Consider the following 57,671-nt stretch of genomic DNA (forward strand, 5'->3'; position numbering starts at 1 on the left):
GACTCGAACCAACGACCCCCACCATGTCAAGGTGGTGCTCTAACCAACTGAGCTATGTGCCTGTCGTGTGGGGCGCATTCTACGCGTTACAAAATCGCTGTCAACGCTTTTTTTCACGCTAAGCTACTGAATCTTAAAAATATTTGAAAATGGGTAGCGAGAGGGTCGGCGTAAAGGATTTTCACCGGACGACTAGCGGGTGTTTATTATTATTGATAGCATCGGTACATTCGTTAAAAATATAAAACACGAGGTTACTCGAGCATGGCCACTACCCCCTACCCCCAGTCCTACTACGCCGCCTCGGCCAACCCGGTGCCGCCACGTCCGGCGCTGCAGGGTGAGGTGGAAACCGATGTGTGCATCATCGGTGCCGGCTACACCGGCCTGTCCAGCGCCCTGTTCCTGCTGGAGAACGGCTTCAAGGTGAGCATCGTCGAGGCCGCCAAGGTCGGCTTCGGCGCTTCGGGCCGCAACGGCGGTCAGATCGTCAACAGCTACAGCCGCGACATCGACGTGATCGAACGCACCGTCGGCCCTAAAGAAGCACAACTGCTGGGCAAGATGGCCTTCGAGGGCGGGCGCATCATCCGTGAGCGCGTGGCCAAGTACAACATCCAGTGCGACCTGAAGGACGGCGGCGTGTTCGCCGCGCTGACCAGCAAGCAGATGGGCCACCTGGAATCGCAAAAACGCCTGTGGGAACGCTTCGGCCACACCCAGCTGGAGCTGATGGACCAGAAACGCATCCGTGAAGTGGTTGCCTGCGACAGCTATGTCGGCGGCATGCTCGACATGAGCGGCGGCCATATCCACCCGCTCAACCTGGCCCTGGGCGAAGCCGCGGCGGTCGAGTCGCTGGGCGGCATCATCTATGAGCAGACCCCGGCCATCCGCATCGAGCGTGGCGCCAACCCAGTGGTGCACACCCCGCAGGGCAAGGTCCGCGCCAAGTTCATCATCGTCGCCGGCAACGCCTACCTGGGCAACCTGGTGCCGGAACTGGCCGCCAAGTCCATGCCATGCGGCACCCAGGTGATCACCACCGAGCCGCTGGGCGAGGAACTGGCCCGCACCCTGCTGCCGCAGGACTACTGCGTCGAGGACTGCAACTACCTGCTCGACTACTACCGCCTGACCGGCGACAAGCGCCTGATCTTCGGCGGTGGCGTTGTATACGGCGCGCGCGACCCGGCCAACATCGAGGCGATCATCCGCCCGAAAATGCTCAAGGCCTTCCCGCAGCTCAAGGACGTGAAGATCGACTTCGCCTGGACCGGCAACTTCCTGCTGACCCTGTCGCGCCTGCCGCAGGTGGGTCGCATCGGCGACAACATCTATTACTCGCAAGGCTGCTCGGGCCACGGTGTGACCTACACTCACCTGGCGGGCAAGGTACTGGCCGAGGCCCTGCGCGGCCAGGCCGAGCGCTTCGACGCGTTCGCCGGCCTGCCGCACTACCCGTTCCCGGGTGGCCAGATGCTGCGCGTGCCGTTCAGCGCCTTGGGCGCCTGGTACTACAGCCTGCGTGACCGTCTGGGCTTCTGACAAACCAAGCGCAACAACAGTCGCGGGGCAAGCCCGCTCCCACGCCTATCAATACCTGGCGTGGGAGCGGGCTTGCCCCGCGATTTTTTACTCAATGCCCCAGGCTATTGACCGCCTGCTTCGCCGCAATCTCCTGCCCCGAACGCGCCAGCTCATCCGCCGCCTGCAACCAGCGCTGGCGATCCACCTGGGCCGGCAACTGCCGAGGCGACTGCACCAGCACCGCCCAACTGCCTTCCTTGGCCCACGCCGACTCGAAACTGTCGAAGCTCATCAACTGCCGCCGGTGCATGCCTGCGCGCAGCAGTACCCGCTGCTTGTAGCGGTCATAACCGATCAGCACGGCATAACGTGGCTCGCTCCACCAGGCCGAACCTTCCTGAAAACGCAGCAGCACCGGGTAACCGGCGGCCACTTGCGCCAGCAACGCATCAAGCCGCTTGTCCAACGGGTACACGACCATGCCGTATTCACGCGCTACCTTGGGGATCGTGCTGTCCAGCGACTCGGCGGCCCCAGGCAGGCCCAGCGGCTTGTCCAGCAAGCCCGGGGTGATCGGCGCGCCCTTGGCCGACAGCAGCGCCGCCAGCGCCATCGCGCCACTGTGGTTGGCATTGCCGCGGTAGAACGGCACGCTGCTGATCTCGACCCGCTGCGGCAGGCTCTTGAGCGCCGCCGGGGGTGTGCTGGCGCAACCGGTCAAGGCTGCGGCCACCAGGCAAGCGGCAAGCAGGCGACGGGGGCTCAAACCCCGGGACTTGGGATGGTCTTGCAACATGGGCACTCGCTTGTTCCGACGCCAGGCGGATGCCGCCCGGCCATGGCCACCGATCATAGGCCGCCGCCGCGCCCGGGTATAGCCCGGGCCGTGCTTGGAACCAAACGGCCCAAGCACTCGACCTTCGGTCAATGGAACGTCACAGGCGCCGGGCTAGACTATCAACTGTGTCCGGGATGACGCGTTGCCCGTCACGCAGAAGGAGGCATTCATGACCCTGTCCATGGCAATCCTCATGTTGTTCGGCATGTGGCTCAGCGTTGCGGCCGCCATGCTCTGGGGCGTGCTGCGCATCGTGCGGCGGCATTCCCATCCCCACCAACTGCCCACGCAGCCCCTGGCCAAAGCGCAGCAAGCGCGCCGTGCACGGCGCCATGCCGGTGCGCACTGAGGTTCAGGTGCCGCTCTTCAAACGGCTGAACGCCCGGGTCAGCTCCCGGTTGAACGCCTTGTTGTTGTCGTTCTTGCTGTACAACCGCGCCCGCACCGCTGCCGGCGGGTAGGTACCCGGGGCATTGCGGATCTGCGCATCCACCAGGTTGTCGGCCGCCGTGATGGCGTTTGCGTAGTGGATGCTGTCGGTGATCGGCGCAATCACCTCCGGGCGCATCAGGTAGTCCATCAAGGCCCAGGCCGCTTGCGGATGCGGTGCGTCCTTGGGCACCACCAAGGCATCGAGCCAGATCAACGTGCCCTCGCGGGGGATGCTGTAGTCCAGGCCGAACGGCTTGCCGGCCTGCTGCGCCTGGGCCTGGGCGATGGCCACGTTGCCGTTCCACGACATCGCCACGCAGGTCTCGCCATTGGCCAGGTCATTGATGTTGCGGTCGTTGTCGAAATAGCGGATGTACGGGCGCACCTTGCGCAGCTGCGCCTCGGCGGCCCTGAGGTCCTCCAGCCGCTGCTGGTTGATGTCCAGGCCCATGTAGCGCATCACCGCCGCGAACACTTCGTTGGGGTCGTTGAGCAGGCTGACCCCGCAATCGGCGAATTTCGCCACCACCTGCGGGTCGAACAGCATCGCCCAGCTGTCCTTGGGTGCGTCGGCCAGCCGCGCGGCCACCGCCTGCTGCTGGAAGCCCACGCCGGTGGTGCCCCAGGCGTAGGTGCCGGCGTAGCGGTTGCCCGGGTCGAACACCGCCATGTGCTCGAGAAACGCCTCCCCTACCCCTTGCAGGTGCGGCAAGCGCGACTTGTCCAGCGGCTGCAGCGCGCCGCTGGCGATGGCCCGGCTCAGGTGCTGGCCGGCGCTGAGCACCAGGTCGTAGCCGCTGCCGCCGGTGAGCAGCTTGGTCTCGGCGGTTTCCAGCGAATCGAAATGGTCGGCCACCACGCGGATGCCGGTTTCCTTCTCGAAGTTGGCCAAGGTGTCCGGGGCCAGGTACTCGCCCCAGATGTACAGGTTGACCGTGGGCTTGTCGGCATCGGCGGCCGTGGCCGCCGACACCATGCAGCCCAAGGCGAATGCGAGGGCCAGGCGTTTCATCAGCGGCGACCTCCAGCGTATTGCGGCATGGTGATGCAGGCGACGTTGCCGCCACCGAGCAGGATCTCGCGGCTGTTCTCGATGCCGATGATGCGATGGCCGGGGAACAGCTCGGCCAGGGTAGCCTGGGCGATGCTGTCGTTACGGTCGCCGAACAGCGGCACGACGATCGCCGAGTTGCCGGCGTAGTAGTTGATGTAGGACGCGCAGATCTGCGTACCCGCCTGGCGCACATGGGTGCCATCGACATGGTCCAGGCCCGCCGCTTCTTCAGCCGTCCAGCGCAGCACTTCGGGCTGCGGCAGCTTGTGCACCTTGAGCGCGCGGCCACGGCTGTCGCGGGTGCTGCGCAGGATGTCATAGGCCTCCTGGTAGATCTCCCACTGCGGGTCGTCGCGGTTATCGGTCCATTGCAGCACCACCTCGCCGGGGCGCACGAAGCAGGCCAGGTCGTCGACATGGCCGTCGGTTTCGTCGAACTTGCACCCGCGCGGCAGCCAGATCACCTGCTCGGCGCCTAGGTAGTCCTGCAGCCGGCGGGTCACCTCATCCTTGCCCAGGTGGGCGTTGCGGTTGCGGTTGAGCAGGCACTGCTCGGTGGTCAGCAGGCTGCCTTCACCGTCGCTCTGGATACCGCCCAGCTCGGCGATCAAGGGCGCGCGGTAGCGGTCGAGGTTTTCGATCTCGAGGATCTTGCGGGCGATCTGGTCGTCCTTGTCCCAAGGGTAATAGAGGCCGCCGTCCAGGCCGCCGTAGGCATTGAACTCGAAGTCCACGCCGCGCACCTGGCCGCTTTGATCGTTGACCACGAAACACGGCCCGCTGTCGCGGAACCAGGTGTCGTTGCAGGTCATCTCCACCACCCGCACATGGGCCGGCAGCAGGTTACGGGCGTTGGCGTACTGGGCGGCGGAGGCACAGACGGTCACCGGCTCGCTGCTGGCGATGGCCGTGACGATCTCGACCCAGACCTTCTGCGCCGGCTTGCCGCCATTGCGCCACACATCCGGGCGCTCCGGCCAACCGAGCCAGCAGCCGGCCTTGGTTTCGAATTCGCCGGGCAAGCGGAAACCATCGGCCTTGGGGGTAGTGGTGAGCGAACGTGCCATGGGTCAACCTCGGGGTCGGTGAGTGATGACTGCACGCTACGCCGCGGCGCTTTTGCCTTCCAACGATGAAAACTCAGCGATAGCTGAATTGAATTCAACTATCACCCAGCTGTTCGATGAACCATTCGATGAATTGCGCCACTGCGCCGCGTTCCAGGCGCAGGCGCTCGCACACCAGCGCGTACTGCCCCTGGGCGGTCACGCTGGCGCTGAACGGGCGCACCAGACGGCCACTTTGCAGGTCGGCCTGGCAGGTGAGGTTATCGCCCATGGCCACGCCCTGCCCCAGCAACGCCGCCTCCAGCGCCAGAGCGGCGTGGGGGAAATACAGTTGTCGGGTGGGCAAGGCGTCTTCGGCATGGGTGGCCAGCCAGGTGGTCCAGGTGCGGCCATCCTGATCGTCGTGCAACAGGCAATGACGCACCAGGTCGCGCGGGCGCTTGAGGCCGCCCTGGTTGAACAGCCCCGGGCTGCACACCGGGAAGAACTGCAGCAGCGGCAAGGGCCGCACGAAGTGGGTGCTGGCATCCAGGTTGCTGGTGCCGTAGGTGATGGCCAGGTCGACGTCCAGCGCCGGGGCGCCGGCGTCGATCGGCTGGTCGTGCAGGTGCAGGGTGATGTGCGGGTAGCGGCTGCCGAAGTCGGCCAGCCTTGCCACCAGCCATTTCTGCGCCAGCTCCGCCGTTACCGCCACCCGCAGCACGGCCTGGGAAGCCGGGTCGCGCAGCTCGTCGCAGGCCTTGCCGATCAGTTCGAAGGCCTGCTGCAGGTGGTGCAGCAGGCGCTCGGCCTCGGCGCTCGGGCGCACCTGACGGCCGACCCGCTCGAACAGGGCGACGCCGAGTTGTTCTTCCAGTTGGCGGATCTGGTGGCTGACGGCGCTGTCGGTCACGCACAGCTCGGCGGCGGCGCGGCCGAAGTGGCCATGGCGAGCGGCGCATTCGAAGGTGCGCAGGGCGGTTAGCGATGGTAGGCGGCGCATGGGCAGGGTCTTTTAGTGATTGTCGAGGGGCGCAACGCATCGCGGGGCAAGCCCGCTCCCACGTCAAGTAAGCAGGCCGAACGCGGTCCCCGGATCATATCGCCAACTTCTTCCCACTGGCGCAATGAAATTTATCTGCTATTTTTTCATGAAAATAATCAAAACAAATTTCACGAGGCACCGGCATGTTCAAGCAATCCGCCCAGCACGTCGCCAGCTACTACGCCCAGACCTACCCCAGCGCCATCCCCCTGCGCCCTACCCTGCACGGCCAGCACGACACCGACATCCTCATCATCGGCGCCGGTTTCAGCGGCCTGCACACTGCCCTGCGCCTGGCCCTGGCCGGTAAACGCGTAACCTTGCTCGAAGCCAGCCGCGTCGCCTGGGCCGCCTCCGGGCGCAATGGTGGCCAGGCCCTGCCGGGCTGGTCCTGCGACATGCCGCCGCTGGAAAAGGCCCTGGGCCTGGAGCGCAGCCGGCGCCTGTGGGACAGCATGTGCTGGGCCGCCCGCGAGATGGGCGAGTTGCCGGCGCGCCACGGCTTCGACATCGACTACCGCCTCGGCAGCCTGTGGACTGCCGTGCTGCCCCGGCGGGTAAAGCTGCTGGAAGAAGCGCAACGCGACGCGGCAGAGAAATTCGGCTACGACTGCCTGCGCCTGATCGGCCGCGACGAGCTGCCCGAGTGGATCGACAGCCCACGCTACCAGGCCGCCCTGCTGGACCCCAACGGCGCCCACCTCAACCCGCTGAAACTGGCCCAGGGCCTGGCCGCCACGATCGAACAGGCCGGCGGGCGCATCTTCGAACAGAGCCAGGTGCTCGACTACCACGAAACGGCCGAAGGCTTCGTCGCCCGCACCGACAAGGGCGAAGTGCGCAGCAGCGTGCTGGTGCTGGCCTGCAACGCCTACATCGACCGGCTCGACCGCAACCTGGCGCGGCGCCTGCTGCCGGTGGGCTCCTACCAGGTGGCCACCGCGCCGCTGGACGCCGACTTCGCCGCCTCGCTGCTGCCACGCAACAGTTGCGTGATCGACAACCAGTTCGTCCCCGACTACTTCCGCCTCACCCCCGACCACCGCCTGTTGTTCGGCGGTGGCTGCACCTACCTTGGCGGCATCCCCAAGGATGTCGCCGCCGCCACCCGCCCCTACCTGGAACGGGTGTTCCCGCAACTGCGCGGGGTAGCCATCGAACATGCCTGGGGCGGCCATATCGACTGCAGCATCCAGCGCACCCCGGACATCGGCCGCCAAGGCCAGCGCTACTGGCTGCAAGGCTTCTCCGGGCACGGCGTGCTGCCGACCCTGGCCGGGGCGCGGGCGGTCAGCGACGCGATCCTCGGCGACGACGACTTGCTGGCGCTGTACCAGGGCATCGACAACGGCCGCTTCCCCGGCGGCGACCTGCTGGCTGCCCCCCTGGAGGCGGCGGCCAAGGCCTGGTACAGGATGCGCGACCATGTCTGAGTTGACCGACGACAGCCAAGCCCTGGCGCGGCTGGTGCGCGACCTGCGCAAGCACCGTGGCCTGACGCTTGACGAGCTGGCCGGGCGGGTCAACCGCTCGCTGGGCTTCCTCTCGCAGGTAGAGCGCGGCCTGTCGCGCCCGACCGTGGCCGACCTCACCGCCATCAGCGAAGCCCTGCAGGTACCGACCACCTACTTCTACCAGGCCGTGCCGCCACGGGAGATCGACTGGGTCACCCGCCCCGGCGAACGGCGCACCCTGTACTACGCCGCCGGCGTCACCGACGTGCTGGCCTCGCCCACCCTCAATGGCCGCTTCGCCATGCTCGAAAGCCACCTGGCACCGGGTGCCAGCAGTGGCGACGGGCACCTGGACGACAGCTCGGAACAGGGCGGCTTCGTCCTCGAAGGCGAGCTGACGCTGTGGCTCGAAGGCCGTGACGAGGCCGTCACCCTGTACCCCAACGACAGCTTCCAGCTGCCGCCACACAGCCAGTTTCGCTACGCCAACCTCACCACCGAGCCGACCCGGGTCCTCTGGGTCTTCCGTTAAGAGCATGACCATGACAACTACAAAAACAATGCCCGACCTGCTCAGCGAAGTCCGCGCCTTCCGCGCCCAGCACCCGCAGGTGCGCTACGTCGACCTGATCAGCCTGGACATCCCCGGGCACTTCTACGGCAAGCGCTACCCCATCGACATGCTGGAAAAGGTCGCCGCTGGCAGCCCGCTGAAGCTGCCACAGAACTGCGTACTGCTGGGCGTGCAAGGCGGGCTGTTCCCGATTGGCGACTACTGCTTCAACGACGGCGACCCCGACGCCCCGCGGCGCCTGGTGCCCGGCACGCTCAAGCCGGTGAGCTGGGAGCGCGAGCCGCTGGGGCAGATGCTGATCAGCTCCGACGGCACCGCTGCCCCCATCGAATTCGAACCGCGCGAAGTGCTCGCCCGCGTGCTGCAGCGCCTGGAACGTCGCAGTATCCGCCCGGTGGTGGCGTTCGAGTTGGAGTTCTACCTGTTCGACCGGGCGCTCAAGGAAGGCCTGCCGCAGTTCCCCCACGACCCGTTCAGTGACGACGCCGACGACCAGCCGAACATGCATATCGAGCGCCTGTCACGCTTCTCCGACGTGCTGCGCGACATGGTCAAGACCGCCAACGCGCAAGGGGTGGACGCCAACGTCATCACCGCCGAGCTGGGCCCGGGCCAGTTCGAGATCAACTTCGGCCACTGCGACGACGGCCTGCGCGCCGCCGACTGGGCGGCGCTGTTCTGCCGCAGCACCCGCGGCGTGGCGCTCAAGCACGGGCTGCGCGCCTCGTTCATGAGCAAGCCGTACCTGCAGGCGCCGGGCAGTGGCATGCATGTGCACGTCAGCCTGTACGACAAGCAAGGCAACAACCTGCTCGCGGCCAACGACCAACGCCCCCTGCGCCACGCCGTGGCCGGCTGCCTGGAGCTGTTGCCGCACTGCATGCCGATCTTTGCCGCCAACCACAACGCATTCCGCCGCTACGGCGCCATGGTCAATGCCGCCAGCCGCGCCAGCTGGGGCTTCGAAGACCGCGACGCGTGCATCCGCATTCCCGAGTCGGACCCGCGCAACCTGCGGATCGAACATCGCCTGGCGGGGGCGGATGCCAACCCGTACCTGGTGCTGGCGGCGATCCTGTGCGGTATGGAGCACGGACTCGATGCCGGGCAGGAGCCGATTGCGCCGCTGAACGAGGACCGTGGCAGCGGCATCGACTTCCCCAAGGACATGCTCGGCGCGGTGGCGGCCATGCGCGGGCATCCGGCGGTGAATGAAGGGCTGGGGGCGGAGTTCGTGATGGTGTATTGCGAGAACAAGCGCCAGGACCATCTGGCGTTCATGCAGGAGGTGAGTGCGCGGGAGTATCGCTGGTTCCTTTAAAGTCCATCGCGGGGCAAGCCCGCTCCCACGCGGCGCTCAGGCTGAGGCGTGGGAGCGGGCTTGCCCCGCGATGGCGTCGGTGCTGACAACACACACTTGGCGGCTTACCATGTCACCCCTCTAGCGCGGCAGTTTGCCGCACCCCTGCCTTCCAGCCTGCCGACCCCCATGCCCTTCGAACTCACCGTAGAACCGCTCACCCTGCTGATCCTCGCCCTGGTCGCCTTCGTCGCCGGTTTCATCGATGCCATCGCCGGTGGCGGCGGCCTGCTGACCACCCCGGCGCTGCTCACCGCCGGCATGCCGCCGCACCTGGTGCTGGGCACCAACAAGCTCAGCTCCACCTTCGGCGCGGCCACGGCCAGCATCACCTACTACCGTCGCAAGCTGTTCCACCCGGCGCAGTGGCGCCAGGCGATTGCAGGCACCCTGGCGGGCGCGCTGCTGGGTGCGGTGGTGGCCCATTACATGCCGGCCGAATGGCTGAACAAGATGCTGCCGGTGATCGTCTTCGCCTGCGGCGTCTACCTGCTGTTCGGCGGCACGCCCAAGGCGCCGCTGGACGCCGATGCGCCGATCAAGAAGAAATGGCAGTTCCCCCAAGGCTTCACCCTGGGTTTCTACGACGGCGTCGCCGGCCCCGGCACCGGCGCGTTCTGGACCGTCAGCACGCTGCTGCTCTACCCCATCGACCTGGTCCGCGCCAGCGGCGTGGCGCGCAGCATGAACTTCGTCAGCAACATCGCGGCGCTGACGGTGTTCATCATTTCCGGGCAGGTGGACTACATCGTCGGCCTGTGTATGGGCCTGTCGGTGATGGTCGGCGCGTTCTTCGGCGCACGCACGGCGATCAGCGGCGGCAGCAAGTTCATCCGCCCGGTGTTCATCGCCGTGGTGCTGGCGTTGACCGTCCGCCTAGCGTGGCAGCACTGGTTCGGCCAGGCCTAAGCGCCGCGCCACATACAAGTCGATCAGGTAGCGGGCGATGGAGCGCCCGGCCGGCAGCGGCGGCAGCTCGTGCACGCTGAACCACTGCGCATCCTCGATCTCGTCCGGCTGCATGACGATCTCGCCACCGGCGTACTCGGCATGGAAACCGAGCATCATCGAGTGCGGGAACGGCCAGCACTGGCTGCCGACGTACTGGATGTTCTTCACCTCCACCGCCACCTCTTCGCGCACCTCGCGCACCAGGCAGTCCTCGGCCGACTCGCCTGGCTCGGCAAAACCGGCCAGGGTGCTGTAGACGCCCGTCACGAAACGCGGCGAGCGCGCCAGCAGCACCTCGTCGCCACGGGTAACCAGCACGATCATGCTCGGTGAAATGCGCGGGTAGCTGCGCAGGTCGCAGGGCTGGCAGTACATCGCCCGCTCCCAGTGGATCTGCGTCATCGCCTGGCCACAGCTGCCGCAGAAGCGGTGCTCGCGGGCCCAGGTGCCGATCTGCGCGGCGTAACCCAGCACCTTGTAGGTGTCGAAGTCGCCTTCGAGCATGAACCGGCGCAAGCCCTGCCAGGCGCAGCCCGGCACCTCGCCGGCGCTGCGCAGTTCGAGCAGGAACACCGGCTGGCCGTCGAAGTGGCCGATGCCGTGCTCGCACAGCACGTCCAGTGCCTGACGCTTGAGCCAGTCGCGGGGGAACAGCGCGCCATTGGCGTCCACCAGGAACCCTTCCGGGCTGCGGGCGACGGCCAGCCCCCCGGTGATCTGCGGGTCGAGTACTGCGGTTGTCCAGCGTGCTGACATCGTTGCGGTCCCTTGAAGGCGCCCGCCAACGGGGTCAGTCGGCGAACGTCGGTTGCTGTTTGCTCATGTGGGCGGCCACCGCCACGCGCAGGTCTTCGGACTGCAACATGGCGGCGTTCCAGGTGGCAATGTACTCCAGGCCATCGTCGACGCGATGGTCACGCATGTAGCTGATCAGCTCCTTGGTGCCGGCCACCGCGATCGGTGATTTTGCGGCAATCTCGCGGGCAATGGCAAAGACTCCATCGAGCAATGCGGCGTGGTCGGCATAAACCCGGTTGACCAGGCCGATGCGCAGCGCCTCTTCGGCATCGACCATGCGCCCGGTAAAGGCCAGCTCGCGCATGATGCCGTCGCCGATGATACGCGGCAAACGTTGCAGGGTGCCGACATCGGCGGCCATGCCCATGTCGATTTCCTTGATCGAAAACTGTGCGTCGCTGGCGCAGTAGCGCATGTCGCAGGCCGAGACCAGGTCGATGGCGCCACCGATGCAGTAACCCTGGATCGCCGCCAGCACCGGCTTGCGGCAGTTGTCCACGGCGTTGAACGAGCTTTGCATGCGCAGGATGGTGCGGCGCAGCAGGCGGGCGTTGCGGCCGACGTCCTTGCCCAGCTGGCCGGCCAGCGAGGCCAGCATCATCAGGTCGATGCCCGAGGAGAAATGCTTGCCGGCGCCACTGATCACCACGGCGCGCACCGCGTCGGTGTCGTCGATCCACTGGAAGATGTCGACGATCTCCTCCCAGAAGGCGGCATTCATCGCGTTGATCTTGTCCGGGCGGTTGATTTGCACGTGGGCGATGTTGTCGGTCAGTTCAACCTTGAACGCGGTGTATTCGGTCACGGACGGCACTCCTGTGGGAAAAGGGTTCACGCGCAGGATCTTAGCGCACCCACAAGGCCGCACATGTGCCAAAAGCGGGACTGCACGCCTTGCACCTCGGGGCCCGATGCGGCACCGTGCGCCACTGTAGAATCAAAAGGATACAAATTCATGTCGCAATCCCTGCCCAGCGCCCTCGCCCACAGCTTCCTGGGCCAGTCGCCGCGTTGGTACAAGGCGGTCATCTGCCTGTTCCTGCTGCTCAACCCGCTGCTGCTGGCAACCCTCGGCCCGGTGGTCACGGGGTGGGCGCTGGTGCTGCAGTTCATCTTCACCCTGGGCATGGCCCTCAAGTGCTACCCGTTGATGCCCGGCGGCCTGCTGCTGGTCGAAGCGCTGCTGCTGCGCATGGCCACGCCCGAAGCGCTGTATGAAGAGCTGCAACACAACTTTCCGGTGATCCTGCTGCTGATGTTCATGGTCGCCGGCATCCACTTCATGAAAGAGCTGCTGCTGTACCTGTTCTCCAGGATCCTCCTGGGGGTGCGCAGCAAGGCCGCGCTGGCCCTGCTGTTCTGCGTGCTGTCGGCGTTCCTCTCGGCGTTCCTCGACGCGCTGACCGTGACCGCGGTGATCATCAGTGCCGCCGTGGGTTTCTACGCGGTCTACCACCGGGTCGCCTCCGGCACCAACCCCCGCGAGGAGTCGTCACTGGACAGCGACCAGCAGGTCGAACAGCTGCACCGCGACGACCTCGACCAGTTCCGCGCCTTCCTGCGCAGCCTGCTGATGCATGGCGCGGTGGGCACCGCGCTGGGCGGCGTGTGCACCCTGGTGGGCGAGCCGCAGAACCTGCTGATCGGCCATGAGATGGGCTGGCACTTCGCCGACTTCTTCCTCAAGGTCGCGCCGGTGTCGATGCCGGTACTGGCCGCAGGCCTGGTCACCTGCGTGCTGCTGGAGAAGCTGCGCCTGTTCGGCTACGGCACGCTGATGCCCGAGCGCGTGCGCCAGGTACTGGCCGCCTACGCCGCCGAAGACGACGCCGCACGCACCCCGGCGCAACGCATCGCCCTGGTGGTGCAGGGGCTGGCGGCGCTGATCCTGATCGTCTGCCTGGGCCTGCACATCGCCGAGGTGGGGCTGATCGGCCTGCTGGTGATCGTGCTGATCACTGCGTTCACCGGCATCACCGACGAGCACCGCCTGGGCCGTGCGTTCCAGGACGCCATGCCGTTCACCGCGCTGCTGGTGGTGTTCTTCGCGGTGGTGGCGGTGATCCACCAGCAGCAGCTGTTCAGCCCGCTGATCGCCTGGGTGCTGGCGCTGCCGACCGAGCAGCAGCCGGGCATGCTGTACCTGGCCAACGGCCTGCTCTCGGCCATCAGCGACAACGTGTTCGTCGCCACCATCTACATCACCGAGGTCAAGCAGGCGTTCGTCAGCGGCGCCATGAGCCGCGAGCACTTCGAGACCCTGGCCGTGGCGATCAATACCGGCACCAACTTGCCCAGCGTGGCGACGCCCAATGGCCAGGCGGCGTTCCTGTTCCTGCTGACTTCAGCGATCGCGCCGCTGATTCGCCTGTCCTACGGGCGCATGGTGTGGATGGCGCTGCCCTACACCGTGGTCATGGGTGGGCTGGGGTGGTGGGCGGTGACGTACTGGTTGTAAACATCCCCGTCCACACCAGCTTCAATCGCCGGCTTGCCGGCGATTGAAGCCACCAACGCGTCGCCGATGTTCTATCGTTCCTGTCGATTTCAGCCCGCCCCGTTCGACTACCCCTCGAACAGCCACCTGAAGAGGAACACCCCATGCGCAAGCTTATCGTCGCCGCCTTCATCACCCTCGACGGCGTCATGCAGGCCCCCGGCGGCCCGCAGGAAGATACCAGCGGCGGCTTCACCCACGGCGGCTGGATCCCGCCGCTGGCCGACGAAGCCTTCGGCCAGGCCATGCAGACGCTGTTCAGCCAGCCGTTCGAGCTGCTGCTGGGGCGGCGCACCTACGACATCTTCGCCGGGTACTGGCCGCACGTTGAGCACCAATCGGACGATAGCTCGCTGGCCGACCTGTTCAATCGCGTGCCCAAGCACGTTGCCACCCACCATCCCGGCTCGCTCGACTGGCACAACAGCCATGGCTTGGGCGCGGATGTGGCCGGCGCGGTTCGCGCGCTCAAGCAACAGGACGGCGACGTACTCCTGACCCAGGGCAGCGGCGAACTGGTGCGCCAGCTGCTGACCGCCGGCCTGGTGGATGAGCTGAGGCTGCTGATTCACCCGCTGCTGCTCGGCCGTGGCAAGCGGCTGTTCGGTGATGACGCGCAAGCGGCCGCCTTCGAGCTGGTGGAATCGGCCACTACGCCCAAGGGCGTGCTGCTTGCCCACTACGTGCGCAGTGGCGAAGTCCGTACCGGCTCGTTCTGAGGGCGGTCGTCAGCCGAGCAGGCGGGCGATGGCACTGGCAAAGCCTTGCGGGTCTTCGAGCATCATCAGGTGGCCCACGCCCGCCAGCTCGGTATAGCTTGCCGCCACCCGCTCGGCCCAGTGGGGCACGTCCCAGCCGGCGCGTGAGTGCTCGCCGGCCAGCAGGTGCACCGGCGTCGCGGCAAACACCGCCTGTAGCTGCTGCGGGTAGCGGGCCGCGCCAGTGACCGCGACCACCGAAGCGGCCATGGCCTGCAAGGTGGCTGCCGGCTGATGGGCCAGCCAGCGCTGTGCCAGGGCCAGCCGCCGTGGATCGGGCGCGACCCCGGCACGTGCCAGCCAAGCGCCAGGATCGGCCCGATAGCCTGCCAGCAGCTCTTCGACCGCTTCGCGGTCCATGCGCGCCACCGAGGCCGACCAGAACGCATCGTTCAAGGTGAAGTTGCCTTCGACACTGGTCACGCTGGCCACCTGCTGCGGGTAGCGGTGAGCGAACATCAGCGCCACCACCCCGCCCACCGAATGCCCGACCAGGTGTACCCGCGCCACGTTGCGCGCCTGCAACTGGCGGTGCAGGTGCTCGACCTGGGCGGGAATATCGATCAGTTTCGGCGCGGTGTCCTGCAACGTGCCATAGCCGAGCAGGTCGGGGGCGATCACCCGGGTAGGCAGGGTGTCGTGTAGTGCGGGATGATCCAGGCAGCCGATCAGGCCGTTGATCAGGACTACCGGCGTATCCTTTTGCATCGCATGCCTCGCGGCCAACCGTGGGGAGTCCGCAGCATGAGCCTGCCGCCCGGGGATCGCCAGCAGCGGCTGATTGCGCCGGCCCACTGCGTGGTTTGCCTGGGTGCTGTTGCAATTGCCGCGTATCGTCTACAGCCGTGCCTGCCTCCAGGCCTGGCTACTCCCACGTTCCCTGCGTGCCCATGCGCAAGGCCTTGGCGCCGGTATAAGATCGGGACCCCACTGTCGGAGACATACCCTCATGCTGCCCACCGCCTCTTCCCTGCACAGTGCTCGCCGCGCCAGGCTGCAGGTGCTGCGCGGCCGCGTTGGCCTGGGGCTGGTGGCCGGGCTGTCGGTGCTGGCGGGCATGACCGACGCCATCGGCCTGCTGGCGCTGGGTGATTTCGTTTCGTTCATGAGCGGCAATACCACGCGCCTGGCGGTGGCCATCAGCCAGGCCGACCTGGCGTTGGTGCTGCGCCTGGCCTTGGCGATCTTCAGTTTCGTGCTGGGCAATGCCCTGGGGGTGCTGCTGGCCCGGCACTTTCGCCGGCGGGCCTCACCCTTGTTGCTGGTGGTTGCCGGCCTGCTTGCGTTTGCCGCCGCCTGGCCGCTGGCAACGAGCTTCCCGGCGCTGGTCGCGGCGATCCTGGCAATGGGCATGCTCAATGCTGTGGTCGAGCAGGTGAATGGTCTGCCGATTGGCTTGACCTATGTCACCGGCGCGCTTTCGCGGTTTGGCCGCGGGCTGGGGCGCTGGTTGCTGGGCGAGCGGCGGCAGGGCTGGCGGGTGCAGTTGGTGCCCTGGAGCGGGATGCTGCTGGGCGCAGCCATCGGCGCCTGGCTGGAGCAACGGCTGGGGTTGCTGGCGTTGTTCGCAAGCTGTGGCCTGGCCTGTGTGCTGGCCTTGGTGAGCCGGTTTATTCCACGGGCGTGGCAGTTGGGGTACATGCCGCGTTGAGGGGGTAGTCGGGGGTGACATGACTTGGGATTGCATGTGGGCTGCCAGGTGCATGGCGATAGATCTGCAGCGCCCTCAAGATCGAGCGCCGCCCGCGCGGCGCTCGATCTCATAGGCGCTGCAAAAACACCGCCCAGCACCTGGTGGCCATCACCCGATCTTTATTACCCAAATCCGATGAGGGGCCAGAAGCCTCTGCGCGAAACACAAATACACCCAAACGAATAGCCACCCACGAAATGAAATATTTTTCCGAATATTTCATCTTTACACTTGCTTTACATTTGCGAACCATTACCATTCGCCACCTCAAACAACAACGAGTCGTATTCCCATGTCGAAAAAGTCTGTTGCTCCAGTATCCCTGTCGATGCTGGGCCTGCTGGTCATCCCTGCTGTCCATGCGCAGACCAAGGACCCGCTGGCCCTGCCGGCCACCTCGGTGACCAGCGCCTACGAGCAGCAGAGCTACAAGGCCAGCGAGAGCAAGAGCGCGCTGAAGATCGACGCACCGCTGCGCGATATCCCGCAGACCGTCAACGTGGTGCCCGAAAGCGTGATCAAGGACCAGGGCGCCCAGTCCATGGAAGACGTGCTCAAGAACGTGCCCGGCGTCGGCCTGTCGAACGGCGACGGCCAGCGCGACCAGGTGACCATTCGCGGCTTCAGCGCCATCGGCGACATGTACGTCGACGGCATTCGCGACGATGCCCTGTACTTTCGCGACCTCTCCAACGTCGAGCGCGTCGAAGTGATCAAGGGCCCTGCCGCCGTGCTCTACGGCCGTGGCTCGTCCGGTGGTCTGATCAACAGCATCAGCAAGAAACCGGGCCTGGCGCCGAAGCAGGAAGTGGGCATGACCCTCGACACCGAGGGCAAACGCCGCACCCAGTTCGACAGCGGCTGGGCCGCCCCCGAGGGCAACCAGGCCTACCGCGTCACCGGTGCCTTCGAAGACAGCGACACTTTCCGCGACGACGGCTACATCGACCGCAAGGCCATCGCTCCATCGGCCTGGTTCAAGCTGTCCGACGACCTGGAGCTGAACCTCGGCGCCACCTACCTGTACGACAAGCGCCTGATCGACTTCGGCATCCCGGCCGTGGGTGACCGCCCGGCCAACGTCGACCGCGACAAGCGCTTCGGCTCGGGCAACGCCTCGCAGGACTATGCCCGCAGCGAGGTGTTCTCGTTCACCGCCAGCCTCGACTACCGCATCAACGACGACTTCACCCTGACCAACACCAGCCGTTACTACCGCTACGACCTGGACCGCAACAACACCCTGGCCGACAGCAGCCCAACCCGCTTCGTCACCGCGCCCAACGGTGAACTGCTGGTCAAGCTCAACCGCGGCAACGTGGCGCGCGATGAAAGCGGTGTGTTCAACCAGACCGAGCTCAAGCAGCAGGCGCAACTGGCCGGCATGCAGCACAACCTGCTGTACGGCGTGGAGGTCGGCTTCCAGGACAAGTACCAGCGCGTCTACAGCCAGAACAACGTGGCCCGCGTGCCGGTGTACCGCGACGCCTTGGTGGGCGTGCCAGACCACGCCGCCAACCTGTCGTCCAACGGCACCAACTACCAGCAGACCAGCGGTTTCTACGTGCAGGACCTGATCGAGCTGACCTCGCAGTGGAAAGCCCTGCTGGGTGTGCGCTACGACATCTTCGGCCAGGAGTACAACGACGCCCGTGTGCAGAACGTCGACCTCGACCGCACCGACAAGACCTGGAGCCCACGTGCGGGCCTGGTGTTCCAGCCTGACCAGATCCAGTCCTACTATGTGTCGGTCAGCCGCAGCTACCAGCCTTCGGGCGAAGTGTTCGCGGTCGCCCCGAGCAACGCCGGCCTGGAGCCGGAAGAGACCACCAACTATGAAGTGGGCGCCAAGTGGGACCTGCTCGACAGCCGCCTGTCGCTGACCGCGGCGGTGTTCCGCCTCGAACGCACCAACATGAAGACCGCCGACCCGGCCAACCCCAACCTGACCATCCTGGCCGGTGAACAGCGCACCGACGGCTTCGAGGCGACCCTCAGCGGCCAGCTCAGCGACAAATGGCAGGTGTATGCCGGCTACGCCTACCTGGACGCCGAGATCACCAAGTCCAACAGCAAGACCAACGGCGTGGCCAACGAAGGCCAGGTGCCCACCCTGACGCCACGCAACAGCGCCAATGTCTGGCTGGTGCGCACCCTCACCCCCGAGTGGCGCGTAGCCGCCGGCGCCAACTACGTCGACGACCGCTACACCGCGCTGGACAACAAGGTGGTGATGCCCGCCTACACCACCTTCGACGCCGCCTTGCTGTACAGCGTGCAGCACTGGGATGCGGCCTTGCGCCTGAAGAACGCCTTCGACCGCGACTACTATGCCTCGGCCCACGGCTCGGTCGACCTGGCCACCCCGGGCGCGCCGCGTACCCTCGAAGCCAGCGTGAACTACAAGTTCTGACCGCCTGCTTGCCGCCTCGATAGTCACTATCGAGCGCGGCAATTTCTCCTCATCGGGCGTGCGCCCTAAGCTCGCTCCATCGATCCACCGATCATGGAAAGCGCCCGATGAACACCCCTCGCCTATTGCTCGCCGCCCTGGCCATCGCCGTACTGAGCGGTTGTGCCAACCACCCCGAACTGCGCCCATTCACCGCCGGCGAAGCGCGCCAACTGCAGCTCGAAGCGTTGCAGCGCCAAGGGCTTAGCCAGGAGCAATACGAACAACGCCGGCTGGCCGTGCTGCGTGCAGACCAGCAGCAAACGGTGACCGAAACGGGCACCCTCCCCACCTCGACACGCGGTTAACAGCGCCGACCGATCCGGTTATCCTCGCAGCCCTCTACCATTGCCAAGGACTGGACGATGCCACCACTCACCTCCGAGCGCGTGATCGCGCTGGCGCTGGAAAACCCGATCAACCGTATTCTGCTCGAGCGCCTGCCAGCACTCGAGCTGCCCGAAGCGATGCTCACCGCCGGCTGCCTGTTCCAGGCCCTGTGGAACCACCGCGCAGGCCGCGAGCCGGGCTGGGGCGTGAAGGACTACGACATCATCTACTTCGACCAGGACCTCTCCTGGGAGGCAGAGGACCGGGTGATCCAGGCCGTCCAGGCGCTGGGCGCCGACCTCGGCGTCACCCTGGAAGCGCGCAACCAGGCCCGGGTGCACCTGTGGTACCCCGAGCGGTTCGGCGTGCCCTATCCGCGCCTGACCAAGGTCACCGACGGCATCGACCGCTACCTGGTCAGCTCGACCTGCCTGGGCCTGGGCATCGCCAGTGGCGAGCTGTACAGCACCCATGGCCTCGACGACCTGCAGCACGACCTGCTGCGCAGCAATCCGCTCAACCACCAGCCTGAATTGTTCCGCGCCAAGGCCGAGAGCTACCGGGCGCGCTGGCCGTGGCTACGCGTGGTGGGCTGAACCAGGGGCCGAGTGCGGCTAGTCGCCAGCCGCCGCCCGCGGCATCAGTTCATACGGATGCTTCCACCCCGGCATCGCCATGATCCGCGCCTTCCACGCCTCGATATGCGCGAACTGCTTCAGGTCGATCCCGGTATCCTCGGGCATGAATACATACCCCGCCAGCGACAGGTCTGCGATGGTCAGCCGGCCACCGACCATGAACGGCGTCTGCGCCAGGTGCGCATCGACGACGCGGTACGCCGCCGTGGCCCGCTCGCGCAGGAAGCGCGTGACATCGGTCTCACCGGATTTTTTCAGGCAGAAGATGAACCGCAGCGACGCGTAGTAAGAAGTGAACTTGTGGTTGTCGAACAGCATCCAGCGCCAGATCTCACGCCGCTCGGCGTCATCCCGCGGGCCGAACTGGCCGGTGCGTTCGGCCAGGTAATCGAGGATCAGCGCCGACTGGGTGAGCGTTTCACCGGCATGCTCCAGCACCGGGACTTCGCCCTGTTCGTTGACCTGGTCGCGCCAGGCCTGGCCGCGGGTCTGGCCGTTGAAGAAGTCGACGAACACCGCCTGCCAGGGCTGGCCGGTGAGCTCGAGCATCAAGGCGACCTTGTAGGCGTTGCCGGACTCGGCGAAGCAGTGGAGCTTGTAGTCGGACATGGATCTTCAGCTTCCTTTGAAGGATCGGAGGGCCATTCGCGGGTAAACCCGCCACAGGCATCCCACACAGCCTGCAGGAGCGGGTTCACGTGCAAAGAAGCCCAGCAGACCACGCACAGCCATTCGGGGTCAATGGCGGTAAGGAACTGACAATTCTACTAGTTGCACCTTGAATCGATACCCCTCAACGTAACATCAAAAACAGTTGGAGGAGTCAATATCATGGCGCAACAAGAAAATAAATTATTCTATCAAGCCCAGAATCTCCATCACGTTATCTCCATAAATGAGAAGTACTCTCTCTTCGGATTCAATGGAAGTCCTTTGGCAGAACGTACCACAACCCAAACACTGCTACTGGGAATTGAGCGACAAGGCACCATCCTAAGTACAATCCCAGGCCACGCGCTAGCTTACACTCCTTATGGACGGCGAAATGTGTATTCAACAACGCAGCCAATATTGGGATTTAACGGTGAACTCATACAAAAAATTGGTGATTACTATCTACTAGGTCGCGGTTATCGAAGCTACAACCCGACACTCATGAGATTCCAATCACCTGACAGCCAGAGCCCATTCAAACGAGGCGGCATCAATAGTTATGCATACTGTGCCGGTGACTCGATCAACTTCATCGACCCGAGCGGGCATGGGAAAGTCAAAACCATCAGCATCAACCCTTCTACCCCTCTAAATCGGGTGACACTGGAACACAACAAACAAATAAAAAAACCACCGGATCAATAAACAAACAAAGAAACTCATTAGTCACAAAGCTTTATAATCCTGACGACCACCTCGACTCCGACGTCCAGAAGATAGCCCGCAAAATCAACGCGCATAAAAAAACAGTGTCAAAACTTTTAAAATATCCAGACACCGAAGATCGAAATGCCTTGATAGACATTACCAACGCGGGGACTGTCATCCTCGCAAAGGCCCGCGGTTTCCCACCAGCGGGAGCGATAGACACTCATGGGCACTCACATTATATGCAACACATACAATCCCTTATTGAGTTTCTCGAAAAAGCTGCCGAAGATCAGTCCCCTTCGTCGCCTGCTGAATCGAACTTGTCAATCCGCAATCCCGATAACAGCAGCCTTCCATAGTAAAATCACACCCTCATGACCGGGCAGAGCACCGCCCTGCCCGGTCAATCCAAACCTCACGCATGTAATCCGAAACGGCCAGCCGCACCACCTCGACACGTTGTTGACACCTTGGATGGCTCGCCTAGTCGGCACCAACCTCCACCGGCTTCCAACTACTGTCCGGATCAAAGCGTTTCATCGCCTTGGCCACTTGCTCGCCTTCCGGCCCCAGGTCCTTTTCGAACACCTCGCCGTCGTGGCTGATCATGAAACTCATCACCCCGCTGTCGTCGTAACGGGCCGGCCAGGCGACCAGGGCGAAGCCACGGCTCATGCGATCGCCGATCAGGTAGTCGTAGGCGCCGCCCGGCGCCGAGGGGCCCTGGGCTTCGAGGATGCGGAAGTGATAGCCGTACCAGTCCTCACCCGCCTGCTCCTGGCCGAACAACGGACCCAACGGGCTGATCTGGCCATCGCCGTCATCGGCCCAGTACAGGCCATCGTGCTGGCCCGGGGTGCTGAAGATGCGCCGGGCGTACTCCAGTGCGCCGTTGCCGTTGCGGTCCTGGCTTGCATAGTCCATCTGCGCGTCGTGGTAGGCCAGCATCGACTGCAGCACCGCCAGTTCGTTGCGCCCGATTCGCCGGGCGCGGATCTCGGCACTGCCGGCCTTGAGGTCGAAATGCCAGCCGTTGGCGCCTTGCACCAAGGGGATGGGCAAGGTCCAGTGGGCGTCACCCACCGCCAGCCGCGCGCGGTGCTCGTCGGTTCGTTCTATACGGTGCGCTTTAGCGTATTGCGCAAGGAAAGTATCGACATCGCGGTGCTGCACACCGCCACGGGGTATGTAGGTGCGCCAGTCCTCGCCGAGCAGCTGGCCGAAGCGCGCTTCGTCCGGTGGCTGGGTGCCCAGTGCGCTGACGAAGGCTTCGACGGCCTGCTCCGGGGTGGCGAAGTGTTCCTGCGCTGCCGTAAGGCCTGGCCAGGCCAGGCAGGCCGCGAGCCATAACAACCTTGTGTTGGGCATGTTCATCGGCGGCCCCCTCCATGAAAGCGCCCGCCCCCGCCGCTGGGGCGGGATACCTGTTGCCCTGCTGCCCGCTGGCCGCCGCCACGCTGGGCGAAGGCCTGGCTGGTACGCCCCCGGTCCGCCTGCAGGCTGCTGCGCGACGGTGAACGTACACCGTCGAAGGCATTGTTACGGGCAGCACCAGCGCCCTGGCGTTGCGCCAGTTGCTGACGGGCCTGGCCTTGCCCTTGGCGCTGCTGGATAGCCGGATTGGTCCTGGGCGCATCCTGGCGCCGCTCGGCAAGGCGGCTGTCATTGCGCTGGGCCTGGGCTTCGCGCACGCGGTCACGGGCCTGCACGTTACTGGTGGCGGGCCGTTCGATGCCATGGCGGTCCAGCGAATTCAGCGCGTTCTGCCGCTCCCTTGCACGCTGTGCATCGTCGCCACGGTAGGCGGCACGGTCGCGCGCGCCATCCAGCTGGCGGCCGTACTGCTCGCGGTTGCGAGCATCGCGGTAAGGCACGCCGTCACGGTGCACCGGGTTGTGCTGCCACTTGTTGTTGATGGTGTTGATCTGGTTGTTGACGTTGAGGCTGTTGTAGCGATTGACGTCGATATCGACGTCATGGTGGTTCCAGTCGCAGTCGCCCCACAACGAAGCCACGATCGCCACCCCGGTGCCGAACGCCAGCCCGGCCACCAGCGCCTGGCCCGGGTAGTAGGCCGGCGGCGGCGGATAGTAGGCCGGCGGCGAAGCTGGGTAGGCCCAGGTGCCGTAGGTGGTCGTGGGGTTGTAGCTGGGCACGTAGACCGTCTGCGGGTCGGCGGGCTGGATGATGATGGTCTGGTTGCTGGCCGGGGCACTCTGGTTGGCTGCGGGCGTGCTGGCCGGAGCGGCCTGCACGGTGACGTTCTGGTACTGGTTGCTCTGCAGGTTGCCGGCGGCCTTGGCTTGCTGGCGCAGGCGCTGTACGCCGTTCATCAGGTCGTCCGGCTGGGCCAGGAAGGCATCGCCCAGGCGCTGCACCCAGACCGGGTCCTGGCCCAGCGTGGCGAGCACCTGGGGGAAGGCCACCAGCGCCTGCACGCTGGGGTCCCAGGGTTGACTGGCCACCTGCTTGACCGCGTCATCGCCCTTGGCGTCCGGGTGAGCCTTCGACCAAGTGACCGCTTCGGCCACCTCGCCCGGGTAGGTGCTGGCCATCAGCACCTGCGCCAGCAACGGGTCGGGGTACAGGGCAATGGGGGCCAGCATCTGGTCCAGTTGCTCCTGGGTGAACACCGCCTGCTTGGCGGCGGCGGGCTCGGGCACCGCCGGGCCAGGGGCCGCCGTCTCGGCGAACGAAGGGGCACCATGCAACGCCAGCATCACGGCCAGGACGCAGGAAAATCGAGTGCGCATTCACACCTCCCAGGTGGGTCATACCGCTCGAAATGGGTAAGTCGAAGCCCGGGAGGTGAACGCTTGAACCGCCAGCGACTGCTTTCAGCTTCGGTGCTGAGTGGCAAGGGTAGCAGAGGGATGCGATGTTAAAAGGCGGGCTATTTGGCCTGGCGGGCTGTCCGTGGTCCTCGCCATGCACGCGCCTGTTCGCCGCTGCGTGCACTTCTCGATTTTACGGTGATAGCTCATAGCCACATAACACCAGACGCATTAGCATGCTGCGCTCGTAGAACGATAAGCACAGCAGAGGGATCCGTGAGCATTAGGGTTGTGACAAACAAGGAATTGCAGGGTCATATCGAGTCCATCCTCGCCAGCTCGATTCTGCACAAAGGTACTGACGGCTGGATGAAGGAACTCGAGAGGTTCCTCGCCCAGGTCCGCAAGCGAGACCCTGTTGATCTGCTCGATGCGAAATTCCTGCACAAACTATGGAATGACAACCCAGTGACCAGCACTGGCAACGGCCATGTACGAATCGAACCGGCGTTGCAGGATAAGTCATTCGTCCTATGGTTCTCCGTCGCTGCGGCTGAAAGCTTGCCCGATGATCCCGTGCAAGTGGAATCTCAGTTGATCGGGCTCTATGAAAGTTTGGTGAGCAGGCTGCGCAAGCTGTGCGACCGTATGCCCTGGTTGAAACTCAACCGCGTACTTTGCGCGCTGTATCCTGAGCACTTCACCACGCTGTCGGACCTTGGGCGGCTCAAGACACTGCACCTCAAGCTCGGCGGCAACCGCCACGACCATCCCGTGCAAATGCACAGGGCCATTCGCGCCAGGACCGATCGAGCCTTGAAAGCCTGCACGAATCAGGCAACGCTGGTGACGCAGGTATGCGTGCCCTGGCTGCTGTATGAACGCCTGGAGACGAGCACCACCACCGAGAGCGCCGTTTCGCAACCCGCCAACGACGACGGGCTTACCCCCCTGCCCGCCCTTGTGCGACGCAAAGGGCTGACTTCCCTCGCCGGCGGCCTGCAGACCCTGCTGGCCCTGCTGCCGGAGCTCGATGAGGGCGTGACCCGGGAGGAGTTCGCCGATCTGCTCAGACAGCACAATCCCAAATTGGCCGACAACAGCATCGGGACCATGATCAATGTGATCTCCCGAGAGTTCGACCTGTGCAAGCGCGACGGCGACAGCTATCAACTGACGGCACGCGGCATGAACCTGCTGGAGAGCCAGGATCCGGACGAGTTTGCCGACCACTTGTTGACCCGCGTGCTGGGTACCGACCATCTGCTCAAGGCCTTGGCAACTGGCCCAAAACGCAAGGTGCAACTGATCGACTTGCTGCAATCGGTGAATCCTGGCTGGACCACAAGTTTCATGCCCTCGTCGATCATCGGTTGGTTCATTTCGCTGGGGCTGATTGCCCCGACCGCTGGCAAGCTTCTGCAGTTGACCGAGCGCGGCCAGCGCTGGGCAAGCATGATCGACTGGACACCGGAAACCCTGGCGGGGGAAACGCAGGAAGACGGCGATACGCCAGAATCGTTGCGTGACCGGGCAGAGCTACCTACTGCGGCGCACATGAAAGATCGTCTCGACCAGCTTTTCGGCGACCAGCTCGCGCTGGACGAAAAGTTGGTCAGCGAACTTCATGCAGGCTTGTGGAGCCACCCCGTGCGGCACTTCGCTGTGCTTTCGGGCATATCCGGATCTGGCAAGACGCAATTGGCGCTCAAGTACGCCCAGGCACTCTGTCAGGTTGAACCACACGAGACGCACAGGATACGGATGATCCCGGTTCAGCCAGGCTGGTACGACCCCAGCCCATTGCTGGGCTACGTGAGCCCGATTCAGGAATCCACCTACCTGAGCACCCCCTTCCTGGAACTGCTGTTGCAGGCCGCAGACAACCCGGATATCCCCTTCGTGGCCATCCTCGACGAGATGAACCTGTCCCATCCAGAGCAGTACATGGCGCCGATTCTCTCGGCGATGGAGACCCAGGGTCTAATCGAGCTCCATCAGCTCGGTGATACCGTCGACCAGATTCCGATGCAGGTTCGCTATCCCGCAAACCTGGCCATCATCGGAACCTTGAACATGGATGAAACCACCCACGGGCTGTCGGACAAGGTACTCGACCGGGCATACACCCTGGAGTTCTGGGACATCGATGTCGAACGTTTCCCTGGCTGGTCAACCGCCTCGCTGCCCGAAAGCGTGCGCCAACGGACCCGCACATTGCTGAGCCAGCTGGTTGAGGCGCTGGAACCGGTACGGCTGCATTTTGGCTGGCGCACGATCAACGATGTACTGAACTACCTGACGTTCCGCAACGTCAGCGATGCCGACCTCAGTGCACTGGATGACGTCATCTACGCCAGGGTACTGCCCAAGCTGCGTGGCGAACATTCGCCCCGGTTCGAGAAAGCGCTTGCACGGGTTCATGACGTGCTGCTCGATCATGGCCTCACGCGCTGTGGAGCAAAGGTCCGTGCCTTGCACGAAGACCTCGTGGAAACCGGCTCCGCACGCTTCTGGCGCTGAATCATGCTGACCATTCGCAGGCGCGTGAGAAATGCAGCGCAGACGCAGGTCGTCGCACAGATTGGCCGAGTACTGGGCGGGCTCGAGGAAGACGCCCGGTATGAGCTCAAACCAGACCAGGACGGTTGCCTTCTGTATGTGGATGACGAGGAGCTATTGTCGGCACGCGGATGGTTTCGCTGGACACCCGAGCTTTACGCCGGGCGCGTGCGTGTTGAAGTCCTGCGCCCGACGGGGTCGGTCGATGAATATTTCCTGCAGGTTGGTTCGGCGACATCCAAGGCCGACAATCTGCCATTCGAGGAAATGATCGCGCAGGTACGTGCACTCTACCCTCGCCAATTGGGCGGTATCAGTGCGGCTACCCTGGCGTTCGGCAGCGATGGCCGGCCAGGGCAGTTTGCGGACCTGGTGCTGCTGGCCCGCTTGCGCCAGCATGGCCATGCCTTCCTGGAAGCCGTCGAACAGGTCGCCCGCATCCCGCATGCCAAGCTGCAGGCCAAACGTGGCAAGCTGCCGCTCTCGCAAGTCCGTCGTCTGCACCCTGTGGCTCTGCGAGACCCCAAACTCTCGACACTCCTGCGAAATCCTGCGCTCGCCGCCAAGCACACCAACATGCCGGTCACAGCCTGGACGTCTGGTGCGAGCGTCGACACACAGGCCAATCGCGCATTGCTCGCCCTGCTCAAAAGGCTCAGGACCGCCATCAGCGCGCTATGCGTCAAAGTGAGGGCAAATGCACTCCAAGGCACCAGGAAGCAACAGGAGCAACGTGCTCAGCGTCGACTCGCGCTTCTCGAAGCACTCGACGCGCGTGTGTCCCAAGTATTGCGTCAGCATCCGTTCCCTGCCGTTACACCGGGGGCCAGCAGCGCGTGCGGCGTTGCCCAGATCGCGGCCCAGCCGCTATATGGCAAGGCCCACCGCCTTGGAACACAAGCGTTGGCGCTTGGCGTCGAAGGCCATCAGCTCTCGGACCAACTGCATGCGAATCACTCCTGGGGCATCTATGAGATGTGGTGCTTCGTCCAGGTACTGCACACTCTCCAGCGCTGTACCGGAAACAGCCTCCGGCCCGCTGCCCCGATCACGGTGGAGGCAGATTTCTGCTGGCGTGCCGAGCTGGCCTCCGGCCACAGCCTTGAACTGCTCTATCAAGGAGTGTTCCCCAAAGCTCAACCGAGCCATGGGTACGAGGGTTTCAGTATCAGCCGGAAACGAATTCCCGACATTCTGATCGTCGAGCGCAGCGGACAGACTGTGCGCTCACTGGTTCTGGACGCGAAGTGGCGTAGCGGCGAGCATTGCGAGCTGGAGGCCATGGAGTCCGCGCACCTCTACCATGACAGCCTGCGCATTGCCGGTGCTCCTCCGGACTGCTGTCTGCTGATGCTCCCAGGGCCACTTGCCAACCACAGCCTGGGGCAGGACGACTTCATTGCCCGCCACCGTGTCGGTGCGATGGCGCAAATGCATCCGCAGGGTGCAGGCATTGATGTCCTGCATAAGAGAATCGAACACTGGCTATTGTGGCCAACTGAAAGTCCGGGCCCGTCGTCACCGGCAAAAGCGTAGCTCCACCCTGACCGCTCACTCATACTTGCGGCGCGTAACGGCGCCACCTGAGCAAACCCGGCTAGGCGTGCCCCGGCCCACCTGCCACATCCTGTGCCTGCCCGTGACCCCAGGAGCCCGCACCGATGTCTCGCCCCTCGCCCAACTGCCCCTACGATCAACGCTTCGCCGCCGTGCTCGCGCATATCGAGGGCAACCTCGACGGCGACCTGTCGCTGGAGCGCCTAAGCCAGGTGGCGAACTTCTCGGTGCATCACTTTCATCGCCAGTTCAGCGCCTATGTCGGTGTGCCGGTGGCGCGCTACGTGCAACTGATGCGTCTGCGCCGTGCCGGCCATGCGCTGGCCGCCGACCCAGCGCTGGCGGTGCTGCAGGTGGCGCTGGATGCCGGTTTCGACAGCCCCGAGGCATTCGCCCGTGCCTTCCGGCGTGACTTCGCACTGTCGCCGAGCGCCTTTCGCCGGGCGCCGGACTGGCGCGCCTGGAACACGGCATTTCGCATTCCCCACTTTGCCAGGAGCATCAGCATGCAAGTCCGTATCGTCGATTTCACGCAAACCCGCGTGGCAGCCCTGGAACACCTTGGCCCACCCGCGCAACTGCCGGCCAATGTGGGCCGCTTCATCCAATGGCGCACCCAAAGCAATGAGTCGCCGGTGGCCACCCGACGCACCTTCGGCATTCCCTACAACAATCCCGACACCACCGCACCAGAGGACTTTCGCTTCGCCATCTGCGGCGAGGTCGAAGCCGAAGTGGCCGCCAATCCATTCGGTGTGCGAACGCTGGTCATTCCCGGCGGGCGTTGCGCCGTGGTACGGCATGTGGGCTCACCGGACCACATCGGCGAGACCATCTACCCGCTCTACCGCGACTGGCTGCCGACCAGCGGCGAAGAGCTGCGCGACCACCCGCTGTTCTTCCACTACCTGAGCGTGTACCCGCAGACGCCGCAGGCGCAGTGGCAGACAGACATCTACCTGCCGTTGGTCTAGTGTCCTGTCTCGGAAATAAGCTGTTCACTTTTGGCGGCGTCTTGGGCGCCCGGCCGGCGTTGCCACTCCTCGCCATAGCCCTGCTATGACTCGTCGCGGCGCCTTGGCCGAACACCCAAGCCACTCGCCAAAAGAGAACGTATTTCCGAGACAGGACACTAGCGTCGGCTCAACGCCAGCCGTGCCGCGAACAGTACGAACACCAGGCCGGTGCAGCGGTCCATCCAGCGGATCACCCGTTCGCGGCGCAGCACCTCGGCCAGCGGCCGGGTGGCGGCGATCAGGCCGGTCGCCCAGAGCAGCCCCAGCAGCACATGGATACCGACCAGGCCGAAAGTCCAGGCCACCAATGGCTGGCCCTGGGGAATGAACTGGGGCAGGAAGGACACATAGAAGATGCCGACCTTGGGGTTGAGCAGGTTGCCCAGCATGCCCTTGACGAACCAGTTGCCGGTGGCCGGCGCCTGCTCGCCAGCCGGTGCCATCGACTGGCGCGGGCGCAGCAGCATGTTCACCCCCAGCCAGGCCAGGTAGGCGGCGCCGCAGTACTTGAGCAGGTTGTAGGCCAGCTCCGATACCGCAATCAGCGCGCCCAGGCCGAAGGCCACCGCCGCGCCCCACAGCAGACAGCCGGCATTGATGCCCAGCGCGGCGCGCAGTGCCTGCTGGCGGCTTTCCACGGCGGCGGTACGCAGGATCAGCGCGGTGTCCAGGCCGGGCGTCAGGGTCAGCAAGGTGGCGGCCAGGGTGAAGGCGATCAGGTTGTCGGCGAAGGGCATGGCGCAAGACTCGGCGGGGCAATGCGAGCACGTTAGCAGATGGCCGCGACGCCTTCACCACACGCCTTGCAAAGCTGTTAGCCTTGCCCTGTTCAGGTCACCACGGACAGCCCATGGCCAACCACAAGATCGAGATCCGTCGGCGCAACATCGACAAGATCCTCCAGGCCGCCGAGCAGGTGTTCGCCGCCAAAGGCTACGGCGCCACTTCGATGGGCGACATCGCCGAGCAGGCGCAGCTGCCGCGCTCCAATCTGCACTACTACTTCAGCACCAAGGACGAGCTGTACCGCGCGGTACTGCAGGACCTGCTGGATGTGTGGAAGCAGGACGCGCTGTGTTTCGAGCGTTTCGACGACCCACGCGTGGTGCTGACCAGCTACATCCGCGCCAAGATGGGCCATTCGCGCTCACGGCCGCTGGGCTCGAAGATCTGGGCCGAAGAGATCCTGCACGGCGCGCCGGTGCTCGGCCCGACCCTGGACGACACCCTGGTGCCCTGGGCGCAGCTCAAGGAAGCCAAGATCCGTGGGTGGGTGGAAGACCGACGGATCCTGCCGGTAGAGCCGTCGGCGCTGCTGTACATGATCTGGGCAGCGACCCAGCACTATGCCGACTTCGGGTATCAGGTGACCTTGCTCAACGACGGTGTCCCGCTGACCGACCCGGCCTTCGAAAGCGCAGTACAGACCGTGACCAGCGTCATCCTGCGCGGAATCGGGCTGGAGCCCTGAGCACGGCGCTCAGCCACTGGCCGCCGGGCCTTGCAGGAATGCCAGCAGGTGTTCGTTGAACAAGGCCGGCGCCTCTTCCATCACGAAATGCCCGCACCCTGGCAGGATCACGCCACGCACCGTCTGCGCATGCCCCTGCAGGGTCTGCAACGGCGCATCGCCGGTGGCGTGCTCGGCACCGATCGCCAGCACCGGCATGCGCAACGGGCGGGCAGCACGCTCGCGGTTCTGCCGGATGGTTTCGGGAATCGCCCGATAGTAGGCAAACCCACCGCGCATCCCACCCGGTGACGAATAGGCGCGAATATAGACATCGGACGCCACGGCATGGCGCTGGATGGCCCAGCGATCGAACATGAAGTTCAAGTAACCCTCCTCACGCCCGGCAATCAGGAACTCCGGCAGGTCGCGGACCTGGTTGAACAGGAAATGCCAGAGGAAAATGTTGTCCTGCGGCTCGACGAAGATCGGCGGCGCCGCAGCCAGGCCTGGTATCACCGCTTCGGCCACCGCCAGCGAGCGCACCGCTTGCGGCTGATCGCTGGCCAGGGCGTAGGCCACCCACATGCCCACATCGTGGCCGACCAGGTGATAGCGCTCATGCCCCAGCTGCGCCATGAGCGCATGCAACAGGCGAGCGACGTTGCCGGTGTCGTAGCCCTGTTCGGGCCGATCCGAGTCACCCAGACCGGGCGGGTCGACGGCAATGGCCTTGAAGCCTCGCGCGGCCAGCGCAGGGAGCACATGGCGCCAGGCATACCAGGTCTGTGGCCAGCCGGGCACCAGCAGCACGGGCTCGCCCTCCCCCGCCACGGCGCAATGGATGCGCAGCCCCTCCACCTGCACATAGACATGGGCGAACGCGTCGTCCCGCGGTGCGTTGACTGCGTTCATGCCCGTGCTCCCGCTGCGTTGCCAGCCGCGGCAATACCCAGCATGCGCTGGATCTGCCCAGGGTCGACCGGTGCTCCGGCAAAGTCGTCGAAGACCTGCCCGGTGACCTGGATGATGTGCCGGTCGATGAACTCGACGCCCTCCCGGGCCCCGACCTCCTGGTCCTTGAGGCAGCACTCCCACTCAAGGGTGGCCCAGCCATCGAAGTCGTACTGCGCCAGCTTGGAAAAGATCGCCTTGAAGTCGACCTGCCCATCGCCCTGCGAGCGGAAGCGCCCGGCGCGCTCGGCCCAGTCGCTGTAGCCGCCATAGACACCCTGCCGGCCGCTCGGATTGAACTCGGCATCCTTGACGTGAAACATGCGGATGAACGGGTGATACAGGTCCAGATAGGCCAGGTAGTCGAGCTGCTGGAGCACGAAATGGCTGGGGTCGAACAGGATACGGCAGCGCTCGTGCTCGCCCACCAGCCCAAAGAAGCGCTCGAAGCTGGTGCCGTCGTGCAGGTCCTCGGCCGGGTGGATCTCGAAGCACAGGTTCACGCCCTGCTCGTCGCACACATCGAGAATCGGCCGCCAGCGCCGCGCCAGCTCTTCGAAGGCAGCCTCCACCAGGCCTTTCGGGCGCTGCGGGAAGGGGAACAGATAAGGCCAGGCCAAGGCACCGGAAAACGTCCCCATGTCGGCCAGGCCCAGATTACGGCTGGCGCGGGCTGCCAGCTTCATGCGTTCGATGGCCCAGTCCGTGCGGGCCGCCGGGCGCCCGGCCAGCGAAGCAGGTGCGAACGCATCGCACAGGGGGTCATAGGCCGGGTGTACCGCGACCAGCTGGCCGAACATATGGGTGGTCAGTTCGCTGATCTGCAGGCCATGTTCTGCCAGCTGCCCTTTGATCTCGTCGCAGTACCCCGTGCTCTGCGCGGCCAGGACCACATCGAACAGCCGCGCATCCCAGGCCGGGACCTGGAGGGCCTTGAAACCCAGCTGCGCAGCCCAACCGGCGATGCTGTCCAGCGAATCGAACGGTGGCTTGTCACTGCTGAACTGCGCCAGGTGCAGGCTTGGGCCTTTGAGCGTTTTCATGGATTCCTTCCTATTGTTTGTCGATCAACAAACAATAGGCGCCATCGACGCTGTCCGTCAACCGCGAATTGGCTAGAATGCCCGTTTGACGCATTCGGACAGACAGGCAATGGCAGGACGACCTCGGGAATTCGACAAGCAACAGGCACTGCGCAAGGCGCTGCGGTTGTTCTGGGAACACGGTTACGAAGGCACCTCGATGGCGGCGCTGGTCGCCGGGCTGGGCATCGCCTCGGCGCGGATCTACGCGGCCTTCGGCAGCAAGCAGCAACTGTTCGAAGAGGCCGTGGCACTGTACGAATCGGCCGAAGGCGGTTTTGCCGACCGCGCCCTGGCCCTGGCGGATATCCACCAGGCGCTGGAGCAGATGCTCGAGGACGCCATCGCTACCTATACCCGTGCCGACGAGCCCAAAGGCTGCCTGGTGGTCAGCGCGGCCAGCGGCGTTGGCCCGGACAACATCGCGGTGCAGCAGTGGTTGGCGGATCACCGACGCCAGCGCAGCGAATCGATCATTGCCCGGCTAGACCGTGCCCGCGAGCAGGGCCAGTTGCCGCCCGACACCGATGTGCAGGCCCTGGGGCATTTCTACGCCACCTTTCTGCATGGCATCTCGGTGCAGGCACGCGATGGCGTACCCGAGGCGGCCCTGCGCGGTGCCTGCCACTGTGCCTTGGCATTGCTGCCGCGATAGCCTTGCTCAGCGGCCCAGATGCTCACACAGGAAGTCGATGAACACCCGGGTCTTGTGCGGCAGGTAACTGCCGTTGGGGTACACCACGCTGATCGGCTGCGCAGGCAGGCTGTACTGCGGCAACACCCGCTGCAGATCACCACTGGCCAGGTCCTGCTCCACCAACCACGCCGGCAGCACGGCCACCCCCAACGATGCGCGGGCCATGGCGCGGATGGCATGGCTGGCGTTGGACTGGAAGGCGGCAGTGCCGGTGATGCTCAGGCTGTCGCCCTCCCCGGCCTGCAAGGTCCAGCTGGTCGGGTTGTGCAGGTTGCTGTTGGCGATCCAAGGCAGGTTGGCCAGATCCGCCGGCTGCTCGATGCCATGCCGGGCGATGAACGCAGGTGCTGCCACCAGCAGGATGTCGTAATCGGCCAGCTTGCGGCTGCGCAGGTTCGAATCCACCAAGGTGCCGAGGCGCACCACCAGATCGAGCCGTTGCGCAATCAGGTCACTCAATGACGAGTCGATGTCGTAGCTGATCGACAGCCCTGGGTAGCGCTCGGCGAACAGCGGGATCAACGGCAGGATGAAACGCTCGCCATACTCGCCGGTGGTGCTGATGCGCAGTGTGCCGGCCACCCCGTTGTGCCGCTGCATGACGCTGTCGAAGGCGCTCTCGACATCACCGACGATCACCTTGAAGTCGTCGTAGAACGCCTGGCCGGTTTCAGTCGGCGCAATGGCGCGGGTGGTGCGTACCAGCAAGGTCACCGCCAGCGCCTGTTCCAGTGCCTTGACGTGCTGGCTGGCCATCGCCTTGCTGATCCCGAGAAAGTCCGCAGCCTTGGTGAACGAGCCGAAATCGACCACCGCCAAGAACGTCTGCACCCGGTTGAGCTGGGTGTGGAGGGCCGTGCGCAGCATTGTTCATTTCCATCAAACAGAGTTTCAAGGGTAACGGCATCGACCGGGTCAGTCCAAGCCGCTTAGGCTGCGCGCTGCAAAGGAGTGGCAATGACCTATCGATACCGCGTGGCGACTGTTTTCCTGTTGGGCTTCTTCATCGACTGCATCAACATCTTCATGCCGGCCGTGGCAATGCCACGGATCGCAGCCACCTTCGCCATCGACAACGCCAACAGCGCCTGGGTGGGCAACGCCTACATCCTCGGGCTGGCCCTGGTGATGCCGGTCAGTACCTGGCTGGCGGCGCAATGGGGCGCCAGGCAGCTGCTGAGCGCCAGCATGCTCGGGTTCGCCGTGGCGGCGTGGGGCTGCGGGCAGGCCGACGGCTTTGCCGGGCTGATCGCCGGGCGCTTGCTCCAGGGCATGGCTGGCGGGCTGCTGATCCCGGTAGGCCAGGCGCTGACCTTCAACCTGTTCCAGGGGCCGGAGCGCGCCCGGGTATCTACCCTGGTGATGGCCGTGGCACTGATTGCGCCTGCGCTGTCGCCGAGCCTGGGCGGGCTGATGGTTGACCGTGGCAGCTGGCCCTGGGTGTTTCACGCCAATATTCCGCTGGCGCTGTTGGCGGCCGGGCTGGCCTGGCTGTGGATCCGCGACGTACCCGGCACGGCGCAGGCACGGCCAGACTTCCTCGGCCTGCTGCTGATCAGCGCCGCCCTCGCCGCTCTGTTGCTGGGGATGTCGCTGTACGGCGCCGGCCATGGCCTGGCCTGGGCTTTGCCGTGCCTGGCCCTGGCCGCGCTGTGTGCCTTGCTGTATCGCCGGCATTACCGCCGCACGAACAGCGCCATCCTCGAACTGGATTTGCTCGACAGTGCCCGGCTGAAGGTTTCCATGTGGATCTACCAGGCCATCCCCGGGATCTTCACCGGGGTCAATCTGCTGAACATTTTCTATCTGCAAGACACCCTCGCGCTGAGCGCCCAGGCCACCGGGCTGTTCATGCTGGTGTACGCCGCCGGCGCCTTCGCCGCCATGCTGATGGTGGGCCGGGCCTACAACCGCGCCGGGGCAAGGCGCCTGTTCCTGCTGGGGATGCTGCTGCACAGCCTGGGCATCGCCATGCTGGTGCTGGTCGACAGCGCACGGGACGGCCACCTGCTGATCCTCGCCTACGCCTTGATGGGCATCGGTGGCGGCATCGGTGCCAACACCGCGCAGACCACGGCATTGCTCGATTTCACCGACCAGCAGACCCAGCAGGCCAGCGTGCTGTGGAACCTCAATCGGCAGATGGCCTTCAGCCTTGGCGCGGCGCTGCTGTTGATGGTCTTCAACCTGCTGCTCGATCAATTGGGCAGCACCCTCGCCTACCACCTGAGCTTCGCCCTGGCGGCGCTGCTCGGGCTGACGCCGCTTGCGCGGCTGCACACATTACCCCAGGAGAACCCCCACCATGCCTGACACCGCGATTGCCCGTGCCGAGCACAGCATCCATCACGTACATGAGCTGATCCAGATGGTCTTCAGCCGCCCCGCCGCCGAAACCCAAGCGGCACTGGGCGGGTTGATGGCGGTGTTCGCCGAGGATTTCAGCATGGTCGGCATCGCGGGGACGCTGTTCCATCGCCAGCAGGTCGAGCAGTTGTTCAGGCGCATCGCCGGGACGCGGCCGGGGCTTGAGATCGAAATCGACGAGGTGCAGGTCGTGTGGCTAGCAGGAATGAACATGGCGGTGCGCTACAAGGAGGTCCAGCGTCTGCAGGGCGTGACGCAGGCCCGCTGGGCGCTGGCGATACTTGAATGCAGTGAACGCGGGGTGATGTGGCGGTGTTTGCAGGAGACGGCGGTGGGTGCCAACTAAGGCCTACCAGGCATGGTCACGTTGCAACAAATGTGGGAGCGGGTTTACCCGCGAAGCGCCGCGCGGGCGGCGCTCGATCTCATAGGCGCTGCAAAAACTCCGGCAGGCACCTGGTGGCCCTCACCCAATATCCCGCCATCCACCTGGTGGCCACTACCCAATCCTGATTTTCCAGGGTCAACAATGCGATGCCCAAGCGCCTGTCTTGGGATCGCATGTGGGCCACCATGTGCATGGCGAAAGATGTGCAGCGCTCTCAAGATCGAGCGCCGCCCGCGCGGCGCTTCGCGGGTAAACCCGCTCCCACATTTGTTTCGGGCCAATTATGCCTGTGAGGCCATGGTTGCCCGCCTTGGTGCATGGCGTCAGATATGTGAGAGCCCCTGTTCAACCCACCTCGCGATAGGGATTGCGCGGATCCTGGGTCCAGTTCATGTACGGCTTGCCGGTGTCCTGCGCCTGCATGTCGATGCAGTTTTCCACCGGGCAGGTGATCTGGCACAGGTTGCAGCCCACACACTCCTCCTCGATCACGCTGTAGGCATGGGTGCCGTCGGCCTTGAGCGTGCTGGCGATGGCCTGGTGCGAGGTGTCTTCGCAGGCGATATGGCAGCGCCCGCAGCCGATGCAGGCGGCCTGGTCGATATGCGCCACCGATTTGTAGTTGATGTCCAGGTACTTCCAGTCGGTGGTATGCCCCACCGCCTGGCCACGGAAAGCGTCCAGGTTGCGGTGGCCATGCTGGTCCATCCAGCGTGCCAGGCCGTCCTGCATGTCCTCGACGATGCGAAAACCATGCAGCATCGCCGCCGTGCACACCTGCACCGCGCCACTGCCCAGGGCCATGAACTCGGCGGCATCGCGCCAGTTGCCGATGCCGCCGATACCGCAGATCGGCAGGCCCCGCGTCTCGGGGTCGCGGGCGATCTCGGCGACCATGTTCAGGGCGATGGGTTTGACCGCCGAACCGCAATAGCCACCGTGAGTGCTCTGATCGCCAACGATCGGGTGGGCCACCATGCGGTCGAGGTCGACGCTGGTGATCGAGTTGATGGTGTTGATCAGCGACACCGCGTCCGCCCCGCCGCGATGGGCCGCCCGCGCTGCCTGGCGAATGTCGGTGATGTTGGGGGTGAGCTTGACGATCACCGGCAGCGAGCAATGGATCTTGCACCAACGGGTAACCTGCTCGACGTACTCGGGCACCTGGCCGACCGCAGCGCCCATGCCGCGTTCGGGCATGCCGTGGGGGCAGCCGAAATTGAGTTCGATGCCGTCGGCGCCGGTGGCCTCCACCAGCGGCAGGATGAATTTCCAGGACTCCTCGACGCACGGCACCATCAGCGACACCACCAGCGCCCGGTCGGGCCAGTCCTTCTTCACCTGGGTGATTTCACGCAGGTTGATCTCCAGCGAACGGTCGGTGATCAGCTCGATGTTGTTGATGCCCTGCACCACGCGGTTGGCGCCATAGTGCGCCGAGTAGCGCGACGACACGTTGACCGCTGCCGGGTCCTCACCCAAGGTTTTCCACACCACCCCGCCCCAGCCCGCCTCGAAGGCGCGGACCACGTTGTAGGCCTTGTCGGTGGGTGGCGCCGAGGCCAGCCAGAAGGGGTTGGGCGCCTTGATGCCGGCGAACACGATGGACAAGTCGGCCATTTATGCAGCCTCCACGTTGAGCATGAGTTGGGCATGGATGGCTTCGGCGGCCAGCTTGCCGTGCTGCACGGCCTGGACGGTGAGGTCCTGGCCCAGGGCGGTGCAGTCGCCGCCGGCATAGATGCCCGGCAGGCTGGTCTGCATGTGCTCATCGACGCGGATGCGCTCGCCGTCGCGGGCCAGTTGCGCGGCCAGCGGGTCGCTGAGGCTGGCGTCGTCGAAACCTTGGCCGATGGCCTTGAAGATCGCATCGGCGGCCAGTTCGAAGGTCTCGCCGGTGTCGGCGAGGCGGCCATCGACCAGCTGGGTACGCACGAAGCGCATGCCGCGCACTCGGCCTGAGTCATCGAGCAACACGGCATCCGGCCGTGCCCAGGTGTGCAGGCGCACCTGGTTGTGTTTGGCGATTTCCTGTTCGTGGTCGGTGGCGCTCATGTCGGCCTCGCCTCGGCGGTACACCAGGTTGACGTCGCGCGCGCCCAGGCGGCTCATCTGCACCGCCATGTCGATGGCGGTGTTGCCAGCGCCGATCACCAGGCAGCGGTCGGCCAGCGGCAGCTGGCTGAGGTCGTCGGCCTGGCGCAGTTCGCGGATGTATTCGGTGGCGGCCAGCAGGCCGGGGGCGTCTTCATCCGCCAGGCCCAGCTGACGCACGGCATCCAGCCCCAGGCCGAGGAACACGGCATGGTACTGGCCGTGCAGCTCGGTCAACGACAGGTTGCTGCCCAGCCGTTGGCCATGGCGGATCTCGATGCCACCGATGCCCAGCAGAAACTCCACTTCACGCTGGGCGTAGTCGTCCACCAGCTTGTAGCGGGCGATGCCGTATTCGTTGAGGCCGCCGGCTTTGTCCCGCGCTTCGAATATCACCACGTCGTGGCCGTGCATGGCCAGGCGATGGGCGCAGGACAGCCCGGCCGGGCCGCCACCCACCACGGCGATGCGCTTGCCGGTGGCCGGTGCGCGCTGGAACGGGTGAGCGCTGAAGTGCGCATTGTCCAGGGCATAGCGCTGCAGTTGGCCGATCAGCACCGGCGCACATTCCTGGGCGTTGTTGCGCACACAGGCCTGCTGGCAGAGGATCTCGGTGGGGCACACCCGGGCGCAACTGCCGCCGAGGATGTTGGCCGAGAGGATGCGCTCGGCGGCGCCTTGCAGGTTCTCGTCACTGATGCGGTGGATGAACGAGGGGATGTCGATTTCGCTGGGGCAGGCGTTGACGCACGGCGCGTCGTAGCAGTACAGGCAGCGTGCGCTTTCGACGGCGGCCTGGCGGGCGGTGAGCGGGGGCGCAAGGTCGCTGAAGGCCTCGGCCAGCTGGTCGGCGCCGGCCCGAGGGCGCGGCAAGTGGTTCAGGGCGTCGATCACGGTTGTAGCCTCTCTCGTTTTTATTGGAGGCGGCGGTGGTCAGGTGCCGCGTCCGTTTTGGGGATGGCAGTCAACAGGGGCTGACGTGGGAGCGGATTTTCATAGACCAGCGTGGGAGCGGGCTTGCCCCGCGATCACCGGCCAAGCCGGTGCCACACACTGCGATGCTCGCTTCGCGGGGCAAGCCCGCTCCCACGGGATCAGCGCTGAACTGGCGTCGGTTTGTGCCGCTCGGCACGCCGCTCCAGCACCTCGAACACCGACGGGTACGCCGGCCGTTCCACATAGCGCCCTGCCCCAGGCTCGGCACGCAGGTCGCCGTCGGCCCACAGCACGTTGCCCTGGCTGATGGTGTGGCTGGGGACGCCGCGCACGGTGCGGCCTTCGAAGATGTTGAAATCAACGCGCTGATGGTGGGTCTGGGCGCTGATGGTGCGCGTGCCCTGCGGGTCCCACAGCACCAGGTCGGCGTCGGCGCCGACGCGGATGGCGCCCTTGCGCGGGAACAGGTTGAAGATCTTCGCGGTGTTGGTGGAGGTCAGCGCGACGAACTCGTGCATCGACAGGCGCCCGCTGTTCACCCCGGCATCCCACAGCACCGCCATGCGGTCCTCGATGCCTGCGGTGCCATTGGGGATACGGCTGAAGTCGTCGCGGCCCATGGCTTTCTGCTCGGCGCAGAAGCAGCAGTGGTCGGTGGCGGTGGTGTGCAGGTTGCCCGACTGCAGGCCCCCCCACAGTGCGTCCTGGTGCTCGCGCGGGCGGAACGGCGGGCTCATCACGTAGCCGGCGGCGGTGGCCCAGTCCGGGTCGCGGTACACGCTGTCGTCCAGCAGCAGGTGGCCGGGCAGCACCTCGCCGTACACCGGCTGGCCCTTGGCCCGGGCATAGGTGATCTCATCCAGCGCCTCGCGGCTGGACACGTGCACCAGGTACAGCGGCGTGCCGAGGGTTTCGGCAATGCGGATGGCGCGGCTGGCAGCCTCCCCTTCAACCTGCGAGGGTCGCGACAGTGGGTGCGCCTCGGGCCCGCTCAGCCCTTGTGCCAACAGCTTGCGTTGCAGGTGATAGACCAACTCGCCGTTTTCGGCATGCACGGTGGGCACCGCCCCCAGTTGCAGACAGCGCTCGAAGCTGGCCACCAGGGTATCGTCGGCGGCCATGATCGCGTTCTTGTAGGCCATGAAGTGCTTGAAGCTGTTGACCCCATGTTGGGCCACCAGCTCGCCCATCTCTTCGGCGACTTGCTCGCTCCACCAGGTGATGGCGACGTGGAAGCCATAGTCGGACGCACTTTTCTGCGCCCAGCCACGCCAGGTGTGGAAGGCTTCGAGCAGCGACTGCTGCGGGTTGGGGATGACGAAATCGATGATCGAGGTGGTGCCGCCGGCCAGGCCCGCGGCGGTGCCGCTGAAAAAGTCCTCGCTGGCCACGGTGCCCATGAACGGCAATTGCATGTGGGTGTGCGGGTCGATGCCGCCGGGCATCAGGTACTGGCCGCTGCCGTCGAGCACCTGGCAATCGGTGGGCGCTTCGAGGTTTTCACCGATGGCGCGGATCACGCCGTCGGCACACAACACATCAGCGCGGTAGCTTTCTTCATGGGTAACCACGGTGGCGCCACGGATCAACAGGGACATGCCGTCTTCCTCGCAGGCTGACCGGTCTTTTTGGCCGGTTCTTGGAATTTTCATGGGCCAGTGCCTGCGGGTTTCGATCAATCCTGTCAGGCCTGACAAGAATCGAGGCTAGTTGCGGTTCTGACATTCATCAAGAAAAAATATATGCAAATACTAAAAATTTTATCTTGTTGATTTATATAAATTAATTGCACAAATCACCAAAACGGAACAGCCCTTCACCATTTTGACGCACTTGACAGGATGCAAATTTGGTCAAGATTTTCTACGCAAATTCAGCTGTTTAAAAACGGCTGGGCAGGCGCAGGCAGCGCAGCGCAAATACCGGGCCGCACCGCTTTGAATCACGGTGTATTGGCCGGTATCGACGTTGCAGTCATTCGCACGTTCCAGGCGCAATCAGGAATGCTTTTGCAAGTCAGTAAGTTACCTGCGGTCAGCAACAATCACCGGGAACGGCCAAGGCCAACCCGGCACGGTTGTTGTAACCCCGGCCACAACCGCCATGGCCGGATCGCAGGTGCAGTACTGGTGGTGTGTTTACTCCGGCCATCGCATTAGCCCGATGAGCAAACAACAAGAAGAACTCCCTGGAGAAGGCCCCATGCAACCAAGCAGATCACAAGTGGTCGAGCAGCATGGCCTGTTCGAGCTCGACGCCGGCAGCGACGTGCTCGACAGCCCCCGTTACAACCACGACATCGCCCCCACCAAAGTGCACCAACGCACCTGGAACAAGTGGCACATCACCGCGCTGTGGGTCGGCATGTCCATCTGCGTGCCCACCTACACCCTCGGCGGCGTGCTCACCGCCTACTTCGGCCTGAGCGTGGGCGAGGCGCTGCTGGCGATCCTGCTGGCCAACCTGATCGTGCTGATCCCGCTGACCCTCAACGCCTTCCCCGGCACCAAGTACGGCATCCCCTTCCCGGTGCTGCTGCGCTCGTCGTTCGGCATCTTCGGCTCCAACGTGCCCTGCCTGATCCGCGCAGTGGTGGCCTGTGGCTGGTTCGGTATCCAGACGATGTTCGGCGGGCTGGCCATCCACCTGTTCCTTGGCTCGCTGTCCCCCGAGTGGAAGGCGCTGGGCGGCACCGGCGAAGTGATCGGCTTCATGCTGTTCTGGGCGCTCAACCTGTGGGTGGTGCTGCGTGGCGCCGAGTCGATCAAGTGGCTGGAAACCCTGTCGGCGCCGCTGCTGGTGGCGGTGGGTATCGGCCTGCTGTTCTGGGCGATGCCGCACATGTCCATGACCGAGTTGCTGGCACAACCGCCCAAGCGCCCCGAAGGCGCCAGCGTGGTCGGCTATTTTTGCGCCGGGCTCACCGCCATGGTCGGCTTCTGGGCCACCCTGTCGCTGAACATCCCCGACTTCAGCCGCTACGCGAAAAGCCAGAAGGACCAGATCCTCGGGCAGATCTTCGGCCTGCCGCTGACCATGTTCCTGTTCGCCTCCCTGGGGGTGATCATGACCGCGGCCTCGGCCTCGCTGGTGGGCCAGACGGTGTCCGACCCGGTCAGCCTGATCGGCCATATCCAGAGCCCGGGCTGGGTGGCGCTGGCCATGGCGCTGATCATCATCGCCACGCTGTCGACCAACACGGCGGCCAATATAGTCTCGCCCACCAACGACTTCCAGAACATCGCCCCACGCCTGATCGGGCGCAACCGCGCGGTGTGGCTGACCGGTTTCATCGGCCTGGCGCTGATGGGCCACGAGCTGCTCAAGAAGCTCGGCTGGATCGTCTCCGACCTGAGCCTTGAAAGCGTGTATTCCAACTGGCTGCTGGGCTACTCCAGCCTGCTCGGGCCGATCGCCGGGATCATGGTGGTGGATTACTTCCTGGTGCGGCGCCAACAGCTGGACCTGGCCGGGCTGTACCGCGACGACGTGTACCCGGCGTGGAACTGGGCCGGTTTCGTCGCCTTCGGCGTGCCGGTGGCGCTGACCGTGATGGCCATCGGCAACAGCAGTTTCAGCTGGTTCTACGACTACGGCTGGTTCACCGGTTCGTTGCTCGGCGGCGGCTTGTACTACGCCCTCGGCGCCGTGGCCCTGCGCAGCCAGGCACGGCTGGCCAAGCCATTGCCATGAACGCCCCGCTCCCTGCGTGGGAGCGGGCTTGCCCCGCGATGGGGCCGCTACAGCCCGACCAAAAAAGCCTGAGGAGACACCCATGACTAGCCTCGCCAAGGACGTCCTGCAATCAAGCAAGCACCACATCGACAGCGCACGCCTGTGGCAATCGCTGATGGACCTCGCCCGTCTCGGCGCCACGCAAAAAGGTGGTGTGTGCCGCCTGGCACTGACCGACCTGGACCGCCAGGCCCGCGACCTGTTCGTGCAATGGTGCCAAGACGCCGGCTGCACGGTGACGGTCGACGGGGTCGGCAACATCTTCGCCCGCCGCCCGGGGCGCAACTCCAAGCTACCCCCGGTGATGACCGGCAGCCATATCGACACCCAACCCACCGGCGGCAAGTTCGACGGCTGCTTCGGGGTAATGGCCGGGCTGGAGGTAATCCGCACCCTCAACGACCTGGGCGTGGAAACCGAAGCGCCGCTGGAGGTGGTGGTGTGGACCAACGAGGAAGGCTCACGCTTCGCCCCGTGCATGATGGGCTCGGGGGTGTTCGCCGGTAAGTTCACCCTGGAAGAGACCCTGGCCAAGCGCGATGCCCAGGGCGTCAGCGTTGGCGAGGCGCTGAACGCCATCGGCTATGCCGGCCCGCGCGCGGTGCTCGGGCACCCGGTGGGGGCTTACTTCGAAGCGCATATCGAGCAGGGGCCGATCCTCGAGGACCAGGCCAAGACCATCGGCGTGGTGCTCGGCGCACTTGGGCAGAAATGGTTCGACCTTACCTTGCGCGGCGTCGAGGCCCATGCCGGCCCGACGCCGATGCACCTGCGCAAGGACGCCCTGGTCGGCGCCGTCGCGGTGGTCGAGGCGGTCAACCGCACTGCCCTCGCCCACCAGCCCCATGCCTGCGGCACGGTCGGCTGCCTGCAGGCCTACCCGGGCTCGCGCAACGTGATTCCGGGCGAGGTGCGCATGACCCTGGACTTCCGCCACCTGGAGGGCGAGCAACTGGACGCGATGATCGCCGAGGTGCGCGGAGTGATCGAGGCGACCACGGCGAAGCATGGGCTGAGCTACGAGCTGACCCCGACTGCCGACTTCCCGGCCCTGTATTTCGACCCTGTCTGCGTTGATGCCGTGCGTCATTCGGCGGCGGCGCTGGGGTTGGCGCACATGGATATTGTCAGTGGTGCCGGGCATGACGCGATTTTCCTGGCGGAGCTGGGGCCGGCGGGGATGATCTTCGTGCCGTGTGAGGGGGGGATCAGCCATAACGAGATCGAGAATGCTACGCCTGGGGATCTGGCGGCGGGGTGCGCGGTGTTGTTGCGGGCGATGCTGGCGGCTTCGGAGGCGATTGCGGGGGGGCGGTTGGCGGCTTGAGGGGTACGGTTTCGGCTCGGGCATCGGCAGCGCACGATGTTGCTTTCTCGGCCGATTATGAGATTCGTCTCATTCATCGCCCGCGACGGCACGCTTAGCATCCCAGGCAAGAACAGGCCCCTCATCCGAGCCTGACCTGCAACCGGAGGCGGTCGTGCCCAAGCCAACCTTGATCGACAATTTCTCGCGCCGGATCGACTACCTCAGGCTGTCGGTCACCGACCGCTGCAATCTACGCTGCACCTATTGCATGGCCGAGGACATGACTTTCCTGCCGCGCCATCAGATCCTGACCCTCGAAGAGCTCTATCGCGTTGCCGAGCGTTTCGTCGCACTCGGCACACGGAAAATCCGCATCACCGGTGGCGAGCCGCTGGTGCGCCCCGGTGTCGTTGGCCTGTGCGAACGCCTTGCCGCCCTGCCGGGCCTGCGCGAGCTGTGCATGACCACCAACGGCACCCGGCTGGAAGCACTGGCGGCGCCGTTGTTCGACGCAGGCGTGAATCGCCTGAACATCAGCCTCGACAGCCTGGACCCCGATCGCTTCAAGGCCCTGACCCGCAATGGCGACCTGAAGACCGTCATTGCCGGCATCGACGCCGCGAAGGCTGCCGGTTTCCGGCGCACCAAGCTCAATTGCGTATTGCTCAAGGGCCGCAACGATCACGAGATCAACGATCTGGTGGCCTTCGCCATTGATCGCGGGCTGGATATTTCCTTTATCGAGGAAATGCCGCTGGGCCTGATCAGCGAGCACAGCCGTGCCGAAACCTTCTATTCCAGTGCCCAGGTACGCGAGCGAATTGCCGAGCGTTATACCCTTATCAGCTGCGCCGAATCGACCCAGGGCCCGTCACGCTACTGGCGACTGGCAGAAGCGCCGCATATTCGCCTGGGCTTCATCTCGCCCCATAGCCAGAATTTCTGCGCCACCTGCAACCGCGTTCGGCTCACAGTGGATGGCCGGTTGCTGCTGTGCCTGGGCAATGACCACGCCGTGGGTCTGAAGCAGGTGCTTCGTCGCTACCCCGGCGATAACCGGCAACTGGAGCAGTCGATCGTCGATGCGATGAAGCTCAAGCCCTATCGCCACCACTTCTCGCTCGAGGACGGAACGCAACTCGTACGCTTCATGAACGTAACCGGCGGATGATCGATCCGCTTCACGAACAAAGGGACCATGGGTGTTTTTAGAACTGCTGTTTTCTGTGTTGTTCTCGGAAGCCTTCTGGGAATGGTGCTAGGCCTGTCTGTCGCCGCATGGGTGCTGCATGACTGTGCGGCGGCCAGGCTCCACACCAGTAAAAAATCTTCTGAATAAGGTATTTCATGAAAAACGTTCTGTTGGCATTGGTTGCCCCCGTACTTCTATCCGCGCCGTTGGCAATGGCGAGCACGCCTCCTTCCCCTGAAGCCGGGAAAAATTATCTGATCACGGAAGAGCCCGCGAGCAAGTCGCCAAGTGTCATCGAGTTCTTTTCATATGCCTGCGCGCACTGCCGCAAACTCGATCCGTCGGTTGCGCAATGGGCGGCCCACGCAGGCAAGGACGTGACGATCACGCAAGTTCCCGTTTCTTTCGGAAACAGGCAATGGGCAGGCTACGCCAAGGCGTTCTATGTCAGTGAAGCACTGGACCTCAAGGCGATCTCGCACAGTGCGTTATTTGACCTGGCAAGCCGTGGCGTGAAGCTGGATAACGACGAGGCGATCATTGACTTTTTCGTAGGCCTTGGAGCGGACCGAGCACGGGTCGGCCAGATGGTGGACTCCTTTGTTGTCAGAAGCATGATCGCCGAAGGCGACCGGCTGACAATGCGCTACAAAGTCCGGGAAGTACCGAGTTTCGTGGCGAACGGGAAGTACCTGACCAGCCCGAGCATGACAGACTCCAACGCTACGCTGCTGGGGTTGCTTTCAAGCCTGACGGGCATTTCGAAATAAAAACAGGGCATCTCGAGATATATTCAGAAGGCACATTCAACGATGCCACTGGATAGTTATTTCTTTGTTCTCTGCATCTCTTTTTCATTGAGCACGGATGCTTTCGCAACCTGCGCGCCGACGCCAGGCCGCACGGCAATAATCGTCACGCTGGAATACCTGTGACAGACACTCAAAGCCCCTGCACCACCGTTTGAGAATCGTCTGGTATTTGCGCACCACGCCGCTCTCTAGAATCGGCCCATGCAATTACGTCGATACCTGCTGCACCTGAACCCGGTGTTATCCACCCCCGAAGCTGCCCGCCGGCTGCTTCGGCTATTTGCCGTCGTGCTGGCGATCGGCATCCTCAGTGGCGTGTACAACTTCCTGTTGTCGACCTTCAACAACGAACTCTCACAGCGGCGCGGCTACATGAGCAGCGCGATCGCCGAGGCCCATACCTTCTTCACCAATCGCCAGGCCCTGCTTGAAAGCATGAGCCTTGCCGCCGTTCGCACCCCTGTGCAAACCATGCCCCTTGCATCGACGCCCAAGGACGAGGAAACCCAGTTGCTGCTGGGCAACGACCCCGCTCATACCTGGAACCTCTGGCTCACTCGCCGCCTGGGGGATTACTTGCAGGAAAAGAAAGTCAGCCTGCTTTACGTGAACACAAGCGATACGCCGCCGATCAAACGGCTCTACAACGCCTCGTCGCAACCGCCCGCCCTCCCCGCCGGCATTCTCTATCAGCTCAAGGAACTCGATGCGCGCACCCCGCCGATCAACGAACTGTGGCTGAGCGGCCGGAGCGGGCAGCGTTCGCACCTGTACCTGTTTACCCGCCTCGATGAACACGACGCGCAAGTCGGATGGCTGGGCCTTGAGATGGACACCCGCGAAGTCTCTTCAGCCCTGAGCGACCAAAGTGCCGGCACCTTCATGATGCTGACCGCCGACGGCATGCTGGTGTTCAGCAATGCTCCGGCGCCCGCACCGGACACACAACTCTGTCGCGCCGAACAGGACAGTTTCTTCGGTTTCATTGGTAGCGGCATGCTGCCCGAACGATTGGTGATCCGCAAGAACCTGACCTCCTCGGACTGGCAACTGGTCTATTCAATCGAACTGTCCTCGGTGCTGCAGGACCTGTGGAAGCAACTGCTCGGCGCATCGCTGTTCTGCCTGTTCAGCCTGACCCTGATCCTGCTGCTGACCCGACGCCTGGAACAGCGCCTGGTCCTTCCGGCCATCCAGCGCCTGCAGGCGCTGGTGGAAAGCGAGGCGTTCAGCCGCGACGTGATCCAGACCGCGCCACTGGCCCTGTGCGTGCTGCGGCGCAGCGACGGCAAGGTGATGCTGGAAAACCCGCTGGCCCGACAATGGCTGGGAACAGGCCCTGCGCGTGACCGGCTCGGTGCAGCCTGGGTCCAGCGGGCATTCAGCACGCCCCACGACGAGCGCCACGACCCGGTCGAAACCGTCGAGGGTCGCCATCTGTGTCTCCACCGCGCAACCACTCGCTACAAGGGCGAGGACGTGCTGCTCTGCGCCTTCAGCGACATCAGCGCACGCAAACAGATCGAAGCCACACTGATAGAGGCCCGTCGTTCTGCCGATGCCGCCAACCAGGCCAAGACCCTGTTCCTGGCTACCATGAGCCACGAGATCCGCACACCGCTGCATGGCGTGCTGGGCACCCTCGAGCTGCTGTCGCGCACCCACCTGGACGCCCGGCAGACCGACTACCTGCTGGCACTCGAAGGCGCATCGTCCACCCTGCTGCAACTGATCTGCGATGTACTGGATGTGTCGAAGATCGAGGCCGACCAGCTGACCCTGGAGCTGAGCGAGTTTTCCCCCGTGGACTTGGCCCAGGAGGTCGTGCGCGCCTACAGCGCCGCCGCCCTCGCCAAAGGCCTGCAACTCTATGCCTGCCTCGACGCGCACCTGCCGCCGCGGCTGGTCGGCGATGTGAACCGGATCCGCCAGGTGCTGGGCAACCTGCTGAGCAACGCGCTGAAATTCACCGACGCCGGCCGCGTGGTGCTGCGCGCCCGGGTCCGGCACCAGGAAGGTGAGCGCTCAAGACTGATCTGGCAGGTCAGCGACACCGGCAAGGGCATTGCCAAGGAAGACCAGCGCCTGATCTTCCAGCCGTTCTATCAGGCCCGGGGCAACCAACAGGCAATGGCCGGCACCGGCCTGGGGCTTCCGATTTGCCAGCGCCTCACCCAGTTGATGCACGGCACGCTGCACCTGGTTAGCGAGCGTGGCCTGGGCACCAGTGTCAGCCTCGCTTTGCCCCTGCAGATCGCTGCCGGCGCAGGCCCTGCAGCGCTGCCGTGCAACCTGCTGGCCGAACCTGTCTACCTCGTTTCATCCGTCCGCGAGCTGGCGCTAACCTGGGCCGGCTGGCTGCATCGCTGGGGCGCCCGGCCCCATATCGGCCCACCTCCGGACACCGACACAGCCCACAGCTACCTGTTGCTGGAGCTGCACCCCGGCACCCTGCAACAACGATTGATGGAAAGCTGGAGCGGCCCGCAGGTCCTGGCCAGTGCGGACGGCCGCGGCGAACACCTGCCAGGCACGCAGGTGTGGCACGTCAACCTCAACAACCTTGCCGCCCTGCATGAGGCCGTCAGCCAGGCCCAAGGGCTGCGGCCCCTTCGCGAGGAGCAGGGCAATCAAAGCAGCGAGACCCGCCGACTCAGCCTGCGGGTACTGGTTGCAGAGGACAACGCAATCAACCAGCGCACCCTCAAGGAACAGCTCGAAACTCTCGGTTGCAGCGTGGAAGTCGTGGCCGATGGAGAGCAGGCCTTGCGGCGCTGGCAACCAGGGCGCTTCGACCTGGTGCTGACCGACGTGAACATGCCCGGCCTGAATGGCTACGGACTGGCCAGGGCGCTGCGCCTACGCGACACGTCGGTGCCGATCATCGGCGCCACTGCCAACGCAATGCGTGGCGAACAGGCGCTGTGCCTGGCAGCCGGAATGAACCACTGCCTGGTCAAACCCTTCACCTTGCAGGCGCTCTACAACTGCCTCAAGCACTACCCAGGAACCCGCCGTGAAGCCCTATAGCATCCTGATCGTCGAAGACCACCCCTTCCAGCGTCAGTACCTGCACCACCTGTTCAGCGAACTGGGTCACTTCCACCTGGACACCGCCAAGGATGGCAACGAAGCCATGGAACGCCTGCACGACGGTGAATTCAACCTGGTGCTGACCGACCTGCTGATGCCCGCAATGGACGGCGTGCAATTCATCCAGCAACTGGCGACGCTTCACTACAAGCCGGACCTGGCGATCATGACCACCGCTTCCCGTCGCCTGCTGACGGCGGCGAGCCTGGTGGCGAAGAATCTCGGCATCCGAGTGGTCGGGCTGATCAGCAAACCGGTGACACCCTCCGCCCTGCGCGCCCTGACCGCACAGCTGCGCCCGGCCAGGCCCAACGAGCCTGCCCAACGCCCGACACAGACCGAGTTTGACCGGCCGTCATTCATTCGCGCGCTGGATGCGCAAGCTTTGCAAGCCTGGTTCCAGCCCAGGATCTCAGTGCAGGACGGCCGCATCGTCGCCGCCGAAGCGCTTGTGCGCTGGGTGCATCCGGAGCAGGGCACGTTGTTGCCCGGTGCATTCCTTCCGGCGCTCGAAGCCTGCGGGCTGGAAGAGCGCCTGCTGTGGGAAATGCTCGAACAGGCCATGGCCGCCCAGGCGCGCTGGCGGGCCCAGGGCCACGACGTTCCGGTCTCGATCAACCTGCCCACCCACCTGCTCGACGACACCGACCTGGCCGACCGGCTGCTGCAGTTCGTGCTACACCACCGAGGAAAGCCCGGCGCGTTGTGCTTCGAACTGCTGGAGTCGTCCCGGCCGCTGAAGCCCGGCAACTACTACGCCGGCGCCTGCCGCTTGCGCATGAAGGGCTTTGCCCTGGCCCAGGACGACTTCGGCCAAGGCTACAGTTCCTACCTCAACCTGGTGTCGACGCCGTTCAGCGAACTGAAGATCGACCGCGCACTGGTGCAGGGCAGCCAGGACAACGAATACATGGCCTCGGCGCTGAACAGCCTGATCGCCTTGGGCCGCAGGCTGGGCCTTACCGTGGTGGCCGAAGGGGTGGAGACCACGGCCCAGCTGGAGGCACTGCACAAGGCCGGCTGCCAGCAAGCCCAGGGTTTCCTGATTTCCCGCGCCCTGCCGGTGGATCAGTTCGAACAGCTGCTGGCGCGAAACAGGCCGGCCAATCTCCCTTGAAACCGCCCACAGCGGTAGGATGGATGCCCGATTTCACTCCTTCAACGCGCGACGAGCCGTTCCCATGAAACCCAACAAAGACCACCTGGAAACGCTTGCACGCAGCTCTTCGCGCCTGAACAAGAGCTTGACGCTGCTGGTGGCGATGGCCGTGATGCTACTGGGCCTGAGCGCCTGGTCGTTGCAGCGGCTGGTCGAGGAGACCCAGGGCACCGTGCGCCTGCACTTCGCCCGCCTGATGGATAACCTCAAGGAACAGGAAGACTTCCTCCAGGCCCTGGCCCGTCACAGTGTCCAGGGCGACCTGCTTGGGGACGGAAGCCACCGGGTGCGGGTGATTACCCCCTTGCCTGAAGAGGGACCGAACATCTACCAAGGCAAGGCGTTTTCCTTCTCGATGCCGTTCAGCGCCAAGCTTGCGCCAAGCGCCATGGCCTCGGGCGAGTTACCGGCGGTACTTGGCCTGGGCGCCAACCTCGCCGACTTCTACAGCACCTTCTGGGCGGGTTCCTACTATCGCTCGCCGCAAGTGTTCGTGTTCAACGTCCAGGGCCACTACGACATCACCGTACCTTCGGCGGGGCGCGGGCGTGGCAAGGTGATGAGCACCCAGGAGCCCTTCATCGACGTGTTCAACACCGTGCTCGCTCGGCGGCCAAAAAGCGACGAACAGCCGGCCGGTAACGGTATCCACTGGAAGAGTTACCTCGAACAACCGCGAGCCGCGGGACCTGCGCGACTGCTGGCCTACGTCAATCTCGATCTCAAGCCGGAGCAATTGTCGATCAAGGGCGCTGGTCCCCAGGTCACCCTCGCCCTGCTGCTGGACCTGGCACAGCTCAACGAATTCGAACGGGTACTGGATTGGTCCATCTATGACCGTTTCAGCCTGGTGGCCCCCACCGGCGATGTGCTGATCGGTGCCCGCGACCCGGCGTCGCCCCTGCACAACGGTTTGAACCTGCGCAGCGCAGGCCTGGTATTCAAGTTGGAGAACGCCGCCGGTCAGGGGTGGGCCGCTATCTACACCATCGGCTACGCGCATTTCTTCCGCGCGGCGCTGTGGCCATTGAGCGGCCTTGCGGCGACCTTCCTGGCCCTGCTGGGCCTGAGCGGGTTGGCCAACCGCTGGTACCGCAAAAACGTCATCCAGCCGGCACGCCAGGCCCACGAAAACATCGCCGAGAGCATCGCCTTCAGCCGCGTGCTGATCGATACCGCGCCCACCGGCTTGTGTGTCGTCAACCCGGCAGACAACCAGGTGCTCATGGAGAACCAGCGCGCCCGGCAATGGCCTGGCACAGCGCAACTGGTCAGCGCACTGCAGACACGCGACCACGGCGCCACCGAACTGCCACTGAAGATCGACGGTCGCCACCTTGAAGTGAACCTCGTCACGACCCGCTACCAGGGCCAGGACGTGCGCCTGTATGCGTTCAACGACGTCACCCGTCATGTCGAGGATGCCCACGCCCTGGAGCGGGCCATGCGCGCCGCCGACGCCGCCAGCGAGGCCAAGACCCTGTTCCTGGCGACCATGAGCCACGAGATACGCACACCGTTGTACGGCGTGCTCGGCACCCTCGAACTGCTCGGGCTGACTCCGCTGGCGCCTCGCCAGCAGGCGTACCTGCAAACCATCCAGCGCTCTTCCGCCACGTTGTTCCAGCTGATCAGCGATGTGCTCGACGTGTCGAAGATCGAATCCGGCCAGTTGAACATCGAACCCGTGGCCTTCGCACCGCTGGAGATGATCGAGGACACCCTGCGCACTTACGCGGCCTTCGCCCAAGGCAAGGGGCTGCAGTTGTACGGGTGCACCGATGTCACTCTGCCCGGACTACTGATGGGCGACCCCCTGCGGATCCGCCAGATCCTCAACAACCTGGTGAGCAATGCCATCAAGTTCACCGATGCCGGGCGGGTGGTGCTGCGTACCCGGGTGCTGTCGGCCAGCGCCGATGAAGTCAGCCTGGAGTGGCAGGTGACCGATACCGGCATCGGCATCGGCCAAGCCGAACAGGCCAGGCTGTTCGAAGTGTTCTACCAGGCCCGCGAAGCCTCCAGCGCAGGGGGCGCGGGCCTGGGGCTGCCGATTTGCGGATGGCTCAGCGAAATGATGGGCGGGCGGGTCAGCGTCGTCAGCGAGACGGGCCTGGGCAGCAGCTTTTCCCTGCACCTGAGTTTGCCTGTACTGCCGTCGGACAGCACCGCCAGAAAGCCCGTCGACCCGTCCCTGGCGCCCATTCTGGTTCAGGCACCGGTGCCGGAACTGGCACACAGTCACTGCGACTGGCTCAACCGCCTGGGTATTCCGGCCAGCGTGGCGACGCTGCCGCTGGAGCAGCCACCGGCCGACGCCCTACTGGTGGACCTGTTGCCCGCCGAGGGCGCGGCGCACTGGCCTGGCCCCCTGGTCCGCTGCACCGGCGGCGGCCCGAGCCCGGCCCAGCCGGTGGAGGGCGGCTGGGAAGTCAATGCGCATGACCTGCGGGCCATCGCCCAGGCCATCCTGCTGGCACGCACAGCGCAACCCGAAACCACCCGCCCCCCCCAGCCCCCGCGCAGCCCGGTGCCGGGCCTGCACGTCCTGGTCGCCGAAGACAACCCGGTCAACCAGGCCATCCTCAAGGAGCAACTGGAGGCGCTGGGGTGCAGCGCGGTAGTCGCCGCCAACGGCGAACTGGCCTTGCACCTGTGGCAACCGGCGGAATTCGACCTGGTGCTGACCGACGTCAACATGCCGGTCATGGACGGCTATGAACTGGCCATGGCCCTGCGAGAACAGGACGCCGGGTTACCGATCATCGGCATCACCGCGAACGCCATGCGCGAGGAAGGCATACGCTGCATGGCCGCCGGGATGAATGCCTGGCTGGTAAAGCCCCTGAGCCTGCAAACCTTGCGCGAGCAACTGGCCAGGTTGTGCAATCTGTCGCAGCAGGACACAAACCCGCCACCTCTTCCAGACATCCCGAAAGCAACAGTGATGTCGGAACATGCCGACAGCATCAGCCTGTCACCGGTGATGAGGCCGCTGTTCATCAGCAGCCTGCAGGAGGACCTGCAGCGAGTCGACGATGCCCTCGCACAAGGCGACCCCAAGCTGCTCGGCGCGCGGTTGCACAGCGTGGCCGGCGCCCTGGGCGCCGTCCAGGCCATCGACTTGTCCGAACACTGCGCGTTGCTGGAGACCGAACTGTCTCGCGCCGGTCTGAACTCGGCGCTGGAACTCAAGGTACGCGGGGTGATGGAGAGGATGACGGCAATCCTCAAGGCCCTGGCTTAGAATCAACATGCTCCCGCCCAACCCATCCCATGTGTCGGTATCACGGAATGTTCCCATGAAAAAACTCAAGGTCATCATTGCCGACGATCACCCCATCGTACTGCTGGGCGTACGCGAGCTCGTCGAGCGCGACCCCCGCTTTTGCGTGGTCGGAGAAGCCGTGTGTTCCAGCGGCCTGATCGATTTGCTGGACCAGCAGCCCGTCGACCTCGTCATCACCGACTACAACATGCCCACCGACTCGCCCTATGGCGACGGGCTCAAGCTGGTCGACTACCTCAAGCGACATTACCCCAGGGTCAAGGTGTTGATCCTGACGATGATCTCCAACCCGCTGATCCTGACGCACCTGCATGAGCTGGGTGTGGTGGGTGTAGTTCGCAAGAGCCAGGTGAAAACGGAAATTGAACGCGCCTTGAACACGGTTGTACAAGGCAAGGTCTACGAACATCCCAACCCGATTAAACATTCGGTGGTAAATACCAATACGGCGCTGGATGAACGCTTGCAAAGTTTGTCGCCAAAGGAATTTGAAATACTGCGGCTTTTCGTTTCCGGCGCCAGCGTCAGTGATATCGCGCAAAGCCAGAACAGAAGTGTTAAAACCATCAGCGGACAAAAAATATCCGCCATGCGCAAACTTGAAGTAACCAGCGACCAAGACTTGCTCAACTACTGTCGAGACCGCAGCATATTCAACTGATGCCACAGCGGCATATCAGCCCTGGCCAATAAGAATCGTCTGATTCAAACGCCACGCCCACCCCCTTATCTTGGCTTGGCATTTTGTCGGACTTCTTATGAACCAACATAGGGTAATACTGTGAAAAAAACTGCACTCGCAATGGCGCTGATTGTTTCGATCGGGCATGCATTCGCAGAAGAACCGCCACCCGCTCCAAAACCTGTTCAAGGTGGCAGTGGCAAGATCAGCTTCACCGGCACCATCAACAATGACGCCTGCACCATCGACGGTTCCGACAAGGATCGGATTATCGCCATGGACATGGGCGACATCGCAATCAAGGACATGGGCACTGCCGAAAACCCGACCTCGGGACGTGTCAGCGGCCAGGACTTCAACCTGAACGTCAACTGCAACACCGGCACCAAGGTCGCCATGGTCTTCGACGCCAACAGCGGTGGCTCCGGCCTGGTACCCGGCAAGAAAGTGCTGGCGCTCAATAGCGGCAACGGCACCGCCACCAACGTCGGTATCGCCCTGCTTGACGCCAACGGCGCGCTCATCGACCTGAGTTCCAAGTCCACCGCCAGGCTGGAAAGCGCCATGAAGAAAGTCGGCGACGGCGGCGAAACCACCCTCAGTTTCTCCGCCGCCTACGTCACCACCGGTGCCGAAGGCACCGCCACGGCCGGTCGCGGCGACGCCACCTTGCCGTTCATCCTCGAATACGAGTAAGTCTTCAGAGGGTCCATCCCGCGCAAGGCCTTCGGGCCTTGCCCTTCGCTTTCTTTCAAGGGCATTCGCATGTTGCGTCGTTCCATTCCCGCCTGCCTGGGGTTACTGGGCATGCTGCTGGCTGCCCAGGCCAGCGCCAGCATTTCCCTGAGTGCGACACGGGTCGTTTTCGACGGAACCCATAAGGAGGCCAACGTCACGGTGCGCAATGGCAGCCAGGACGTACTGGTGCAGTCGTGGATCGACAGTGGCGAGGGCACTACACAAGCCGCCCCGTTTGCCGTCACACCACCACTGGCCAAGGTCTTGCCCAAGGAGCAGCAACTATTGCGCATCCTGTACGAAGGCAAGGGCCTGCCTACGGACAAAGAGTCGGTGGTCTGGCTGAACGTGCAGGAGATCCCGCAGGCGAGTGCCGCGGCCAATACCTTGCAACTGGCCGTGCGCCAGCGCATCAAGGTGTTCTTCCGCCCCGCGCAGTTGCAAGGCGACCCGTTGGCGGCGCCATCGCAATTGCAGTGGCGCTGGTCCCAGGAAGGCGCCGGGGGTGTATTGACAGTCCGCAACCCCAGCCTGTTTCACGTTTCGATGGGCGATGTAACGCTCAAGGCCGGTGGGCAGAAAACACTGGCAGCCGACTCGAGCATGATCGCACCGGGCGAAACCAAAGTGTTCAAGGTCAAGCAGTTCGACGGCACCTCTTCAGTGCAACTGACCTTCGACAGCATCAATGATTACGGCGCACAAAACCAGCACCAAGTAACAGTGGGCCGTTGACACAACAGCGAAACCCCGCCAAGACCGAACACGCACCTGACACTAACTAGCAGATTGATAACCATGGCACTTCCTGGCAAGTGTTCATGCTATAGGCCTTTACATGCCGTTCACTTTCAATAGCCCTGTAAAAGAGGCGCGCACGCACCTGCCTGTTCGCTATACCGGCTTGTTGCAACTGAATGCACTGTACATGGCCATACTCGCTGCGCCGGCAAGTTTATCCATGGCCGCGGAAAAACCAATACCGGTCGCCTTCAACACCCACTTTATGCAAGGTGTGCGCGGCGATGTGGATGTGCAACTTCTGCTCGCCGAAAACAGTGTCCTGCCCGGCACCTACCGGGTCGACCTGTACAGCAATGACGCGCTGATCGGCCGCCGTGACATTACCTTCAGCCAGAACCCGTCCACCGGGCGGGTCGACCCTTGCCTGAGCCTGGAGTTGCTCACGCAACTGGGCATCGACATGGGCAAGTTGCGCGCGCAGGGCAAGCTCGACCCCGAGGCGCCCCAGGCATGCTACGACCTCGGCGCCCTCATCGACCAGGCCAGCGTGCGCTACGACGCCGCGCGCCTGCGGCTGAAGGCGAGCGTGCCGCAAGTGGCGATGCAGCGCGGGATGCGTGGCTACGTGGACCCGCAACTCTGGGATGCGGGCGTGCCTGCGGCGTTCATCAACTACCAGCTCAACGACAGCCGCAACGCCAGCAATGGCTACACCCGCTACAACAACAACCTCGGTTTGCGCAACGGCATCAACCTGGGCGGCTGGCGGTTGCGCAACGAGTCCAACCTCAGCAACGGTACTGGCCGGCCGAGCACCTTCAAGAGCAACCGCAGCTTCCTGCAGCACGATGTCACCCCGCTCAAGGGGCAGTTCAGCGCCGGTGACATCTTCACCGACAGCGACCTGTTCGACAGCGTGCGCTATCGCGGCCTGAAACTGGCTTCCGACGAGGGTATGCGGGCGGACAGCGAGCGTGGCTACGCGCCCGTCATTCGCGGCGTGGCGCAATCCAATGCGACCGTGGAGGTGCGCCAGAACGACTACCTGCTCTACTCCACCACCGTGGCGCCAGGCCCGTTCGAGATCAGCGACATCTACCCCAGCGGCTCCAACGGTGACCTGCAGATCACCATCATCGAAGCCGATGGCCAGCGCCGGGTAAGCAGGCAGGCGTTCTCCAGCCTGCCGATCATGGTCCGCGAGGGCCAGTTGAAATACAGCCTCTCGGCGGGTCGCTACAGCAGCAACACCGAGGGCCTGGCCGAACCGCAGATGCTCAGCGCCACACTGGCCTACGGCCTGGGCAGCAATCTGACCGGCATTCTCGGCCTGCAGACCAGCGACGATTACAAGGCGATGGCCGTGGGCTTCGGTCGCAATACCCTGATTGGTGCGGTTTCGCTCGACGTCACCCATTCCTCCAGCCAGATCCAGGGCCAGACCACCCAGGGTGATAGCGTGCGCGCCCTGTATGCCAAGACCTTCAGCGGCACTGACACCAGCTTCACCCTGGCGGCCCACCGCTACTCCACCGAAGGCTACCGCACCCTGACCGATCACGTTCAGGACCAGAGCGAAGGCCTGACCCGGCGCACGGGCTACTCCAAGACCCGCACCGATCTCACCATTTACCAGAGCCTGGGCCGCGATCGCGGCTGGGGCAGCCTCTACCTCAACGCGAGCGACCAGCGTTACTGGCGCCAGGGCGGCAACCGCAGCTTTTCCGCCGGTTATGCCAACAGCTGGGGGGATGTCAGCTACAGCCTGGACGTTACCCGCAGCGAAGACTTCAACTACAGCGGCATGCCGAGCAAGGACACCCAGTTCAACCTGTCCGTGTCGTTCCCGCTCGGCAGCCAGGCACGGGCACCCCGTGCGTTTGTCACCACCAACACAAACAAGGACAGCGACAGCACGCAGGTGGGCATCAATGGCTACATTTCGCCCACCAGCGACACCTCGTATTCGATCCAGGCCGGCAACAGCAGCACCAGTGGCAGCTCGGGCTCGGCCAACCTCAGTTTCCGCACCGCTGTGGCGGACATCAACCTGGGCTACAGCCTGGGCCGCGACTACGACACGCAGAATCTGAACGTTGCAGGTTCGGTGGTGGCGCACGCAGGCGGGATCAACCTCGGCCAGCCCGTGGGCGAGACCTTTGCCCTGGCCGAGGTGCCGGGTGTCAGCGGCGCGCGGATCAGCAGCTACAGCGGCGTGGAGACCGG

Annotated in this window: 48 protein-coding genes (1 of these 48 running past the window's edge); 31 read left to right on the top strand and 17 right to left on the bottom strand. The window is 64.4% G+C overall.

The features are described from left to right. Positions 1–264 precede the first annotated feature (264 nt). Positions 265–1,548, top strand: coding sequence for an FAD-binding oxidoreductase (locus F6X61_RS24075; RefSeq protein WP_110994738.1), 1,284 nt, complete (start codon positions 265–267; stop codon positions 1,546–1,548). Between the two features lie 91 nt (positions 1,549–1,639). Here the strand turns inward: F6X61_RS24075 and F6X61_RS24080 are convergent, their stop codons facing one another. Further along, entirely contained in the window at positions 1,640–2,383 is a 744-nt protein-coding gene (locus tag F6X61_RS24080; protein ID WP_153788849.1) for a peptidase C39 family protein, read from the bottom strand. Between the two features lie 154 nt (positions 2,384–2,537). Between F6X61_RS24080 and F6X61_RS24085 the strand changes: the two genes are divergently transcribed. Next, positions 2,538–2,717 (top strand): hypothetical protein, encoded by a 180-nt coding sequence (locus tag F6X61_RS24085; protein ID WP_153788850.1) that lies wholly within the window; start codon positions 2,538–2,540, stop codon positions 2,715–2,717. A 3-nt stretch (positions 2,718–2,720) separates the two neighbouring features. Here F6X61_RS24085 and F6X61_RS24090 read toward each other — a convergent pair whose 3' ends face one another. The 3 genes from F6X61_RS24090 to F6X61_RS24100 all read right to left on the bottom strand — a co-directional run bounded on the left by F6X61_RS24090 (position 2,721) and on the right by F6X61_RS24100 (position 5,903). After that, on the bottom strand, positions 2,721–3,812 hold the full coding sequence (locus F6X61_RS24090) for an extracellular solute-binding protein (protein WP_153788851.1): 1,092 nt from the start codon (positions 3,810–3,812) through the stop codon (positions 2,721–2,723). Further along, the gene (aguA, locus tag F6X61_RS24095) at positions 3,812–4,921 is read right to left on the bottom strand and encodes an agmatine deiminase (RefSeq protein WP_153788852.1); all 1,110 of its coding nucleotides are present in this window, start codon (positions 4,919–4,921) and stop codon (positions 3,812–3,814) included. Before aguA ends, F6X61_RS24090 begins: the two co-directional genes overlap by 1 nt. Before the next feature lie 94 nt (positions 4,922–5,015). Continuing rightward, positions 5,016–5,903: a LysR substrate-binding domain-containing protein gene (locus F6X61_RS24100; RefSeq protein ID WP_153788853.1), complete on the bottom strand. Its 888-nt coding sequence runs from the start codon at positions 5,901–5,903 to the stop codon at positions 5,016–5,018. Positions 5,904–6,088: 185 nt separating this feature from the next. On the opposite strand from F6X61_RS24100, the gene F6X61_RS24105 reads away from it, so the two are divergent. From F6X61_RS24105 to F6X61_RS24120, 4 genes are all read left to right on the top strand, one after another. Next, positions 6,089–7,378 (top strand): FAD-binding oxidoreductase, encoded by a 1,290-nt coding sequence (locus tag F6X61_RS24105; protein ID WP_153788854.1) that lies wholly within the window; start codon positions 6,089–6,091, stop codon positions 7,376–7,378. Next, positions 7,371–7,931: a helix-turn-helix domain-containing protein gene (locus tag F6X61_RS24110; protein WP_153788855.1), complete on the top strand. Its 561-nt coding sequence runs from the start codon at positions 7,371–7,373 to the stop codon at positions 7,929–7,931. The genes F6X61_RS24105 and F6X61_RS24110 overlap by 8 nt, the downstream gene beginning before the upstream one ends. A 10-nt stretch (positions 7,932–7,941) precedes the next feature. Then, positions 7,942–9,294, top strand: coding sequence for a glutamine synthetase family protein (locus F6X61_RS24115; protein WP_153788856.1), 1,353 nt, complete (start codon positions 7,942–7,944; stop codon positions 9,292–9,294). 168 nt (positions 9,295–9,462) lie between these two features. After that, positions 9,463–10,242: a TSUP family transporter gene (locus F6X61_RS24120; protein WP_110994729.1), complete on the top strand. Its 780-nt coding sequence runs from the start codon at positions 9,463–9,465 to the stop codon at positions 10,240–10,242. Here the strand turns inward: F6X61_RS24120 and nudC are convergent. Both nudC and F6X61_RS24130 read right to left on the bottom strand, forming a co-directional pair. Then, entirely contained in the window at positions 10,210–11,040 is an 831-nt protein-coding gene (nudC, locus tag F6X61_RS24125; RefSeq protein WP_153788857.1) for an NAD(+) diphosphatase, read from the bottom strand. The genes F6X61_RS24120 and nudC overlap by 33 nt on opposite strands. A 34-nt stretch (positions 11,041–11,074) precedes the next feature. Further along, the gene (locus tag F6X61_RS24130; RefSeq protein WP_153788858.1) at positions 11,075–11,887 is read right to left on the bottom strand and encodes a crotonase/enoyl-CoA hydratase family protein; all 813 of its coding nucleotides are present in this window, start codon (positions 11,885–11,887) and stop codon (positions 11,075–11,077) included. 150 nt (positions 11,888–12,037) lie between these two features. Here F6X61_RS24130 and nhaB point away from each other — a divergent pair, with 150 nt between their 5' ends. Next, positions 12,038–13,540, top strand: a complete 1,503-nt coding sequence (gene nhaB, locus F6X61_RS24135) for a sodium/proton antiporter NhaB (protein WP_153788859.1) — start codon at positions 12,038–12,040, stop codon at positions 13,538–13,540. Positions 13,541–13,683: 143 nt separating this feature from the next. Then, the gene (locus tag F6X61_RS24140; RefSeq protein WP_153788860.1) at positions 13,684–14,298 is read left to right on the top strand and encodes a dihydrofolate reductase family protein; all 615 of its coding nucleotides are present in this window, start codon (positions 13,684–13,686) and stop codon (positions 14,296–14,298) included. A 9-nt stretch (positions 14,299–14,307) separates the two neighbouring features. Here F6X61_RS24140 and F6X61_RS24145 read toward each other — a convergent pair whose 3' ends face one another. Beyond that, on the bottom strand, positions 14,308–15,045 hold the full coding sequence (locus F6X61_RS24145) for an alpha/beta fold hydrolase (protein WP_153788861.1): 738 nt from the start codon (positions 15,043–15,045) through the stop codon (positions 14,308–14,310). A 241-nt stretch (positions 15,046–15,286) separates the two neighbouring features. Between F6X61_RS24145 and F6X61_RS24150 the strand changes: the two genes are divergently transcribed. The 4 genes from F6X61_RS24150 (at position 15,287) to F6X61_RS24165 (ending at position 19,408) form a co-directional block, all read left to right on the top strand. Beyond that, positions 15,287–15,988, top strand: a complete 702-nt coding sequence (locus F6X61_RS24150) for a YoaK family protein (protein ID WP_153788862.1) — start codon at positions 15,287–15,289, stop codon at positions 15,986–15,988. A 334-nt stretch (positions 15,989–16,322) separates the two neighbouring features. Further along, on the top strand, positions 16,323–18,443 hold the full coding sequence (locus F6X61_RS24155) for a TonB-dependent siderophore receptor (RefSeq protein WP_218575551.1): 2,121 nt from the start codon (positions 16,323–16,325) through the stop codon (positions 18,441–18,443). 107 nt (positions 18,444–18,550) lie between these two features. Continuing rightward, complete coding sequence (locus F6X61_RS24160) at positions 18,551–18,790, top strand: hypothetical protein (RefSeq protein ID WP_153788863.1); 240 nt, start codon at positions 18,551–18,553, stop codon at positions 18,788–18,790. A 57-nt stretch (positions 18,791–18,847) separates the two neighbouring features. Next, positions 18,848–19,408 carry a nucleotidyltransferase family protein gene (locus F6X61_RS24165; RefSeq protein WP_153788864.1) on the top strand — a complete coding sequence of 187 codons (561 nt, stop codon included), beginning with the start codon at positions 18,848–18,850 and terminating at the stop codon, positions 19,406–19,408. Positions 19,409–19,426: 18 nt separating this feature from the next. Here F6X61_RS24165 and F6X61_RS24170 read toward each other — a convergent pair whose 3' ends face one another. Continuing rightward, positions 19,427–20,059 (bottom strand): glutathione S-transferase family protein, encoded by a 633-nt coding sequence (locus F6X61_RS24170; RefSeq protein WP_153788865.1) that lies wholly within the window; start codon positions 20,057–20,059, stop codon positions 19,427–19,429. 222 nt (positions 20,060–20,281) lie between these two features. Here F6X61_RS24170 and F6X61_RS24175 point away from each other — a divergent pair, with 222 nt between their 5' ends. Beyond that, positions 20,282–20,809 (top strand): RHS repeat-associated core domain-containing protein, encoded by a 528-nt coding sequence (locus F6X61_RS24175; protein WP_153788866.1) that lies wholly within the window; start codon positions 20,282–20,284, stop codon positions 20,807–20,809. Between the two features lie 489 nt (positions 20,810–21,298). On the opposite strand, the gene F6X61_RS24180 is transcribed toward F6X61_RS24175, so the two are convergent. Both F6X61_RS24180 and F6X61_RS24185 read right to left on the bottom strand, forming a co-directional pair. After that, the gene (locus F6X61_RS24180; protein ID WP_153788867.1) at positions 21,299–22,189 is read right to left on the bottom strand and encodes a DUF2950 domain-containing protein; all 891 of its coding nucleotides are present in this window, start codon (positions 22,187–22,189) and stop codon (positions 21,299–21,301) included. Next, positions 22,186–23,568: a DUF3300 domain-containing protein gene (locus F6X61_RS24185; RefSeq protein WP_153788868.1), complete on the bottom strand. Its 1,383-nt coding sequence runs from the start codon at positions 23,566–23,568 to the stop codon at positions 22,186–22,188. Before F6X61_RS24185 ends, F6X61_RS24180 begins: the two co-directional genes overlap by 4 nt. Before the next feature lie 312 nt (positions 23,569–23,880). Here F6X61_RS24185 and F6X61_RS24190 point away from each other — a divergent pair, with 312 nt between their 5' ends. The 3 genes from F6X61_RS24190 (at position 23,881) to F6X61_RS24200 (ending at position 28,682) form a co-directional block, all read left to right on the top strand. Then, on the top strand, positions 23,881–26,112 hold the full coding sequence (locus tag F6X61_RS24190; RefSeq protein WP_153788869.1) for an McrB family protein: 2,232 nt from the start codon (positions 23,881–23,883) through the stop codon (positions 26,110–26,112). Between the two features lie 3 nt (positions 26,113–26,115). Then, a complete protein-coding gene (locus F6X61_RS24195; RefSeq protein WP_153788870.1) occupies positions 26,116–27,687 on the top strand; it encodes a DUF2357 domain-containing protein in 1,572 nt (523 codons plus the stop codon). Positions 27,688–27,812: 125 nt separating this feature from the next. Continuing rightward, positions 27,813–28,682, top strand: a complete 870-nt coding sequence (locus F6X61_RS24200) for a GyrI-like domain-containing protein (protein WP_153788871.1) — start codon at positions 27,813–27,815, stop codon at positions 28,680–28,682. Between the two features lie 158 nt (positions 28,683–28,840). Here the strand turns inward: F6X61_RS24200 and F6X61_RS24205 are convergent, their stop codons facing one another. Next, positions 28,841–29,461, bottom strand: a complete 621-nt coding sequence (locus tag F6X61_RS24205) for a LysE family translocator (RefSeq protein WP_153788872.1) — start codon at positions 29,459–29,461, stop codon at positions 28,841–28,843. Positions 29,462–29,574: 113 nt separating this feature from the next. Between F6X61_RS24205 and F6X61_RS24210 the strand changes: the two genes are divergently transcribed. Beyond that, positions 29,575–30,195: a TetR/AcrR family transcriptional regulator gene (locus F6X61_RS24210; RefSeq protein ID WP_153788873.1), complete on the top strand. Its 621-nt coding sequence runs from the start codon at positions 29,575–29,577 to the stop codon at positions 30,193–30,195. Positions 30,196–30,204: 9 nt separating this feature from the next. Here F6X61_RS24210 and F6X61_RS24215 read toward each other — a convergent pair whose 3' ends face one another. Then, entirely contained in the window at positions 30,205–31,089 is an 885-nt protein-coding gene (locus F6X61_RS24215) for an alpha/beta fold hydrolase (RefSeq protein WP_153788874.1), read from the bottom strand. Then, complete coding sequence (locus F6X61_RS24220) at positions 31,086–32,171, bottom strand: sugar phosphate isomerase/epimerase (protein ID WP_153788875.1); 1,086 nt, start codon at positions 32,169–32,171, stop codon at positions 31,086–31,088. Before F6X61_RS24220 ends, F6X61_RS24215 begins: the two co-directional genes overlap by 4 nt. A 109-nt stretch (positions 32,172–32,280) precedes the next feature. Between F6X61_RS24220 and F6X61_RS24225 the strand changes: the two genes are divergently transcribed. Further along, on the top strand, positions 32,281–32,865 hold the full coding sequence (locus F6X61_RS24225) for a TetR/AcrR family transcriptional regulator (RefSeq protein WP_153788876.1): 585 nt from the start codon (positions 32,281–32,283) through the stop codon (positions 32,863–32,865). Between the two features lie 6 nt (positions 32,866–32,871). Here the strand turns inward: F6X61_RS24225 and F6X61_RS24230 are convergent, their stop codons facing one another. Then, positions 32,872–33,774: a LysR family transcriptional regulator gene (locus tag F6X61_RS24230; RefSeq protein ID WP_153788877.1), complete on the bottom strand. Its 903-nt coding sequence runs from the start codon at positions 33,772–33,774 to the stop codon at positions 32,872–32,874. A 90-nt stretch (positions 33,775–33,864) separates the two neighbouring features. Here F6X61_RS24230 and F6X61_RS24235 point away from each other — a divergent pair, with 90 nt between their 5' ends. Continuing rightward, on the top strand, positions 33,865–35,220 hold the full coding sequence (locus F6X61_RS24235; protein ID WP_153788878.1) for an MFS transporter: 1,356 nt from the start codon (positions 33,865–33,867) through the stop codon (positions 35,218–35,220). Further along, complete coding sequence (locus tag F6X61_RS24240; protein ID WP_153788879.1) at positions 35,213–35,620, top strand: DUF4440 domain-containing protein; 408 nt, start codon at positions 35,213–35,215, stop codon at positions 35,618–35,620. Before F6X61_RS24235 ends, F6X61_RS24240 begins: the two co-directional genes overlap by 8 nt. A gap of 387 nt (positions 35,621–36,007) precedes the next feature. Here the strand turns inward: F6X61_RS24240 and preA are convergent, their stop codons facing one another. From preA to hydA, 3 genes are all read right to left on the bottom strand, one after another. Continuing rightward, positions 36,008–37,282 carry an NAD-dependent dihydropyrimidine dehydrogenase subunit PreA gene (gene preA, locus F6X61_RS24245; RefSeq protein WP_153788880.1) on the bottom strand — a complete coding sequence of 425 codons (1,275 nt, stop codon included), beginning with the start codon at positions 37,280–37,282 and terminating at the stop codon, positions 36,008–36,010. Continuing rightward, complete coding sequence (locus tag F6X61_RS24250; protein ID WP_153788881.1) at positions 37,283–38,650, bottom strand: NAD(P)-dependent oxidoreductase; 1,368 nt, start codon at positions 38,648–38,650, stop codon at positions 37,283–37,285. It lies immediately after the preceding gene. A 200-nt stretch (positions 38,651–38,850) separates the two neighbouring features. Next, positions 38,851–40,290 (bottom strand): dihydropyrimidinase, encoded by a 1,440-nt coding sequence (hydA, locus tag F6X61_RS24255; RefSeq protein WP_153788882.1) that lies wholly within the window; start codon positions 40,288–40,290, stop codon positions 38,851–38,853. Between the two features lie 604 nt (positions 40,291–40,894). Between hydA and F6X61_RS24260 the strand changes: the two genes are divergently transcribed. The 11 genes from F6X61_RS24260 to F6X61_RS24310 all read left to right on the top strand — a co-directional run. Next, positions 40,895–42,385, top strand: a complete 1,491-nt coding sequence (locus F6X61_RS24260; protein ID WP_153788883.1) for an NCS1 family nucleobase:cation symporter-1 — start codon at positions 40,895–40,897, stop codon at positions 42,383–42,385. 82 nt (positions 42,386–42,467) lie between these two features. After that, the gene (locus tag F6X61_RS24265; RefSeq protein ID WP_153788884.1) at positions 42,468–43,754 is read left to right on the top strand and encodes a Zn-dependent hydrolase; all 1,287 of its coding nucleotides are present in this window, start codon (positions 42,468–42,470) and stop codon (positions 43,752–43,754) included. A 154-nt stretch (positions 43,755–43,908) separates the two neighbouring features. After that, complete coding sequence (gene moaA, locus F6X61_RS24270) at positions 43,909–44,907, top strand: GTP 3',8-cyclase MoaA (RefSeq protein ID WP_153788885.1); 999 nt, start codon at positions 43,909–43,911, stop codon at positions 44,905–44,907. Between the two features lie 176 nt (positions 44,908–45,083). Beyond that, on the top strand, positions 45,084–45,698 hold the full coding sequence (locus F6X61_RS24275; RefSeq protein ID WP_153788886.1) for a thiol:disulfide interchange protein DsbA/DsbL: 615 nt from the start codon (positions 45,084–45,086) through the stop codon (positions 45,696–45,698). 243 nt (positions 45,699–45,941) lie between these two features. Next, the gene (locus F6X61_RS24280; protein ID WP_153788887.1) at positions 45,942–48,770 is read left to right on the top strand and encodes an ATP-binding protein; all 2,829 of its coding nucleotides are present in this window, start codon (positions 45,942–45,944) and stop codon (positions 48,768–48,770) included. After that, positions 48,757–49,950 (top strand): EAL domain-containing protein, encoded by a 1,194-nt coding sequence (locus tag F6X61_RS24285; protein ID WP_153788888.1) that lies wholly within the window; start codon positions 48,757–48,759, stop codon positions 49,948–49,950. The genes F6X61_RS24280 and F6X61_RS24285 overlap by 14 nt, the downstream gene beginning before the upstream one ends. A gap of 64 nt (positions 49,951–50,014) precedes the next feature. Further along, positions 50,015–53,239 carry a hybrid sensor histidine kinase/response regulator gene (locus F6X61_RS24290; RefSeq protein WP_153788889.1) on the top strand — a complete coding sequence of 1,075 codons (3,225 nt, stop codon included), beginning with the start codon at positions 50,015–50,017 and terminating at the stop codon, positions 53,237–53,239. 55 nt (positions 53,240–53,294) lie between these two features. Then, positions 53,295–53,942, top strand: coding sequence for a response regulator (locus F6X61_RS24295; protein WP_153788890.1), 648 nt, complete (start codon positions 53,295–53,297; stop codon positions 53,940–53,942). A 141-nt stretch (positions 53,943–54,083) separates the two neighbouring features. Next, positions 54,084–54,659 carry a fimbrial protein gene (locus F6X61_RS24300; RefSeq protein WP_153788891.1) on the top strand — a complete coding sequence of 192 codons (576 nt, stop codon included), beginning with the start codon at positions 54,084–54,086 and terminating at the stop codon, positions 54,657–54,659. A gap of 69 nt (positions 54,660–54,728) precedes the next feature. After that, entirely contained in the window at positions 54,729–55,436 is a 708-nt protein-coding gene (locus F6X61_RS24305; protein WP_153788892.1) for a molecular chaperone, read from the top strand. A 226-nt stretch (positions 55,437–55,662) separates the two neighbouring features. Beyond that, on the top strand, positions 55,663–57,671 hold the 5' portion of the coding sequence (locus F6X61_RS24310) for a fimbria/pilus outer membrane usher protein (RefSeq protein WP_256671413.1). 481 nt of this gene lie beyond the right edge of the window; only the first 2,009 of its 2,490 coding nucleotides appear in the window; the start codon lies at positions 55,663–55,665; its stop codon lies beyond the right edge, outside the window.

Origin of the sequence: Pseudomonas sp. EMN2 (assembly GCF_009650555.1) — a bacterium.
In the GTDB taxonomy this organism is placed as follows: domain Bacteria; phylum Pseudomonadota; class Gammaproteobacteria; order Pseudomonadales; family Pseudomonadaceae; genus Aquipseudomonas; species Aquipseudomonas sichuanensis.

Excerpts from the sequence above, each read along its gene's own strand:
- F6X61_RS24075 (WP_110994738.1), top strand. The coding sequence starts at position 265 with ATGGCCACTACCCCCTACCCCCAGTCCTACTACGCCGCCTCGGCCAAC.
- F6X61_RS24080 (WP_153788849.1), bottom strand. The coding sequence starts at position 2,383 with ATGATCGGTGGCCATGGCCGGGCGGCATCCGCCTGGCGTCGGAACAAG.
- F6X61_RS24085 (WP_153788850.1), top strand. The coding sequence starts at position 2,538 with ATGACCCTGTCCATGGCAATCCTCATGTTGTTCGGCATGTGGCTCAGC.
- F6X61_RS24090 (WP_153788851.1), bottom strand. The coding sequence starts at position 3,812 with ATGAAACGCCTGGCCCTCGCATTCGCCTTGGGCTGCATGGTGTCGGCG.
- aguA (WP_153788852.1), bottom strand. The coding sequence starts at position 4,921 with ATGGCACGTTCGCTCACCACTACCCCCAAGGCCGATGGTTTCCGCTTG.
- F6X61_RS24100 (WP_153788853.1), bottom strand. The coding sequence starts at position 5,903 with ATGCGCCGCCTACCATCGCTAACCGCCCTGCGCACCTTCGAATGCGCC.
- F6X61_RS24105 (WP_153788854.1), top strand. The coding sequence starts at position 6,089 with ATGTTCAAGCAATCCGCCCAGCACGTCGCCAGCTACTACGCCCAGACC.
- F6X61_RS24110 (WP_153788855.1), top strand. The coding sequence starts at position 7,371 with ATGTCTGAGTTGACCGACGACAGCCAAGCCCTGGCGCGGCTGGTGCGC.
- F6X61_RS24115 (WP_153788856.1), top strand. The coding sequence starts at position 7,942 with ATGACAACTACAAAAACAATGCCCGACCTGCTCAGCGAAGTCCGCGCC.
- F6X61_RS24120 (WP_110994729.1), top strand. The coding sequence starts at position 9,463 with ATGCCCTTCGAACTCACCGTAGAACCGCTCACCCTGCTGATCCTCGCC.
- nudC (WP_153788857.1), bottom strand. The coding sequence starts at position 11,040 with ATGTCAGCACGCTGGACAACCGCAGTACTCGACCCGCAGATCACCGGG.
- nhaB (WP_153788859.1), top strand. The coding sequence starts at position 12,038 with ATGTCGCAATCCCTGCCCAGCGCCCTCGCCCACAGCTTCCTGGGCCAG.
- F6X61_RS24140 (WP_153788860.1), top strand. The coding sequence starts at position 13,684 with ATGCGCAAGCTTATCGTCGCCGCCTTCATCACCCTCGACGGCGTCATG.
- F6X61_RS24145 (WP_153788861.1), bottom strand. The coding sequence starts at position 15,045 with ATGCAAAAGGATACGCCGGTAGTCCTGATCAACGGCCTGATCGGCTGC.
- F6X61_RS24150 (WP_153788862.1), top strand. The coding sequence starts at position 15,287 with ATGCTGCCCACCGCCTCTTCCCTGCACAGTGCTCGCCGCGCCAGGCTG.
- F6X61_RS24155 (WP_218575551.1), top strand. The coding sequence starts at position 16,323 with ATGTCGAAAAAGTCTGTTGCTCCAGTATCCCTGTCGATGCTGGGCCTG.
- F6X61_RS24160 (WP_153788863.1), top strand. The coding sequence starts at position 18,551 with ATGAACACCCCTCGCCTATTGCTCGCCGCCCTGGCCATCGCCGTACTG.
- F6X61_RS24165 (WP_153788864.1), top strand. The coding sequence starts at position 18,848 with ATGCCACCACTCACCTCCGAGCGCGTGATCGCGCTGGCGCTGGAAAAC.
- F6X61_RS24170 (WP_153788865.1), bottom strand. The coding sequence starts at position 20,059 with ATGTCCGACTACAAGCTCCACTGCTTCGCCGAGTCCGGCAACGCCTAC.
- F6X61_RS24175 (WP_153788866.1), top strand. The coding sequence starts at position 20,282 with ATGGCGCAACAAGAAAATAAATTATTCTATCAAGCCCAGAATCTCCAT.
- F6X61_RS24180 (WP_153788867.1), bottom strand. The coding sequence starts at position 22,189 with ATGAACATGCCCAACACAAGGTTGTTATGGCTCGCGGCCTGCCTGGCC.
- F6X61_RS24185 (WP_153788868.1), bottom strand. The coding sequence starts at position 23,568 with ATGCGCACTCGATTTTCCTGCGTCCTGGCCGTGATGCTGGCGTTGCAT.
- F6X61_RS24195 (WP_153788870.1), top strand. The coding sequence starts at position 26,116 with ATGCTGACCATTCGCAGGCGCGTGAGAAATGCAGCGCAGACGCAGGTC.
- F6X61_RS24200 (WP_153788871.1), top strand. The coding sequence starts at position 27,813 with ATGTCTCGCCCCTCGCCCAACTGCCCCTACGATCAACGCTTCGCCGCC.
- F6X61_RS24205 (WP_153788872.1), bottom strand. The coding sequence starts at position 29,461 with ATGCCCTTCGCCGACAACCTGATCGCCTTCACCCTGGCCGCCACCTTG.
- F6X61_RS24210 (WP_153788873.1), top strand. The coding sequence starts at position 29,575 with ATGGCCAACCACAAGATCGAGATCCGTCGGCGCAACATCGACAAGATC.
- F6X61_RS24215 (WP_153788874.1), bottom strand. The coding sequence starts at position 31,089 with ATGAACGCAGTCAACGCACCGCGGGACGACGCGTTCGCCCATGTCTAT.
- F6X61_RS24220 (WP_153788875.1), bottom strand. The coding sequence starts at position 32,171 with ATGAAAACGCTCAAAGGCCCAAGCCTGCACCTGGCGCAGTTCAGCAGT.
- F6X61_RS24225 (WP_153788876.1), top strand. The coding sequence starts at position 32,281 with ATGGCAGGACGACCTCGGGAATTCGACAAGCAACAGGCACTGCGCAAG.
- F6X61_RS24230 (WP_153788877.1), bottom strand. The coding sequence starts at position 33,774 with ATGCTGCGCACGGCCCTCCACACCCAGCTCAACCGGGTGCAGACGTTC.
- F6X61_RS24235 (WP_153788878.1), top strand. The coding sequence starts at position 33,865 with ATGACCTATCGATACCGCGTGGCGACTGTTTTCCTGTTGGGCTTCTTC.
- F6X61_RS24240 (WP_153788879.1), top strand. The coding sequence starts at position 35,213 with ATGCCTGACACCGCGATTGCCCGTGCCGAGCACAGCATCCATCACGTA.
- preA (WP_153788880.1), bottom strand. The coding sequence starts at position 37,282 with ATGGCCGACTTGTCCATCGTGTTCGCCGGCATCAAGGCGCCCAACCCC.
- hydA (WP_153788882.1), bottom strand. The coding sequence starts at position 40,290 with ATGTCCCTGTTGATCCGTGGCGCCACCGTGGTTACCCATGAAGAAAGC.
- F6X61_RS24260 (WP_153788883.1), top strand. The coding sequence starts at position 40,895 with ATGCAACCAAGCAGATCACAAGTGGTCGAGCAGCATGGCCTGTTCGAG.
- F6X61_RS24265 (WP_153788884.1), top strand. The coding sequence starts at position 42,468 with ATGACTAGCCTCGCCAAGGACGTCCTGCAATCAAGCAAGCACCACATC.
- F6X61_RS24275 (WP_153788886.1), top strand. The coding sequence starts at position 45,084 with ATGAAAAACGTTCTGTTGGCATTGGTTGCCCCCGTACTTCTATCCGCG.
- F6X61_RS24280 (WP_153788887.1), top strand. The coding sequence starts at position 45,942 with ATGCAATTACGTCGATACCTGCTGCACCTGAACCCGGTGTTATCCACC.
- F6X61_RS24290 (WP_153788889.1), top strand. The coding sequence starts at position 50,015 with ATGAAACCCAACAAAGACCACCTGGAAACGCTTGCACGCAGCTCTTCG.
- F6X61_RS24295 (WP_153788890.1), top strand. The coding sequence starts at position 53,295 with ATGAAAAAACTCAAGGTCATCATTGCCGACGATCACCCCATCGTACTG.
- F6X61_RS24300 (WP_153788891.1), top strand. The coding sequence starts at position 54,084 with ATGGCGCTGATTGTTTCGATCGGGCATGCATTCGCAGAAGAACCGCCA.
- F6X61_RS24305 (WP_153788892.1), top strand. The coding sequence starts at position 54,729 with ATGTTGCGTCGTTCCATTCCCGCCTGCCTGGGGTTACTGGGCATGCTG.